At 72.2% G+C, this 54,864-nt stretch carries 41 protein-coding genes, 6 tRNA genes and 1 riboswitch; of the genes, 24 read left to right on the top strand and 23 right to left on the bottom strand.

Going from position 1 to position 54,864, the window contains the following annotated elements:
• Nucleotides 1-335: 335 nt before the first annotated feature.
• Nucleotides 336-884 (bottom strand): MarR family winged helix-turn-helix transcriptional regulator, encoded by a 549-nt coding sequence (locus tag ACZ5CW_RS39250; RefSeq protein ID WP_468610263.1) that lies wholly within the window; start codon nt 882-884, stop codon nt 336-338.
• 134 nt (nt 885-1,018) lie between these two features.
• Between ACZ5CW_RS39250 and ACZ5CW_RS39245 the strand changes: the two genes are divergently transcribed.
• Nucleotides 1,019-2,275 carry an MFS transporter gene (locus tag ACZ5CW_RS39245; protein WP_468610271.1) on the top strand — a complete coding sequence of 419 codons (1,257 nt, stop codon included), beginning with the start codon at nt 1,019-1,021 and terminating at the stop codon, nt 2,273-2,275.
• 26 nt (nt 2,276-2,301) lie between these two features.
• On the opposite strand, the gene ACZ5CW_RS39240 is transcribed toward ACZ5CW_RS39245, so the two are convergent.
• Nucleotides 2,302-3,957 (bottom strand): ATP-binding SpoIIE family protein phosphatase, encoded by a 1,656-nt coding sequence (locus ACZ5CW_RS39240; protein ID WP_468610261.1) that lies wholly within the window; start codon nt 3,955-3,957, stop codon nt 2,302-2,304.
• A gap of 130 nt (nt 3,958-4,087) precedes the next feature.
• Complete coding sequence (locus tag ACZ5CW_RS39235) at nt 4,088-5,467, bottom strand: NAD(P)/FAD-dependent oxidoreductase (RefSeq protein WP_468610259.1); 1,380 nt, start codon at nt 5,465-5,467, stop codon at nt 4,088-4,090.
• A 377-nt stretch (nt 5,468-5,844) separates the two neighbouring features.
• Between ACZ5CW_RS39235 and ACZ5CW_RS39230 the strand changes: the two genes are divergently transcribed.
• Complete coding sequence (locus tag ACZ5CW_RS39230; protein ID WP_468610257.1) at nt 5,845-6,618, top strand: TetR/AcrR family transcriptional regulator; 774 nt, start codon at nt 5,845-5,847, stop codon at nt 6,616-6,618.
• Between the two features lie 307 nt (nt 6,619-6,925).
• Nucleotides 6,926-8,824: a sigma-70 family RNA polymerase sigma factor gene (locus tag ACZ5CW_RS39225; RefSeq protein WP_468610255.1), complete on the top strand. Its 1,899-nt coding sequence runs from the start codon at nt 6,926-6,928 to the stop codon at nt 8,822-8,824.
• Here ACZ5CW_RS39225 and ACZ5CW_RS39220 read toward each other — a convergent pair.
• Both ACZ5CW_RS39220 and ACZ5CW_RS39215 read right to left on the bottom strand, forming a co-directional pair.
• Nucleotides 8,811-12,128, bottom strand: coding sequence for an AfsR/SARP family transcriptional regulator (locus ACZ5CW_RS39220; protein WP_468610253.1), 3,318 nt, complete (start codon nt 12,126-12,128; stop codon nt 8,811-8,813). The two genes, ACZ5CW_RS39225 and ACZ5CW_RS39220, sit on opposite strands and share 14 nt — an antisense overlap.
• Before the next feature lie 220 nt (nt 12,129-12,348).
• The gene (locus ACZ5CW_RS39215; protein ID WP_468610251.1) at nt 12,349-14,427 is read right to left on the bottom strand and encodes an asparagine synthase-related protein; all 2,079 of its coding nucleotides are present in this window, start codon (nt 14,425-14,427) and stop codon (nt 12,349-12,351) included.
• A gap of 759 nt (nt 14,428-15,186) precedes the next feature.
• Between ACZ5CW_RS39215 and ACZ5CW_RS39210 the strand changes: the two genes are divergently transcribed.
• From ACZ5CW_RS39210 to ACZ5CW_RS39195, 4 genes are all read left to right on the top strand, one after another.
• Nucleotides 15,187-16,611 (top strand): MFS transporter, encoded by a 1,425-nt coding sequence (locus ACZ5CW_RS39210; RefSeq protein WP_468610249.1) that lies wholly within the window; start codon nt 15,187-15,189, stop codon nt 16,609-16,611.
• A gap of 80 nt (nt 16,612-16,691) precedes the next feature.
• Nucleotides 16,692-17,909: an L-2-hydroxyglutarate oxidase gene (lhgO, locus tag ACZ5CW_RS39205; protein WP_468610247.1), complete on the top strand. Its 1,218-nt coding sequence runs from the start codon at nt 16,692-16,694 to the stop codon at nt 17,907-17,909.
• Nucleotides 17,910-17,950: 41 nt separating this feature from the next.
• A complete protein-coding gene (trmB, locus tag ACZ5CW_RS39200) occupies nt 17,951-18,775 on the top strand; it encodes a tRNA (guanosine(46)-N7)-methyltransferase TrmB (protein ID WP_468610245.1) in 825 nt (274 codons plus the stop codon).
• 114 nt (nt 18,776-18,889) lie between these two features.
• Entirely contained in the window at nt 18,890-20,185 is a 1,296-nt protein-coding gene (locus tag ACZ5CW_RS39195; protein ID WP_468610243.1) for a PrsW family intramembrane metalloprotease, read from the top strand.
• Between the two features lie 68 nt (nt 20,186-20,253).
• Here ACZ5CW_RS39195 and ACZ5CW_RS39190 read toward each other — a convergent pair whose 3' ends face one another.
• The 5 genes from ACZ5CW_RS39190 to ACZ5CW_RS39170 form a co-directional block, all read right to left on the bottom strand.
• A complete protein-coding gene (locus ACZ5CW_RS39190; protein WP_468610241.1) occupies nt 20,254-21,198 on the bottom strand; it encodes an aldo/keto reductase in 945 nt (314 codons plus the stop codon).
• 94 nt (nt 21,199-21,292) lie between these two features.
• Nucleotides 21,293-22,327: a M23 family metallopeptidase gene (locus ACZ5CW_RS39185; RefSeq protein WP_468610239.1), complete on the bottom strand. Its 1,035-nt coding sequence runs from the start codon at nt 22,325-22,327 to the stop codon at nt 21,293-21,295.
• 9 nt (nt 22,328-22,336) lie between these two features.
• A riboswitch (cyclic di-AMP (ydaO/yuaA leader) is annotated at nt 22,337-22,503 on the bottom strand.
• Between the two features lie 234 nt (nt 22,504-22,737).
• Complete coding sequence (locus ACZ5CW_RS39180) at nt 22,738-23,904, bottom strand: PP2C family protein-serine/threonine phosphatase (RefSeq protein ID WP_468610238.1); 1,167 nt, start codon at nt 23,902-23,904, stop codon at nt 22,738-22,740.
• A 215-nt stretch (nt 23,905-24,119) separates the two neighbouring features.
• Nucleotides 24,120-24,193 (bottom strand) — tRNA-Met (locus ACZ5CW_RS39175).
• 89 nt (nt 24,194-24,282) lie between these two features.
• Nucleotides 24,283-25,416, bottom strand: a complete 1,134-nt coding sequence (locus tag ACZ5CW_RS39170; protein ID WP_468610236.1) for a dihydrofolate reductase family protein — start codon at nt 25,414-25,416, stop codon at nt 24,283-24,285.
• A 74-nt stretch (nt 25,417-25,490) separates the two neighbouring features.
• On the opposite strand from ACZ5CW_RS39170, the gene ACZ5CW_RS39165 reads away from it, so the two are divergent.
• Nucleotides 25,491-26,021 (top strand): MarR family winged helix-turn-helix transcriptional regulator, encoded by a 531-nt coding sequence (locus ACZ5CW_RS39165; protein WP_468610234.1) that lies wholly within the window; start codon nt 25,491-25,493, stop codon nt 26,019-26,021.
• Nucleotides 26,022-26,182: 161 nt separating this feature from the next.
• On the top strand, nt 26,183-26,827 hold the full coding sequence (locus ACZ5CW_RS39160) for a GTP cyclohydrolase II (protein ID WP_468610269.1): 645 nt from the start codon (nt 26,183-26,185) through the stop codon (nt 26,825-26,827).
• Between the two features lie 12 nt (nt 26,828-26,839).
• Here the strand turns inward: ACZ5CW_RS39160 and ACZ5CW_RS39155 are convergent, their stop codons facing one another.
• Nucleotides 26,840-28,330: a DHA2 family efflux MFS transporter permease subunit gene (locus ACZ5CW_RS39155; protein WP_468610232.1), complete on the bottom strand. Its 1,491-nt coding sequence runs from the start codon at nt 28,328-28,330 to the stop codon at nt 26,840-26,842.
• Nucleotides 28,331-28,343: 13 nt separating this feature from the next.
• On the bottom strand, nt 28,344-28,976 hold the full coding sequence (locus ACZ5CW_RS39150; RefSeq protein ID WP_468610267.1) for an NADPH-dependent FMN reductase: 633 nt from the start codon (nt 28,974-28,976) through the stop codon (nt 28,344-28,346).
• Between the two features lie 148 nt (nt 28,977-29,124).
• Here ACZ5CW_RS39150 and ACZ5CW_RS39145 point away from each other — a divergent pair, with 148 nt between their 5' ends.
• The 4 genes from ACZ5CW_RS39145 to ACZ5CW_RS39130 all read left to right on the top strand — a co-directional run bounded on the left by ACZ5CW_RS39145 (nt 29,125) and on the right by ACZ5CW_RS39130 (nt 33,155).
• Entirely contained in the window at nt 29,125-29,811 is a 687-nt protein-coding gene (locus tag ACZ5CW_RS39145; protein ID WP_468610230.1) for a TetR/AcrR family transcriptional regulator, read from the top strand.
• 123 nt (nt 29,812-29,934) lie between these two features.
• The gene (locus ACZ5CW_RS39140; protein WP_468610228.1) at nt 29,935-30,522 is read left to right on the top strand and encodes a TetR/AcrR family transcriptional regulator; all 588 of its coding nucleotides are present in this window, start codon (nt 29,935-29,937) and stop codon (nt 30,520-30,522) included.
• Nucleotides 30,523-30,675: 153 nt separating this feature from the next.
• Complete coding sequence (locus ACZ5CW_RS39135) at nt 30,676-32,472, top strand: SpoIIE family protein phosphatase (protein ID WP_468610226.1); 1,797 nt, start codon at nt 30,676-30,678, stop codon at nt 32,470-32,472.
• 176 nt (nt 32,473-32,648) lie between these two features.
• Nucleotides 32,649-33,155 carry a hypothetical protein gene (locus ACZ5CW_RS39130; protein ID WP_468610224.1) on the top strand — a complete coding sequence of 169 codons (507 nt, stop codon included), beginning with the start codon at nt 32,649-32,651 and terminating at the stop codon, nt 33,153-33,155.
• A 94-nt stretch (nt 33,156-33,249) separates the two neighbouring features.
• Here ACZ5CW_RS39130 and ACZ5CW_RS39125 read toward each other — a convergent pair.
• The 4 genes from ACZ5CW_RS39125 to ACZ5CW_RS39110 form a co-directional block, all read right to left on the bottom strand.
• Nucleotides 33,250-33,322: transfer RNA gene (locus ACZ5CW_RS39125), tRNA-Lys, on the bottom strand.
• A 98-nt stretch (nt 33,323-33,420) separates the two neighbouring features.
• Nucleotides 33,421-34,935, bottom strand: a complete 1,515-nt coding sequence (locus ACZ5CW_RS39120) for an amino acid permease (RefSeq protein ID WP_468610222.1) — start codon at nt 34,933-34,935, stop codon at nt 33,421-33,423.
• A gap of 132 nt (nt 34,936-35,067) precedes the next feature.
• Nucleotides 35,068-37,212 (bottom strand): DEAD/DEAH box helicase, encoded by a 2,145-nt coding sequence (locus ACZ5CW_RS39115; RefSeq protein WP_468610220.1) that lies wholly within the window; start codon nt 37,210-37,212, stop codon nt 35,068-35,070.
• A 258-nt stretch (nt 37,213-37,470) separates the two neighbouring features.
• A complete protein-coding gene (locus ACZ5CW_RS39110; RefSeq protein WP_468610218.1) occupies nt 37,471-37,992 on the bottom strand; it encodes a hypothetical protein in 522 nt (173 codons plus the stop codon).
• Between the two features lie 157 nt (nt 37,993-38,149).
• Between ACZ5CW_RS39110 and ACZ5CW_RS39105 the strand changes: the two genes are divergently transcribed.
• From ACZ5CW_RS39105 to ACZ5CW_RS39080, 6 genes are all read left to right on the top strand, one after another.
• Nucleotides 38,150-38,491 (top strand): metallopeptidase family protein, encoded by a 342-nt coding sequence (locus ACZ5CW_RS39105; RefSeq protein WP_468610265.1) that lies wholly within the window; start codon nt 38,150-38,152, stop codon nt 38,489-38,491.
• Nucleotides 38,492-38,584: 93 nt separating this feature from the next.
• Entirely contained in the window at nt 38,585-40,156 is a 1,572-nt protein-coding gene (locus ACZ5CW_RS39100) for a metallophosphoesterase family protein (RefSeq protein ID WP_468610216.1), read from the top strand.
• An 80-nt stretch (nt 40,157-40,236) separates the two neighbouring features.
• A tRNA-Glu gene (locus ACZ5CW_RS39095) sits at nt 40,237-40,309 on the top strand.
• Nucleotides 40,310-40,345: 36 nt separating this feature from the next.
• Nucleotides 40,346-40,420 (top strand) — tRNA-Asp (locus ACZ5CW_RS39090).
• A 24-nt stretch (nt 40,421-40,444) separates the two neighbouring features.
• Nucleotides 40,445-40,518: transfer RNA gene (locus ACZ5CW_RS39085), tRNA-Phe, on the top strand.
• A gap of 64 nt (nt 40,519-40,582) precedes the next feature.
• A complete protein-coding gene (locus ACZ5CW_RS39080) occupies nt 40,583-40,882 on the top strand; it encodes a hypothetical protein (protein ID WP_468610214.1) in 300 nt (99 codons plus the stop codon).
• Here the strand turns inward: ACZ5CW_RS39080 and ACZ5CW_RS39075 are convergent.
• Nucleotides 40,879-41,943, bottom strand: a complete 1,065-nt coding sequence (locus tag ACZ5CW_RS39075) for an ABC-2 transporter permease (RefSeq protein ID WP_468610212.1) — start codon at nt 41,941-41,943, stop codon at nt 40,879-40,881. The two genes, ACZ5CW_RS39080 and ACZ5CW_RS39075, sit on opposite strands and share 4 nt — an antisense overlap.
• Nucleotides 41,944-42,103: 160 nt before the next feature.
• On the opposite strand from ACZ5CW_RS39075, the gene hrpA reads away from it, so the two are divergent.
• The 3 genes from hrpA (at nt 42,104) to ACZ5CW_RS39060 (ending at nt 46,555) form a co-directional block, all read left to right on the top strand.
• Nucleotides 42,104-46,048 (top strand): ATP-dependent RNA helicase HrpA, encoded by a 3,945-nt coding sequence (hrpA, locus tag ACZ5CW_RS39070; RefSeq protein ID WP_468610209.1) that lies wholly within the window; start codon nt 42,104-42,106, stop codon nt 46,046-46,048.
• Between the two features lie 95 nt (nt 46,049-46,143).
• A tRNA-Asp gene (locus ACZ5CW_RS39065) sits at nt 46,144-46,218 on the top strand.
• A gap of 145 nt (nt 46,219-46,363) precedes the next feature.
• Complete coding sequence (locus ACZ5CW_RS39060) at nt 46,364-46,555, top strand: DUF6274 family protein (RefSeq protein ID WP_468610207.1); 192 nt, start codon at nt 46,364-46,366, stop codon at nt 46,553-46,555.
• A 462-nt stretch (nt 46,556-47,017) separates the two neighbouring features.
• Here the strand turns inward: ACZ5CW_RS39060 and bldC are convergent, their stop codons facing one another.
• A complete protein-coding gene (gene bldC, locus ACZ5CW_RS39055; RefSeq protein ID WP_003949541.1) occupies nt 47,018-47,224 on the bottom strand; it encodes a developmental transcriptional regulator BldC in 207 nt (68 codons plus the stop codon).
• Nucleotides 47,225-47,785: 561 nt separating this feature from the next.
• Nucleotides 47,786-48,628 carry a DUF8083 family protein gene (locus ACZ5CW_RS39050; protein WP_468610205.1) on the bottom strand — a complete coding sequence of 281 codons (843 nt, stop codon included), beginning with the start codon at nt 48,626-48,628 and terminating at the stop codon, nt 47,786-47,788.
• A gap of 200 nt (nt 48,629-48,828) precedes the next feature.
• Between ACZ5CW_RS39050 and ACZ5CW_RS39045 the strand changes: the two genes are divergently transcribed.
• A complete protein-coding gene (locus ACZ5CW_RS39045; RefSeq protein WP_468610203.1) occupies nt 48,829-49,926 on the top strand; it encodes a Leu/Phe/Val dehydrogenase in 1,098 nt (365 codons plus the stop codon).
• 317 nt (nt 49,927-50,243) lie between these two features.
• Nucleotides 50,244-50,495 carry a DUF3073 domain-containing protein gene (locus ACZ5CW_RS39040; RefSeq protein WP_468610201.1) on the top strand — a complete coding sequence of 84 codons (252 nt, stop codon included), beginning with the start codon at nt 50,244-50,246 and terminating at the stop codon, nt 50,493-50,495.
• A gap of 66 nt (nt 50,496-50,561) precedes the next feature.
• On the opposite strand, the gene purM is transcribed toward ACZ5CW_RS39040, so the two are convergent.
• From purM to ACZ5CW_RS39020, 4 genes are all read right to left on the bottom strand, one after another.
• Nucleotides 50,562-51,659, bottom strand: a complete 1,098-nt coding sequence (purM, locus tag ACZ5CW_RS39035) for a phosphoribosylformylglycinamidine cyclo-ligase (protein WP_468610199.1) — start codon at nt 51,657-51,659, stop codon at nt 50,562-50,564.
• 42 nt (nt 51,660-51,701) lie between these two features.
• Nucleotides 51,702-53,231 carry an amidophosphoribosyltransferase gene (purF, locus tag ACZ5CW_RS39030; protein WP_468610197.1) on the bottom strand — a complete coding sequence of 510 codons (1,530 nt, stop codon included), beginning with the start codon at nt 53,229-53,231 and terminating at the stop codon, nt 51,702-51,704.
• A gap of 201 nt (nt 53,232-53,432) precedes the next feature.
• Nucleotides 53,433-53,867, bottom strand: a complete 435-nt coding sequence (locus ACZ5CW_RS39025; RefSeq protein ID WP_468610195.1) for an META domain-containing protein — start codon at nt 53,865-53,867, stop codon at nt 53,433-53,435.
• Between the two features lie 56 nt (nt 53,868-53,923).
• Nucleotides 53,924-54,721 carry a maleylpyruvate isomerase family mycothiol-dependent enzyme gene (locus ACZ5CW_RS39020; RefSeq protein WP_468610193.1) on the bottom strand — a complete coding sequence of 266 codons (798 nt, stop codon included), beginning with the start codon at nt 54,719-54,721 and terminating at the stop codon, nt 53,924-53,926.
• Between the last annotated feature and the right edge of the window lie 143 nt (nt 54,722-54,864).

The following is a 54,864-nucleotide window of genomic DNA, read 5'->3' as shown; positions in this document are numbered from 1 at the left end:
TTTCCTTTCCGGCGGTTCCGACTCTATCAGATCCTTTCGGCGTCTGACTCCCAGTCAGGGGGGTTTGTCTTCCCGGCTGTTGGGCCGTTCCGACGTCTCAAACCTTAGCGGATCCGCCCGGCGATTCCCAATCGGGCCGCCGAGTCCCTATTCGAATTGAATTCGGGCAAGCCGAAATCAACCCGCTCGGGCGATCGTGCTGGTGGTGTGAGGTTGCCGCTCGAGGCGGCTGAGGTGTCACCGCAGAACCGTTACGGCCCCGTGGCAACCCGGAGAACTTTACGGAGGCAGCAGGGGCGTGTCAAGCACCCCCTGTCAAGATCTTTTCGTCGGTCTCAGTCGAGGTCGGTGAGCCGGCCGCCGGCGTCCGGCTGGGCGTGTTCCACCCTGCGCAGGAGCCGGGTCAGGACCTCGCCGAGCACCGCGCGCTCCGTCGGCGTCAGGTCCTGGAGCAGGTCCTCCTCGAAGACGGTCGCCATGTGCATCGCCTCCAGCCACTTCTCGCGGCCCTCGGGCGTCAGCTCGACGATGACCCGGACCCGGTTGGACTCGTCGCGCTCCCGGGTGACCAGCCCCTCGGTGACCATGCGGTCGATCCGGTGGGTCATCGCGGCCGGGGTGAGGCCGAGTCGCTTGGCGAGGTCGCTGGGGCCCAGCCGGTAGGGCGCGCCCGAGAGGACGAGCGCCTTGAGGACCTCCCACTCGGCGTTGCTGATGCCGAGGGCGGCGGTCTGGCGACCGTAGGCGACGTTCATCCGGCGGTTGAGCCGGGACAACGCCGACACGATCTTCTCGACCTGGGGATCGAGGTCCTGGAACTCGCGCTGGTACGCGGCGATCTGTTCTTCGAGTGTCGGCTCTGTGACGCCGGGGGTGTCGGCCATGGCCGCAGTATCGCACGCAAGCCCTTTGCCTTGAAGTCCTTCACTGTGTACTCTTTAGCTTCGAACTTTAGCTTTGAAGTCTTCAGGTCTAACTAGTGAGAGAGGTGAACGTGACCAGGGCGATGGGCGCAGCGATGCGCCGGATCCACGTGGGCAACGCACTCAGTGCGTTCGGGCTCGGCTTCACGGTCCCCTACCTGTACGTCTACGTGGCGCAGGTGCGGGGCCTGGGGGCCATGACGGCGGGACTCGTGCTCGCCGTCTTCGCCGTGGCCGCGCTGATCGTGCTGCCGTTCGCCGGCCGGGCGATCGTGCGGCGCGGCCCGCTGCCGGTCCTGCTCGCCGCCCTGGTGACCGCCGCTCTGGGCGCGCTGAGCCTCGGACTCGCGGGCAGCGCCGCCACGGTGCTGCTGTCCTCGGCGGCGCTGGGTGCCGGACAGGCCGTGATGCAGCCGGCGCTGGCGACGATGATCGTGGACTGCTCGTCGGCGGACACGCGGTCGCGGGCGTTCGCGATGCAGTTCTTCCTGCAGAACCTGGGGCTCGGTGTCGGTGGTCTCATCGGGGGTCACCTCGTCGACACCACGCGCGTGTCCTCGTTCACGCTGCTGTTCGCGATCGAGGCGGCGATGTTCCTGCTGCTGGCCGTGATGATGACGACGGTGCGGATGCCGCACTCGCCGCGGATGGAGGACGCTCCCGCGCGGTCGGCGAGGGGCAGCTGGAAGGAGCTGCTCGGGAACCGGGCGATGGTGCAGCTGTCCGTGCTGGGCTTCGTGCTGTTCTTCGCCTGCTACGGCCAGTTCGAGTCGGGCCTGAGCGCGTACGGCGTGGAGGCGGCCGGGATATCCACCTCCGCGCTGGGCACGGCGCTGGCCGCGAACACGCTGATGATCGTGGTCGCCCAGTTCGCCGTCCTGAAGTTCGTGGAGCGGCGTCGGCGCTCCCGGGTGATCGCCGGGGTCGGGCTGATCTGGGCCGTGGCCTGGCTGGCCGCCGGGTACGCGGGGCTGGGCCACGGCAGCCAGGAGATGGCGACGGCCGCGTTCGTGTCGACGTACGCCCTGTTCGGGCTGGGAGAGGCGATGCTGTCGCCGACGGTCGCGCCGCTGGTCGCCGATCTGGCGCCGGAGGGCATGGCCGGGCAGTACAACTCGGCGTTCGCGCTGGTCAAGCAATTGGCTCTGGCGGTCGGTCCGGCCGTGGGCGGGCCCATGGGAGCCTCGCTGCACGCGCCGTACATCGTGACGTTCCTGCTGTTCTCCCTGGGGATCACGGTGCTCGCCCTGCGCCTGGGCCGACGGCTCACGGATGTGCAGGATCAGCCGTGGCTGCGCACCAGCCGCGTGATCGCCCGGGGCGAGGCACCTGCGGAGACACTGGCCGCCTAGGGGCCCCATGCCGAAGGGCCGGCCCCCTACGGCGTCTGGCCCTTCGGCAGGACGAACTCGCACCAGACCGCTTTGCCCCCGCCCGGTGTTCTTCGCGAACCCCAGCTGGAGGCGATCGTCGCCACGATCGCGATGCCACGGCCGGACTCGTCGCCGGGCTCCGCGCGGCGGCGGCGTGGGAGGTGATCGTCGCCGTCCGTCACCTCGATGATCAGCCGGCGGTCGGTGCGGCGGAGCCGGAGCCGCATGGGCGGGGTGCCGTGCTGGAGGCTGTTGGCGACCAGTTCGCTGGTGGCGAGGACGCCCAGGTCGTGCAGCTCGGCGGGGAAGCGCCAGCTGGTGAGGACACCGGAGGCGAAGGCACGCGCGCGGGGGGCCGCCTCTACGCCGCCGAGGAGTTCCAGGGCCGCGTTGCGGAAGAGGTCGCTCTCGGGGCCCGTACGTGCCGGGTGCTGGAGGACGAGGACGGCCACGTCGTCGTCGTGGTCGGCGGTGACGCCGGCCGAGCGGACCAGGCGGTCGCAGACGACCTGCGGGGTGCCCGTCGCGCCGGCGAGGGCCCTTGCGAGCGCGGCGATGCCCTCGTCCAGGTCCTCGTCCCGGCGCTCGACCAGGCCGTCGGTGTAGAGGACCGCCGTGGCGCCGGGGCCGAGCGCGACGGCGCCCGAGGCGTGCATCCAGCCGCCGGTGCCGAGCGGCGGGCCCGTCGGCTCGTCGGCCCGGGAGACCGTGCCGTTCTCGTCGCGGACCAGGATCGGCAGGTGGCCGGCGGAGGCGTACACCAGCCGGCCCTCGTTCGGGTCGTGGACGGCGTACGCGCAGGTGGCGATCTGGTTGGCGTCGATCTCGGCGGCGAGTCCGTCGAGGAGTTGCAGGACCTCGTGCGGGGGCAGGTCGAGGCGGGCGTAGGCGCGGACGGCGGTGCGCAGCTGGCCCATGACCGCCGCCGCCCGCACGCCCCGGCCCATGACGTCGCCGATGACCAGGGCCGTGCGGCCGCCGCCGAGGGTGATGACGTCGTACCAGTCGCCGCCCACCGCGGCCTCGGTGCCGCCGGGCTGATAGGTGGCGGCGATCCGCAGGTCGTCGGGCTGTTCCAGCTCCTGCGGGAGGAGAGAGCGCTGCAGGGTCACCGCCGTCTCGCGCTGGCGGCGCTCGCTGGCGCGCAGGCGTTCGGCGGCCTCGGCGTGGTCGGTGACGTCGGTGGCGAAGACGAGGACGCCGCCGTCGCGGTCGCCGTCCTCGGCGACGGGGGTGCAGGTGAAGGTGTACGAGCGGCCGTCGACGGCCTTGCGGGACTTCAGTGTGCGGGGCTTGCCGCTGCGCAGCACCTGGTCGAGGAGCGGGAGCAGGCCCAGTTCGGCGAGTTCGGGCAGCGCCTCACGCGCGGGTGCGCCGCCCGGCCGGGCTCCGAAGGCCGCCGTGTAGGCGTCGTTGACGTAGTCGATGCGGTGGTCGGGGCCATGGACCAGGGCGACGAGGGCCGGAACGCGGTCGAGGACGTCGCGCGCGGGCAGTTCGTCGACGGCGAGCACCGGGGGTGTCTCGTGGGTCCGCTGTTCGGCGCGGGCCGCGGGCACGGAGCCTTCCCCCCGCCGGTCCGGGGAGACCGGGGTCTCGGTCCGCGCTGCGGCGCGGCGCTGCGTTCCGGGGAGCCGGGCGCTCCAGCGCGTGAAGTTCACTGTGGGAAGAGCCTCGTGGGTGCTGAGGGCGGGCGGGTGGGCCGTCAGAGGACGTGGGCAGTCTGGCAGGCGGCGGGCCGCGGCGACATCCGTCAGACGCCTCGGCGGTCCGTGGAGTTCCTCGGTCCCGTCAGGACGACCCCTTCGGGTCGTCCGACGGGCTGTGAGGAGGCTTTCCACCGGCCGCGAGTTCGAACTCCGCTCGAGGATGTTCGAGCGAACCGAGCGAGACGATCTCCCGTTTGAAGAGCCCGGCCAGGGTCCATTCCGCCAGCACGCGGGCCTTTCGGTTGAAGGTGGGCACCCTGCTGAGGTGGTAGACGCGGTGCATGAACCAGGCAGGGTAGCCCTTCAGCTTGCGCCCGTAGACCTGGGCGACGCCCTTGTGCAGGCCGAGCGAGGCGACCGAGCCGACGTACTTGTGCGCGTACGTCTCCAGGGGCTCGCCGCGCAGCGCGTGGACGATGTTGTCGCCGAGGACCTTGGCCTGGCGGACGGCGTGCTGGGCGTTGGGGGCGGTCTCGGTGCCGGGCTCGGCCGCGGTGACGTCCGGGACGGCCGCCGCGTCGCCGGCCGCCCAGGCGTGCTCCACGCCGTCGACGGTCAGCTGGGCGGTGCACTTGAGGCGGCCGCGGGCGGTGAGCGGCAGATCGGTGGCGGCGAGCAGCGGGTGCGGCTTGACCCCGGCGGTCCACACGAGGGTGCGGGTCGGGAAACGCTGGCCGTCGCTGAGGACGGCGACGCGGTCGGCGAGGGAGTCCAGGCGGGTGTCGAGCAGGACCTGGATGTTGCGGCGGCGCAGCTGGGTGACGGTGTAGCGGCCCATCTCCGGGCCGACCTCGGGGAGGATGCGGTCGGAGGCCTCCACGAGGATCCACTTCATGTCCTCGGGGCGGACGTTGTGGTAGTAGCGCGCGGTGTAGCGGGCCATGTCCTGCAGCTCACCGAGCGCCTCCACGCCCGCGTAGCCGCCGCCCACGAACACGAAGGTGAGGGCGGCGTCCCGGATCGCGGGGTCGCGGGTGGAGGAGGCGATGTCCATCTGCTCGATGACGTGGTTGCGCAGGCCGATGGCCTCTTCGACGGTCTTGAATCCGATGCCGTACTCGGCGAGGCCGGGGATGGGCAGCGTGCGGGAGACCGAGCCGGGGGCGAGCACCAGTTCGTCGTAGCGGAGGAGTTCGGCCGCCCTGCCCTCCTCGCCCGTGGCGAGCGTGGTGACGGCGGCGGTGCGCACCGTGTGGTCGACGGAGGTCACCTCGCCGATGACGACGTGGCACTGGTCCAGGACGCGGCGCAGCGGTACGACGACATGGCGAGGGGAGATCGAACCGGCGGCCGCCTCGGGGAGGAACGGCTGATACGTCATGTACGGGTCGGGACTGACTACGGTGATCTCGACGGCACCCCGCCTCAGCTCCCCCTTCAGCTTCTGCTGCAGGCGCAGGGCCGTGTACATCCCGACGTAGCCGCCGCCGACAACCAGAATGCGCGCACGTTCCTTCACCATCCCATGACGCACCCGGCGCTGTTGTTTGTCCACAGCCCCGACAATTTGTGTGACCGGCGGCCGGGTCGGCGCGGGGCCGGCGGCGGCGGCCGGGCGGGACGAAAGGGACCAGGTCAGCGGGGGCGGACGAGGGGGCGTGAAGGTGCGGAATCGGGACGTACGCGACCCGTACTCCGATCGAGGGGCGCACAGTGCGGAACCTGCCCCTTCTGAATTGACTCCCTCTCAACTATGTTCGTGTGTCGACGGAGTGTAGGGAATGTGGTCGATCGGGCCCGCGACGGGCGGTTCCGGTCGAGACCGACGCCAGTTCCGCGCACTTCGCGTTCAGTGGCGGGGAGAGTCTCCGGGGGGAGACGTCATTACCGGGGGAACACATGCATGTTCAGGACACGCATTGGTCATCTGCAGCCGCCATCGCGCCCGGTGGCGGGATGGTGAGCGCGGCGGCGGGCAACGGACGCGCGGACGGGCCGCGCACGACGCCGCTGCGCGTGGACGCACAGCGCAATCTGGAGCACGTGCTGCGTGCGGCGCGTGAGGTGTTCGGCGAGCTGGGGTACGGCGCGCCGATGGAGGACGTGGCGCGGCGCGCACGGGTCGGGGTCGGCACGGTGTACCGGCGCTTTCCCAGCAAGGACGTGCTGGTCCGGCGGATCGCCGAGGAGGAGACCGCGCGGCTGACCGAGCAGGCGCGGACCGCGCTCGGGCAGGAGGACGAGCCGTGGTCGGCGCTGTCCCGGTTCCTGCGGACGTCCGTGGCGTCGGGGGCCGGACGGTTGCTGCCCCCGCAGGTGCTGCGGGTGGGCTCCGCCGGTTCGGCCGACGCGGAGGGTTCGGCCGGCGCCGTCGAAGAGGCCCGGGTGCCTCAGCAGCGGACGCAACCGGCAGCCGGTGAGCTGCGGCTGGTGGCGGACGAGGCCGCGGTCGTGGCCGACGGCACCGCGGCCGGGGCGCTGCTCGAGGTGGTCGGGCAGTTGGTGGACCGGGCGCGGGCGGCGGGTGAGCTGCGCGCGGACGTGTCCGTGTCCGACGTGCTGCTCGTGATCGCCACGGCGGCGCCGTCGCTGCCGGACGCGGCGCAGCAGGCCGCGGCGTCCGCGCGGTTGCTGGACATCCTGCTGGAGGGGCTGCGCTCGCGGCCGGCGTAGCCGCGTACGGCTCGCCCCGGCTTCGCCTCCGGCGGCCTCAGGGGTCCCACCCGCACCCGACCGCGCGACCGTCGCGGACGGGCGCGGGTGGCCCCGCCCGGCGGGGCACCTCGCCGGCGGTTGCTGTCGCCGGTGTGAACAGTGCCGGTCGCTCTCGGCAGCTCTTTCGGGTGGGTTCCCGGACGCCGTGGGGACAAGTCCGCTCGGATGAGTGGATGGGGTGTGCGAGGGGTCCTTGGGCAAAAGACGGTGTGGCACTCTGAGCCGGTGACGGATTGGGCTGGGCCGGCGTCGGGGGCTTTCCGCGATGAGCGTTGACGGGTGGGACGAGTCCGGCGGTGACGGTGACGCGAAGGCCGTCGGGCCGACCGCGCCCCAGGTGCCGAGTCAGGGCGGTCGCGCCGCGTCCTTCGGCGGGCCGGGCGACCGGAGCGTGCCCGCCCAGCGCGGGGGGAGCGTGCTGCCCCCGCCCCGGGAGACGCCGCCCGCCGACGGCGAGCTGATCGAGCGGATGCGCGGCGGCGACGACTCCGCGTACGAGGAGCTGTACCGGCGGCACGCGGACGCCGTACGACGGTATGCCCGCACCTGCTGCCGCGACGGACACACCGCCGACGACCTCACGGCCGAGGTCTTCGCCCGGACGCTGCAGGCCGTACGCGGCGGTTCGGGGCCCGAGCACGCCGTGCGTGCCTATCTGCTGACCTCCGTACGACGCGTGGCCGCGCACTGGACCAGGTCCGCCCGGCGCGAGCAACTCGTCGACGACTTCGCCGCCTTCGCGCAGACGGCCGCGCGGGCCTCGGAGGTGTCCGACGACGCCGCTCTGGTCCTCGGTGCCGAGGTGCGCGCGATGCACGAGGCCGAGCGGTCCATGGCGATGCGGGCCTTCCGCTCGCTGCCCGAGCGCTGGCAGGCCGTGCTGTGGCACACCGAGGTCGAGGACGAGTCGCCGAGCGAGGTGGCCGTCCTGTTCGGGCTGGACGCCAACGGCACCCGGGTGCTGGCCAGCCGCGCCCGCGAGGGCCTGAAGCAGGCCTACCTCCAGGCACACGTCAGCACCACCCTCACCGACGACGAGGAGTGTGCCCGCTACGCCGACCAGCTCGGCACCTACGCTCGCCGCAAGCTGCGCATCCGAGCCGAACGGGGCCTGCGCAAGCACCTGGAGGAGTGCGCCCGGTGCCGGCTGGCGGCGGCGCAGATCGAAGAGGTCGCGAGCGGTATCCCCGGTGTCGTCCCGGTCGCGGTCATCGGCTGGTTCGGGGCCGCCGGGTACGCCAAGGCCCTCGGCATCGCGGCCGGCGGCGCCGGGGCCGGAGCCGTGGGTGCCGCCGCGGCGGCCACCGGGTCGTCCGGCGCCTCGTCCGGCGGCGCGGGCGGTGCGGCGGGCGGTGCTGCGGCCGCGGAGGGGCTCGGGGCGCCGGTGAAGGCGGGCATCGCGGCCGGTGTCGTCGCGGTGGCCGCCGCCGCGGTCGCGCTGGCCCTGGCGAACGACAGCCACCCGGCGACGGAGGCCGCCGAGCCGTCGTCTTCGGCACCGCTCGCGCAGCCCGGGACGTCGGCACCCGCATCGCCGAAGCACGAGCCCTCGCCGAAGCCGGTGGTGCTCACCCCCGAGCCGCCCCCGACGCCGACCCCCACTCCCACGCCCACGCCGACGCCCACCCCCGAGCCGACACCCACTGCCACCCCCACCGCGACGCCGACGCCGCCGGCACCGAAGACGACGCCCAGGCCGACCCCGACGCCCCCTCCCCCGCCGGCTCCCGCCGTCTACGAGTTGAGCGAACTGCGGTACGACGTGAACGGTGACGGCACCCGGCCGGAGATCGCGCTGCGCGAGAGCAGCTGGGTGTGGCAGCGCTACGGCATGTCGATCGGCGGCAAGCGGTACGCGGGCGGGGTGACCGTCCACGGCGACTCCTCCGTCACGATCGTCCTCAACCGCCGGTGCACCGCCTACGACGCGCTGGCCGGGGTGGACGACCTGACGCTCGGCCTCGGCAAGGTCTCCTTCTCCGTCCTCGCCGACGGAGCCCGGCTCTGGCAGTCCGGGACGGTCAAGGGCCGTGACCAGGCCGTCCCCGTGCATGTGGACCTGACCGGGCGCGAGACCGTCCAGCTCGTCGTGGAGCCGCACAGCAACGCCTTCGACCGGGCGGCGTCGGCGGACTGGGCGCAGTCCCGGATCACCTGCCGGTAACCGCCCTCGCACGCAGCTCGCGCAGGACGTCCGCCACGCCGAGGGTCGCGCCCTTCGCGCACTCGGCCGCGAACCGCTCGGCCGACAGCGCCGCGCGGGCACCGGCGTGCACCCGGGCTGCCTCGCTGCGCTCCGGCTCGGGGCGCATCCGGCCGTCGCGCCAGTGGTCCGCGGCGGCGAACAGCCGCAGCGCGGCCGGCAGATCGCCGAGCCGGGCCAGCAGACCGGCGCCGGTGTCCACCAGCCCCGCCGTGATCGACTCGGCACACCGCTGGGCCACGGCGTCGCTCAGCGCCTCGGCGACGACCGGCAGTCCGTGCTCCGGGCCCGACTCCTCGGCCGCGAGGAGCGCCTCGAGCGTCCGCACGGCCGCCACGAACTGCGGCGGCGGGGTGCCTCCGCGCGTCATCGCGCAGGTCGCCTCGTACAGCTCGCGGGCCGGCGCCGGCCGACCCTCGTGCAGCGCGACGTGGGCGCGCATCAGCAGCACGAAGGCGCGGGACTCCGGCACCGCGTACCGGTCGGCGGCCGCCCCCGCCTCGTCCAGGACGGTCAGCGCGGTGTCCAGGTCACCGGAGCGGTAGGCGATCTCGGCGAGCCTCGCCATCAGGAACGGCGACTCGGCGTAGGCGCCCACCTCGTAGGCGAGCCGCAGCGCCTCCTCGTACTCGCCGCGTGCCTCGTCGAACCGGCCGCGCGCCATGGCGGCCTCGCCGGCCGCGCTGCACACCTGTGCCCGCATCCAGCGGTCCCCGACGCGCCGGCTGAGCGTCCGCAGCTCGGCCAGGTCCTCGTCCACGCCCCGCAGATTGCCCGGCGAGTCGACGGTGACGTGGGCGCGGTACATCAGGACCACCCCGATCTCCCAGTCACCGCCGTGCCTGCGGCAGTTGGCGACGGCGGCGGCCATGTCGGGGCCCACGTCCGCCGGGCTGCCCAGGTAGTAGGTGGTCAGTGGCCAGACGATGCCGGGGAGCCGGGCGGCCGGCGGACCGCCCGGCTCGTAGGCGGCCCGTACGCGCGCGACGTACTCCGGGGCCCGCTCGTCCTCGCCCAGGTGGTCCGGGCTCGACTCCGAGGTCAGGAACAGGTCGAGCATCCGCAGGTCCATGCGCAGCTCGCGCAGCGGATGCCCGGCCTCGCCGTCAGGGGCGGCGAGGAAGGTGCCCATCGGGTCGGCGGACTCCACCCGTGCCATCAGATCGCCCGCCGGCGCTCCGGCGGGCAGGCCGTCCAGGGCCGCGCCCAGGCTGAGCACCAGTCGGACCCAGGACACCGCCTCCTGGCGGTAGTTGCGCAGCCACCAGAACCAGCCGATGGCCAGGGCGATCGCGCCGGCCTCCGCCTCGTCGCCGGCGCGCACGGCACGGTCCAGGGCCGCCCTGATGTTGTCCAGTTCGCTCTCCAGGCGGGAGATCCAGGGCAGCTGGGCCGCGGACCGCAGCTGCGGCTCGGCCTCCTCGACCAGCGTCCGTGCCCACGCGCGGTGCCGGCGCTCGGCCGCGGCGCGCAGGCCGGGGACCTCGGCCGCGCGCTCGGTGGCGTACTCGTGGATGGTCTCCAGCATGCGGTAGCGCATGCCGCTCGCCGGAGCGTCGCCGTCCGGTGCGTGCGGGGCGGCCACCACCAGGGACTTGTCGACGAGTGCCCCGATCAGGTCCGCCGCCGGGCCGGTGCACACGGCCTCGGCCGCCGCGAGGTCCCAGCCGCCGGCGAACACCGACGCCTCGCGCAGCACCGTGCGCTCCCGCTCGTCCAGCAGTTCCCAGGACCAGTCGACGACGGCGCGCAGGGTCTGCTGGCGGGGCAGGGCCGTGCGGCTCCCGGTGGTGAGCAGGCGGAAGCGGTCGTCGAGCCGGTCGGCGATCTGTCGTGGGGTCAGCAGCCTGAGCCGGGCGGCGGCCAGCTCGATGGCGAGCGGCAGCCCGTCCAGGCGGCGGCAGATCTCCGCCACGGCCTCGGTGTCGGCGAGCACCGCGTCGGCGTCGGGACGGACGGCCTTCGCGCGCTCGGCGAAGAGGCGGTGCGCCTGCTCCGGGACGAGGGGCTCGACCGGACGCACCGACTCACCGGGGACGCCCAGGGGTTCACGGCTGGTCGCGAGGATCGTGAGCCCGGGGCAGTGGGTGAGGAGGGTCTCGGCGAGGGCGGCGGCCGCGCCGATGACGTGTTCGCAGTTGTCGAGGATCAGGAGTGTGCTGCGCTGGGCGCAGTACTCGGTCAACAGGGCCATGGGGTCGGCCTGGCCGGTCCCCAGGTCGTTGGCCAGCAGCACGGTCTCGCGCAGACCGAGTGCGCTGACCACCGCGCCCGGCACCGCCTCGGGACGGTCGAGCGGGGCCAGCTCGGCCAGCCATGCCTGGGGGAGGCCTGCGGCGGCCTCCTCGGCGAGGCGGGTCTTTCCGGAGCCGCCCGGTCCGATGAGCGTGACCAGTCGGGCCCTGTGCACGTCGGAACGAAGGGCTTCGAGTTCTGGTTCCCGCCCGACGAAGGACGTCAGGCGGGGCTTGAGGTTGCCGGTGCGCTCGGGGCGCTGGGCGGGGGCCGGCGGTGCCGCCGGTACCGGCGACTGCGGCGGCCGCGGCTCCTGCCGCTTGAGCAACGAGGCGTGCAGGGACTTCAGTTCCGGGCCGGGGTCGGTGCCGAGGGTGTCGGCGAGTGTGCGGCGGACGGACTCGTAGGCCGCGAGGGCGTCGGCCGGGCGGGCCGTGTCGCGCAGGGCGCGGATGAGGAGGGCGTGCAGGGGTTCGTCGTACGGGTGGGCCGTGGTCAGTTCCCTCAGCTCCGGTACGACGTCCCGGGCGCGGCCGAGGTCGAGGGCGGCGGCGGCGCGGGCGCGGGTCGCCTCCAGGCGCAGGGCCTCCGCGCGGGTGGCCGCGGTGCGGTCGGGCAGGTCGGCGAGGGCCGGGCCGTACCAGAGGGCGAGGGCCTGGGTGAGGGTGCGGTGCGCGGTGGCCGGGTCGGCGTCGGCGAGGGCCTTGGTGCCGGCGTGGGTGAGCCGCTGGAAGACGTGCAGGTCCACGTCGTCGCCGGTGGCTTCGAGGCGGTAGCCGCCGGGGGCGGAGGTGATGGTGTGCCGGCCGACGGCGCGGCGGAGGCGGCCGATCAGGGCCTGGAGGGCGGCGGGGGCGTCCTGGGGCGGGTCGTCCGCCCAGACCTCGTCGATGAGGGTTTCGGGGGTGGTGGTGCGGCCGGGGCGGAGGGCCAGGGCGGCGAGAAGTGTGCGGAGGCGTTGGCCGCCGAGGGGCAGGGGGGTGCCCTGGTCGTCCGCTGCTTGGGCCGGGCCGAGGATTCTGTACCGCACCCGGTCATTGTCGCGGGGGGTGGGCAGTGGGGCACGGGGGTTTCGGCAGCGGGGACGGTGCCCTGGGCCTCGGCCGAGCACGACCGGGAACCCCGCCCGCCGGTCACCGCCTGCCGGTGCCGGACGAGGGTCGGATCGCCGGCCCGCGCCGGCGGCCACGACCGAGCCGCGGGCAGACGGGGCGGGGCGGCGGACCGCCGGGCGTGGTGGCCCGGCGCCTTCACGCCCCCGGGGCCAGGGCGCCTCTCCTCGGCTGGATGCCGGAGGGCACCGCGCGTGCCCGGGCGGGGGTGCCCGTCCAACAGGTGCCGCGGCGGGAGAGCAGGCGGCGCAGCCAGAGTTCGAGCGAGACCAGGTCGGCGAGACCGTCCAGGGGGAGCGGCTCGCCCGCCGCCGCCGCGCGCAGGGCCTTGCGGACGACGCGGGCCTCCACCAGGCCGGCGTCGGCCAGCAGCGGGGTGGCGAAGAGGTCCGTCAGGGCGTCGGCCGACACCCGCAGGCCCGCGCGCGCGGCGGCCGCGGAGGAGGCGTGGGAGGGGGCACCCCAGCCGGGCGGGAGGCCGGTGACGCCGGCGCCCTCCAGGACGGTACGGAGGATGGCCGCGCGGGCGCCCGGCTGGACGCGCAGCGCCTCCGGGAGGTCGCGGCAGGCGCGGACGACCTGGTTGTCGAGGAAGGGCGCGTGCAGGCGCTGGGAGCGGATCTCGGCGGACTGTTCCAGGACGCGCAGATCGGCGGCGTACCGGGCGAGGGCCGCCCGCGCGCGGTGGTCGCCGGGGCGCCGGTCGGGACCGGCGGCGGAGCGGTCCGCCGCACCCCCCAGCAGAACCGATACTTCAGCCAGTGCCTCACCCGTCAGCCACCGCGCCGCCGGCCCGGGTCTGGCCCAGGTCAGCGCGGCCAGGGACGCGCCGACCGCCCCCTTGGGCTCCTCGAAGCGGCGCCGCATCAGCCGCTCGGCCAGCACCTCCAGGCCCGTGCGGTAGGGGGTGCGGGCGAGCCGCCGGGCCGCGCCGTACACGCGCGCGGGGACCATCACCGAACCGTCGGCCCGGGCGAGGGCGGCGACGGGCCGGACCAGGTGCCGGCGCCGGCGGTCCATCAGGAGGTCGGCGAGACGGGCGGGATGGGCGTCCAGGACCTGGCGGGCGCCGTGGCCGGTGAAGTGGTCGGCGCTGCCGGCGGCGAGCCGGGCGCGGTGCCGGACCGCCGAGACCAGCGAGGGCCCCGGCTCGTCGGTGAGGGGGCCGTCGAGGTCGGCGTACGGCAGGGTCTCCTCGCCGCCGGTGACCACGACGTGGTGCAGACGGGGGTTGGCGGCGAGGGTGCCGGCACGTTCGAGTTCGGCCTCGCGGCCGCCCACGGCGAGGTCGTTGAAGGTGACGGCGAGGAGCCGTTCGCCCGCGCCCGTGCCGTGGCCGAGGAGCGTGCCCGGTCGGCCGGGGAGCCCGGCCGCCAGCAGCGCGAGGGTGCCGGAGGCCGGGCCTCCGGACAGGTCGGCGCCGATGCCGGGCAGCGGCATCCCGCGCGCCGCCCGCCGCTCGGCGGGGCCCATACCGGGCACCGGACCGGGGTCGAGGTCGGGTACGTGCCGGGGCGCCGACAGCCGCGTGCGGACCGCCTCCACGAGGGCGTCCCGTACGGCGTCCACGGCACGGTCCGGGTCGGCCGGCGGTGCGGCCACGGCGAGGGAGGCGACCGGCTCGTACCCGACGATCTCGCGCGCTCCGGCGCGCAGCACCAGCGCGTGCCCCGGCGCGATCCGACGCACGCCGTCGTACGGGGTGGTGTCGCGCAGCGCGGCCGGTACGTCGGGGGCGGCCAGCAGGGCGGCCAGGTGGCCGAAGTCGAGGTTGGCCTCGATGAGGTCGGCGAGGGGCAGTGCGGCGGTGGCGTAGGCCGTACCGCCGGCCCACGGGGTGTGGAACACCGGTCGGGCGCCCGCGAGGTCACCGCAGACGGTGATGCGGCGGCCCACCTGGACGACGGCCGTGTAGCTCCCGGGCCAGGTCGTCAGATGACGCAGGGCGCCCCCGCGCGCGGTGAACAGCCCGCGCCGCAGCTCCTCGTCGGAGGCGCCGCAGATGCCGAGGACGGCGATCCGGTTCTGCCCGTCGGCGCGCACCACGCGGACCTCGTCCGGGCGCCAGTCGCCGACGGCCCACAGTGGGTCGGGGTCGCCCCACAGGAGTTGGGAGCCGACCGGCTGCAGGGTCTCGCCGTCGTGTCCCAGGGCACCCGCGGAGCCGAACCCGGCGGCGCCCGCGGCGGTGCTGCTCCAACCCACCAACCACCGCATCGACGCCTCCACAGGCTGTGGACCACCAGAGCACCGCATGAACCGGGTCCCCATGCTGCCATGAAGAACGCGCCCTGGAGGGGCGGTGGCGCCGCCTTCGATCGAGGGAAATCGCGGCGGAGCCGGGCGGGGTGTCCGTGCGCCGGGGGCAGGACGGCCGAGGGCCGCCGGGGGGTGAACGCCCGTACGGGCCAGGTCGGGAGGGCCGGCGGACCGAGGCCGGTGCGATGCGAATGCGCCCCCGATATGCGCCCTGAAAACGCCCTTCGCGCCCTCAAGTACCGTGGTGGCAGCGGAAATCGCTCACGGGACCCAGGGATGATTTTCGGCCAAATCGTCGGCAGCGACTCGACGTTGAGCACGCTCCGTACACACCTGCGGAGCGCTCCCGGGTCCGCGCACGCGCACAGTCCGGGAGGCGGGCATCGCCTCCCGGACCGGTCCGCCACCCGCGGGGATGAAGGTGGCGGTGTCCCCCAGCCCACTGGATCCAGTACAGCGGGCCGACCCACGCAAGAGCCATGGAACCGCTCCCCCGGTGGCCGGAGAAGAGCGCACGGACGGGCGCACGGCCACACGAGCGGGGGCACGCGGCGACGGGCCGTGCACGGTGCGTACAGGACCGCACTTCCGTACGGACCACAATCCCGCCAACCGGAACAATGCCCCTTAACGCTTGGGATCCGGCGAACTACGCTGGGTTTACGAATGCCGCGTGGTTATGCCAGCGCGGCAGCCGTCTGTGTCGAGGGGTGGCTCATGTCCAGGGAGCAACGCGGGCCGAACGAGAAACTCGGCGCCGTTCTCGCCCTCGCGGGAATCAGCAACGCCGGCCTCGCGCGGCGCGTCAACGACCTCGGCGCACAACGCGGGTTGACGCTTCGCTACGACAAGACGTCCGTGGCGCGCTGGGTCTCGAAGGGGATGGTTCCGCAGGGAGCGGCGCCGCACCTCATCGCGGCCGCCATCGGACAGAAGCTCGGCCGCCCGGTGCCGCTCCACGAGATCGGCCTGGCGGACGCGGACCCCGCGCCCGAAGTGGGCCTCGCCTTCCCCAGAGACGTGGGACAGGCGGTCCGGTCGGCGACCGAGCTGTACCGTCTCGACCTCGCGGGACGCCGGGCCGGCGCCGGCGGCATCTGGCAGTCCCTCGCCGGGTCGTTCGCAGTGAGCGCATACGCAACGCCCGCCTCACGATGGCTGATAACCCCCGCCGACAGCTCGGTCGCGCGGGAGGCCGGCTCCGTCGAGGGCTCGGGCGCACCGATCAAAGTCGGCCACAGCGATGTGCGGAAGCTGCGGGAGGCCGCCGAGGACGCCAGGCGGTGGGACTCCAAGTACGGGGGCGGTGACTGGCGCTCGTCGATGGTGCCGGAGTGCCTGCGGGTGGAGGCGGCACCGCTGCTGCTCGGCTCCTACTCCGACGAGGTGGGCCGCGCCCTGTTCGGGGCCTCCTCGGAACTGACCCGCCTCGCCGGGTGGATGGCCTTCGACACCGGACAGCAGGAGGCCGCGCAGCGGTACTACATCCAGGCGCTGCGGCTCGCGCGCGCGGCCGCCGACGTGCCGCTCGGGGGTTACGTCCTCGCGTCCATGTCGCTGCAGGCGACGTACCGGGGCTTCGGCGACGAGGGGGTCGACCTGGCGCAGGCCGCCCTGGAACGCAACCGCGGACTGGCGACCGCACGCACCATGAGCTTCTTCCGGCTGGTCGAGGCGCGGGCCCACGCGCGCGCGGGAGACGCGCAGGCCGCCGGCGCGGCGCTGAAGGCGTCCGAGAGCTGGCTCGAGCGGTCCAGGGAGGGCGACAGCGACCCGTCCTGGCTCGGTTTCTACGGCTACGACCGGTTCGCCGCCGATGCCGCCGAGTGCTACCGCGACCTGAAGGCGCCGCGGCAGGTCCGGCGGTTCACCGAGCAGGCACTGTCGAAGCCGACGGAGGAGTTCGTGCGCTCGCACGGGCTGCGGCTGGTCGTCTCCGCGGTGGCCGAGCTGGAGTCCGGCAACCTGGACGCGGCCTGCGAGCAGGGGGTGCGGGCCGTGGAGGTGGCCGGGCGGATCTCGTCGGCGCGGACGACGGAGTACGTGAAGGACCTCCTGCACCGGCTGGAGCCGTACGGGGACGAGCCGCGGGTGGTGGAGCTGCGGGAACGGGCCCGTCCGCTTCTGATGACGACGGCGTAGCGCCGCCCCGCTCGCCTGCACTGCCGTTCCCCGCGTTTGAAGCGACTGTCAGTGGCGCAGTGCACTATCGGTAGCGGGAGGTGGTGCAGGTGCCGGTCGGGGCGTACGACTGCGACGTGCTGGTGGTCGGCGGGGGGATCGTCGGGCTGTCGACGGCGTATGCGATCACGCGGGCCGCGCCGGGTACGCGGGTGACCGTGCTGGAGAAGGAGCCGGGGCCGGCCCGGCACCAGACGGGGCGCAACAGCGGGGTGATCCACAGCGGGATCTACTACCGGCCGGGCTCGCTCAAGGCGCGGTACGCGGTGCGGGGCGCCGCCGAGATGGTGAAGTTCTGCGCCGAGTACGGCATCGCGCACGCCGTCACCGGCAAGCTGATCGTCGCCACCGAGCGGGAGGAGCTGCCGCGGCTCCACGCACTCGTGCAGCGCGGGCGGGAGAACGGGATTCCGGTGCGGGAGCTGGGGCCCGCGCAGATCACCGAGTACGAACCCGAGGTGCGCGGCCTCGCCGCCATACACGTCGGCACGACCGGCGTGTGCGACTTCGTGGGGGTCGCGCGGCAGCTGGCCGCGGCGTCCGGGGCGGAGATCCGCTACGGCGCGCGGGTCGTGCGGGTGGACCGGCGGCCGGATCGGGGCGTGGCCGTGCTCACCGCCGGCGGGGACGTCGTCCGGGCGCGTGTGCTGGTGAACTGCGCCGGGCTGTACTGCGACGAGGTGGCGCGGCTGACCGGGGACGAGCCAGAGGTGCGGATCGTGCCGTTCCGCGGGGAGTACTACGAGCTGGCGCGGCCCGAGCTGGTGCGAGGGCTGGTCTATCCGGTGCCGGACCCGGCGTTCCCGTTCCTCGGGGTGCATCTGACCCGGGGCATCGACGGGGGCGTGCACGTCGGGCCGAACGCGGTGCCGGCGCTGGCCCGGGAGGGATACGGCTGGGGGGTCGTACGCCCAGGGGAGCTGGCCGGGACCGTGGCGTGGCCGGGGTCGTGGGCGATCGCCCGGCGGCACTGGCGGTACGGCGCCGGGGAGCTGCGGCGGTCGGTGTCCAAGGGGGCGTTCGTGGAGGCGGTGCGCAGGCTGTTGCCCGGGGTGGAGTCCGGGGACCTGGTGCGGGCCCCCGCCGGGGTGCGGGCGCAGGCGGTGCTGCGGGACGGGACGCTCGTGGACGACTTCCTGATCCGGGAGGGGGCGCGGGCGGTGCACGTCCTCAACGCGCCGTCACCCGCGGCCACCGCTTCGCTCCCGATCGGACGGGAGGTGGGGCGGCGGGTGCTCGATCTGCTGGGCGCGCTGTAGTGCGAGGGGGCCGTTCCGCGGCGCCGTAAAATCGTCTTACTGTGTCTGACTCCGTGAACACCCCCGAAGCTCCGCCGTCGGCCCCGCAGGCCCCCGGTGCCTCCATCCGGCACACCCGGACCAAGGGGGAACCCAGGTTTCCCGACGGGCCGAAGGCCGATCCGGCCGGGTCGCACTTCGAGCGGCGGATCCGCAGTTTCCAGCCGCGGCGCAGCCGGGTGACGGCCGGGCAGGCCGACGCCCTGCAGCGGCTGTGGCCGAAGTGGGGGCTGGACATCGACGGGCAGCGGGTCATCGATCCGGCCGAGCTGTTCGGGAACGGCAACCCCGTCGTGCTGGAGATCGGCTTCGGGATGGGTGAGGCCACCGCCCGGATGGCCGCCGCCGACCCGGACACCAACGTCCTCGCGGTCGACGTGCACACCCCGGGGCAGGGCAATCTGCTCAATCTCGCCGACCAGAACGGCCTGTCCAACGTCCGGGTGGGCAACGGGGACGCGATCATCCTGCTCCGGGAGATGCTCCGCCCCGACTCGCTGGACGGGCTGCGCGTGTACTTCCCCGACCCCTGGCCCAAGAAGCGGCATCACAAGCGGAGACTCATCCAGCCCGAGTTCCTGTCGCTCGCCGCGACCCGGCTGAAGCCCGGCGCGACCGTGCACTGCGCGACCGACTGGGAGGAGTACGCCGAACAGATGCTCGAGGTGCTCAGCGCGCATCCGGACTTCGAGAACACGCAGGCGGGGGGCGGTTTCGCGCCACGCCCCGAGTTCCGGCCGCTGACCCGTTTCGAGGGGCAGGGACTGGACAAGGGACATGTGGTGAACGATCTCCTCTTCCGGCGCGTACCGCACCGGGACCGATAGCCGGGCCGGTACGGAACCGGCGGGCGGGGCCGGCGGGCAGGTTCGGCGCCAGGCCCTGCGGCCCGGTCCGACAAACCGATAGCCCCTCGTTCCGTCACCGTTAGGGTCGATGCCGTGGCCAGCAGTGCTCCGTACCCGACACCCCCCACCAGCCCCGGCGCCGGGGTGCTCCGTCACCCGCACTGGTGGCAGCGCGGATGGGTGCGGTACGGGGCGCTGATCACGCTGCTGGCGCTGTCCGGGCTGGTGATCCTCGCGCTCGTGCGGCGGCAGACCGGCACGGAGGGGTTCCTGGTCGGGCTCGGACTCGCGGTGCTGCCCGTGCCCTGGCTGACGGCCGCCTTCCGGTGGCTGGACCGGGTGGAGCCGGGCCCCTGGCGGAACCTGGTCTTCGCCTTCGCCTGGGGCGCCTGCGCGGCGGCGCTGATAGCCATCGTCGCGAACACCTTCGCGACCAAGTGGATAGCCACCGCCACCGCCGATCCGGCCAATGCCGACACCCTCGGCGCCACCGTGATAGCGCCGATCGTGGAGGAGTCCGCCAAGGCCGCGGCCGTGCTGCTGGTCTTCCTCTTCCGCAGACGCCACTTCACCGGACTCGTGGACGGGATGGTGATCGCCGGGATCACCGCCACCGGTTTCGCGTTCACCGAGAACATCCTCTACCTCGGTACGGCCTTCGGGACCGACCAGATGACCGGCGGACGGGGCATCGCCTCCGTCACCGCCGCGACCTTCTTCGTGCGCATCGTGATGTCCCCGTTCGCGCACCCCCTGTTCACCGTCCTCACCGGCATCGGCTTCGGCGTCGCCGCGCTCTCCGGGGAGCGGCAGCATCTGCGGCGGGTGCTGCTGCCGGTCTGCGGGCTGCTGCTCGCGATGAGCATGCACGCCCTCTGGAACGGCTCCTCCACCTTCGGCCAGTACGGGTTCTTCGCCGTCTACGGCGGGTTCATGGTGCCCGCGTTCGGGTTGCTGACCTGGCTCGCGGTCTGGACGCGGCAGCGGGAGCTGCGGACCGTGCGGGAAGAGCTGCCGGCGTACGTGCTGGCCGGGTGGCTGGGGCCGGCCGAGCCGTTCGCGCTCGGGTCGATGCGGGCGCGGCGGATGGCCCGGGAGTACGCCCGGCACCACTTCGGGGGGCGGCCCGCGGCGCGGACGGTGGCTCAGTACGAGGCGTACGCCACCTCGCTCGCGTTCCTGCGGCACCGGGGGCGGCAGGGGCGGGCCGGGGCCGACTTCGTCGTACGGGAGCGGGAGTTGCTGACCGAGCTGTGGCAGCGCAGGGGCATGGCGCGGCCGGCCCTGGAGTACGCGGCCAGGGCTTCCGCTCCGACACCGGTGTACTGGGCACCGCCGTACGGGTACCCGGCGGTGCCCCATCCCGCGTACAACCCGTATCGCACCTAGGGGGTTCGGGCAGCCGGGCACCGCCGGTACGGGCGCTTGCCGTCGCGGTGGAACCGGGGTGACCGGTCCTACGCCGAGGCTTCCGTCAGCCTGGTCACTTCCTGGTCCGTCAGCTTCAGGTCCGCCAAGCCCAGCAGGGCCGGGAGTTGTTCCGGCGTGCGGGCGGAGGCGATGGGGGCCGTGATCGTCGGCTGGGCCGCGAGCCAGGCCAGGGCGATGGTGGCGGCCGGGGCCTCGTGGGCGGCGGCGATCTCGTCCAGGGCCGCCAGGACCTTCTGGCCGCGCTCGGAGTCCGCGTACCCCTGGGCCCGGCCGGCGCGGGCGCTGTCCACGGTCGTACCGGGGCGGTACTTGCCGGTCAGGAAGCCCGCGGCGAGGGCGAAGTAGGGCACGGCGGCGAGGCCCTCGCGGACGGCCAGGTCCCGCAGCGGGCCCTCGTAGGTGTCGCGGGAGACCAGGTTGTAGTGGGGCTGGAGGGCGACGTAGCGGGCGAGGCCCTCGCGGTCGGAGAAGTCCAGGGAGGCCTGGAGGCGTTCGGGGGTGATGTTGGAGGCGGCGATGTGCCGGACCTTGCCGGCCTTCACCAGCTCGTCCAGCGCGCCGATGATCTCCTCCACCGGCACCTCGGGCTTGTCGAAGTGCGTGTAGTAGAGGTCGATGTGGTCGGTGCCCAGGCGGCGCAGGGAGGCGTCGGCGGCGGCCTTGATGGTGGTGGCGGACAGACCCTGGTACTCGGGGTGCTGACTGACCTTGGTCGCGATGACCACGTCGTCGCGGTTGCCACGGGCCTTGACCCACCTGCCGATGATCGTCTCCGACTCGCCGCCCTGGTGGCCCTCGATCCAGGCGGAGTAGGAGTCGGCGGTGTCGACGAAGTTGCCGCCGGCGGCCGCGTAGGCGTCGAGGACGGCGAAGGAGGTCTCCTCGTCGGCGGTCCAGCCGAAGACGTTGCCGCCGAGGGAGAGCGGGAAGACCTCGAGGTCGGAGGAGCCGAGTGTGCGCAGAGAAGTCATGCTCCACGTCAACGCCGACGGCAGATGATCGCATTCCGCCGTCGGCGCCAAGATCCCGCAAAGGGGTGCCCCCGCGGGCTCCCGGAGGGACGTGTCAGGGGTTGAGGCCCTTGTCCCGCAGCCATGCCATCGGGTCGATGCCGGTGGACTGGCCGCCCGGGTGGACCTCCAGGTGGAGGTGCGGGCCGGTGACGTTGCCGGTGGCGCCGACGCGGCCGATGACGTCGCCGGTGGAGACCTTCTGGCCGACGGAGACACTGATCGAGGACTGGTGGCAGAACCACAGCTCGGTGCCGTCGTCGAGGGTGAGGACCGTGCGGTAGCCGTAGGAGCCGGCCCAGCCCGCCTGGGTGATCGTGCCGGTGTGGACGGCCTTGATGAGGGTGCCCGTGGGAGCCGCGAAGTCGAGGCCGGTGTGGTAGCCGGAGGACCACATCGAGCCGGCCTGGCCGAACGTCGAGGTGAGCGTGTACGAGGAGGTCGGCAGCGCGTACTGCTTGGCCAGCTCGGCCAGCCGCTTGGCCTCGGCGGCCTTCTCGGCGTCGGCCTCCGCCTTCTCCTTGGCGGCGGCGGCCTTGGTGGCGGCTTCCTTCTCCGCCTTCGCGGCGGCGTCCGCGGTCTGCTTCTCGGCGGCGGCGAGTGCCACGGCGGTGGCCTTGCTGTCGGCCTTGCTCTGCTGCTGCTCGGCCTGGGCCATGATCCGGTTGCGCAGGGCCTCGCCCGCGTCGGCGTCCTGCTCGGTGTCGGCGGAGGTCACGCCGACGTCGCTGAGCGCGGTCGTGGCGGTGGCCTCGGGTGCCGGGGCGGAGTCGTCCTCGAAGAGCGAGCCGACGGAGGGCAGGTCCGGCAGGGAGATGGAGACCGGCGGCTTGCCGGTGTTGGCGCTGGCCATGCCGCCCGCGCCGACCGCGGCGATCACGCCGACGCCGAGAACGGTGGAGCTGCGGGCGAACCCGCCGCGCTGCTTGGCGACACGGTGCCGGCCGCGGACCGGGGCGACGGAGTCCTCGGTGGGATTCCACTCCTCCCAGGGGCCCTCCTCGGCGCGGTAGGAGCCGTAACCGAAGGTCTCGGTCTCACGCTGAGCCGGTATGAACGGGGCTTCTGGGGCAGGGCGGTTGGACGCCACGCGGGCGTGCTCCTTTCCTTCCTCCGCCTACCGGGTTAGCTGACGGGTTCGGAGCAGGAAGGTCTCCTACGCGCGTATACCAGGCGTGGACTCAGCGAGTTCACGTCGGTGTCCGCGTGATTCACCCCAAGGTGGTGGTTCCCCGGTTCCCTTGCGGGATTCGGCGCATGCGCACGGAGCCGCCTCTTGTGACGGCTGGGACGACCGCGCTGCGTTATCGAACGTTAATAGACGTGCCAGGCACTTTCCAAGCCGTTCGGCTTGATCATTAACCTTTTCGGCCGCGGACTTACCTGCCAGGACCGCTGCAAATCGGGCGAGTTGGCCGCGGTTCAGGAGTCACAGAAGTTTTGATGGTGACTCAGATGTTATGCGCACGGCGGTCGACCGGTCACCCTCGGTGAGGCTGCTCATGGCTGCCGTACGGCGAGCAGCGCCATGTCGTCCGTCATCCCGCCGCCGGAGTGGCGCCGCACCTCCGCGGCGAGCCGGCCGAGCAGTGCGCCGGGGTCGGGGAAGGCACGTCCGGCGAGCCGTCGTTCGGGTTCGTAGAACCGGCCGTGGGCGTCCCGGGCCTCGGACAGACCGTCGGTGTAGAGCAGCAGGGTGGCCCCGCTCGGAAAGGCGGCCTCCAGCGTCCGGTCGGGCCACATGCCGAGGTCGCCCATGCCGAGCGGCAGCGCGGGCTCGTGCGCGGTCAGGATGCGCAGGGTGCCGTCGGCGTGCAGCAGCAGCGGGGAGGGATGGCCGCGGTTGAGGACGCGTACGACGCCGTCGCCGTGCGGGAGTTCGGCGAGGACGGCGGTGGTGAAGCCCTCGAACGCGTCGATGCCGTCCCGCCGGGTGCCTTCGCGGGCCAGCGCCCGCTCCAGCCGCTCGGCGACCGCCTCCAGCGTGGTCTCCTGCTCGGCCGCCTCCCGGAACGCCCCGATCAGCACGGCGACGGCGGCGACCGCGCCCAGGCCCTTGCCGCGCACGTCCCCGACGACCAGCCGGACGCCGTGCGGGCTGTCCTGCACCGCGTAGAGGTCGCCGCCGATGAACGCGTCCTGGCGTGCCGCCTCGTAGCGGGCGGCGATCTCGAAGCCGCCGATCCGTGCGGCGGGCTCGGGCAGGACGGCCCGCTGTGCGGCCTCGGCGATCTCCCGGGCGGAGGCGAGCCGCCGGTCGCCGAGGCGGACCACGCGGTTGATGGCGACGGCCGGCAGGGCGACCGTGGCCACGGTGACCACGTCCGTGACGGTGGCCACGGCCGGGTGGGCGCCGGCCTGGGCGTGCACGGCGCAGGCGGCGGCGAGGGCCGTGAGGCCGGTCAGCACGGTGGTGCGCAGCGAGGACAGGGGCGCGGCGATCAGCAGGGCGGCGGTGAAGAACGGGACGGCGGTGAAGTCCTCGGGGGTGAGCAGGCCGTAGAGGACGCCGCAGGCGACGAGGAGGGCGGGCAGGGCGCGGGCCAGGGCACGCGGGCTCGGGCGGCGGGTCCTGCCCGCGGGTACCGGGTCGGCGCCGACACCCGGGTCGGGCACGGGGTCGCCGGGGAGCCGGCCACCCGCCCTGGCGTACGTGTTCTGCTCCACCTCACCAGGACGCACCGCTTGTCTCCCACGTGTCCGACGTACGTCCAGGTTTGCGGGCACGGGGAGGCGGGGCGACCGCTGTGGACCGACCGGATGACCTGCTGTGATGTATGCCACTCGACAGAAAGGCCGGGCGTCGCCGGGGGAACCCCGGACACCCCGGGAAACACTCAGGGCCGGAGTCCATGTACTGGATTCCGGCCCTGAGTCTTCAGTAGCGGGGACAGGATTTGAACCTGCGACCTCTGGGTTATGAGCCCAGCGAGCTACCGAGCTGCTCCACCCCGCGTCGTTGTGTCTCTACTGTACGCCATACGCAGGACGGAATGCACATCGGTTTCCCCCGGGCCCCGCCCGGACCGGTGCCGGGGGCGGCGCTCAGCCCCGCAGGTGGGCGTTGGGCGCCTTGGCGAGCGCCTCGAGTTCCGGGAGTACGACGACCTCGGCTCCCCCGTCGCGCAGCACCCCCGTGCCGTCGGCCGCCGCGACGAAGGTGTCCGGCTCCCGCCAGGCGGTGACCACCCGGCGCACCCCGGCGCGCAGGATCAGCTCGGCACAGGGCGCGGGGCGGGAGGCGCGGCGGGCGCAGGGCTCCAGGCTGCTGTAGACCGTGGCACCGGTCAGCCTGGGGTCGGCCCGGTCGATCTTCGCCAGCGCGGCCTCCTCTGCGTGGACCACCGGGTCGCCGTTCTCCCGGGAGTGGCCGCGGGCCAGTTCGGTGCCGTCGGCGGCGACCACGACCGCGCCGACACTGAACGCGGTCTCCGAGGGCGGGCACAGGGCGGCGAGGTCGCAGGCGGTGCGCAGCCAGCGGCGGTCGGCGGCGGTGGGGGCGGGGCCGGTGCCGGGGGCCGTGGGCTCGTAGCGCATGAGGACGACGTCCTCGATGCGGCGGGTCTCGAGCAGGCGCAGCCGGCCGCCCTGGTAGGCGCCCGGCCCGAACAGGCGCGGGGCCGCCGGGTCGCCGACGAACAGCGGGGCGAGGACCAGCTGGAGTTCGTCGGCGAGGCCCTGCTGGAGGAGCTGGGTGTGCACCTGGCCGCCGCCCTCGACCATCAGGCGCCCGACACCGCGGACGTCGTGCAGGTGCTCCAGCAGGGCGCGCCAGTCGAGGTCGGCGCCGAGCGGGACGACGTCGGCGGTGCCGCCGAGGAGGCGGGTGGCCCGTTCGGCGCCCTCGTCGGTCGTGTAGACGAGCTTCTCGCCGCCGGTGTGCCAGAAGTGTGCCCCGGGGTCGAGTTCGCCGGAGGCGGTGACGGTGACCTTCAGCGGGTAGGCGGGCCTGCCCGTTGCCTGCCGGGCCGCGCGGCGCTCGGGGGAGTTCACCAGCAGGCGCGGGTTGTCGGCGCGGATCGTGCCGGCGCCGACGAGGATGGCGTCGACGGAGGCCCGCACGTCGTCGACCCGGTCGAAGTCGGCGGGGCTGGACAGCAGGAGCCGCTCGGGGCCGGTGTCGTCCAGGAAGCCGTCGAGGGAGACGGCGGCGGACAGCAGCACGTACGGCAGGGGCATCGGCGCACTCCCTCGCGGCGGCCCGGCGGGCTCACCATCTTGGTTCAAGTTTGAAACAAACTTACACTGGCAGCATGACGACCCGCTGGCTCAACCCCGAGGAGCAGCGCGCCTGGCGCGCCTACATCGCCGCCTCCCGGCTCCTGGAGGACGCGATCGACCGGCAGCTCCAGCAGGAGGGCGGCATGCCCCACCTGTTCTACTCGGTGCTGGCCAACCTCTCCGAGGCGCCCGACCGGCGGCTGCGCATGACCGACCTCGCCGAGACGCTGAAGATCACCCGCAGCAGGCTGACCTACGCGGTGACCCGGCTGGAGCGGGACGGGCTGGTGCGCCGGGAGGACTGCCGCTGGGACAAGCGCAGCAGCCTGGCGGTGCTGACGGACGAGGGGATGGCCGTGCTGGAGCGTACGGCACCGGGGCACGTCGAGACGGTCCGCGGCACCCTCTTCGACCGGCTCACGCCGGAGCAGGTGGGACAACTGGAGCAGATCTGCACGGGGATCGTGCGCGGGCTGCAGGGGGAGGACGAGGCGGGGGCGGCCACGGAGGACGTGCCGTGGCGGCGACGGTCGGGATCGTGCGAGGGCGGCGCGACGGAGTGAGACGGCTCTCGTGAGTCCCGAGAGCCCCGTGAGTCCCGAGAGCCCCGTGGGCTTCACCGCGCATCATTGATTCAACTTTGAAGCATGAGGTAGGGTCTCGGCTCTGAACATCTGCTTCAAATCTGAAACAGATGGCCACGGCACAGATCCCGGAGACCCGCATGCCCGACATCCCCGCCGCCACCCCGCGTGCCCGCGTCCGGGTACCGCTGCGCTTCCACGACGGCTACAGCGCCGACGCGGAACTCGTCACGTTCCACGGGCTCGCCGACGGCCAGGAGCACGTCGCCGTCGTCCTCGGCGACCCCGGCCCGGTCCCGCTGGTGCGGCTGCACTCCGAGTGCCTGACCGGAGACGTCTTCGGCTCCGCCCGCTGCGACTGCGGGCCCCAGCTGCGCGAGGCGGTCGAACGCATCGCCGAGCGCGGCGGCGTCCTGCTGTACCTCCGCCAGGAGGGCCGTGGCATCGGCCTCTACAACAAGCTCGACGCGTACGCCCTCCAGGACCAGGGCCTCGACACCTACGAGGCGAACGCCGCCCTCGGCCTGCCGGAGGACGCCCGCGACTACACCGCCGCCGCGCAGATGCTCGCCGCCCTCGGCATCGGCGAGCTGGATCTGCTGTCCAACAACCCCGACAAGGCCGAGCAGTTGCGCGCGCTGGGCACCGTCGTCCGGGACCGGGTGCCGACCGGTGTCTTCACCACGGCCCACAACGTCCGCTACCTCCGCGCGAAGGTCCTCCAGACCCAGCACACCCTCCCCCTGCCCGAGCTGAACGCACTGACGGGACTGAGCGCGGGCTGATCCCTGACGGGGTCAGGTCTCGTGGCGGTCGGGGAGGCGGAGTGCCGAGATGATCCCCAGGGCGAGCAGCGCCGCCGCCACGGTGTAGGCGACGCGGAAGCCGGTCGGGCCCGGGCCCGCCGAGACCAGGACCACCGACAGCGCGGCCGTGCCGACGGACGCGGCCAGCTGGGAGTTGATGCTCAGCATGGTGCTCGCCCCGGCCAGCCGTTCCACGGGCAGGTCACGGCCGGCGGTGGTCATCGTCGGCATCAGCGTCATGCCGACGCCGACGCCCATGACCAGTCCGGCGGCGACGATCCGCCAGGGCGCCACGCCCGCGGTACCGGTCTGCCAGGCCAGCAGGCCCATGCCGAGCGCGGCCACCGCACACCCGGTCGCGATCAGCCGGCGCGGTGACACCCGGTCGATCCGCCGCGCCGCGATCTGCATCGTCGTACCGACCACGAGCCCGAGCGGCGCCCCGAGCAACCCGGCCGTCGTCGCGCTCTGCCCCCGTTCCTGCTGCCAGTACAGCGGCCCGAGCAACGCCGCCCCGAAGTAGCCGCAGGTGAACGGGGCGAGGGTGCGGACGGCGGCCGCGAAGGTACGGTCCCGCAGCAGTCGCAGGTCCAGCAGCGGCGCACGGACGGTGAGCGCCCGCCGGACGAAGGCCACCGTGAGGACGGCACCGGCGAGCGTGGGCGCGAGGGCGCCGGGCGCGGTGAACTCGCCGCGTTCGCCGCCGCGGGCAAGGCCGTAGAGCAGCAGGGCGAGACCGGGCGAGAGCATCAGCAGCCCCGGGACGTCCAGCCGGGGCAGGTCGGTGCCGCGGGCGTCCGGGGCGTCCTTGGGCAACAGCCGGACGGCGAGGACCAGGGCGAGGGCGCCGACGGGCAGATTGATCAGGAAGATCCAGCGCCAGGAGGCGACGTCGACCAGCCAGCCGCCGAGTACCGGGCCGGCGACCGGGCCCACCAGGACGGGCAGTCCCAGCAGGCCCATCGCCCGGCCGAGCCGCGCCCGGTCGGCGACCCGCATGCCCATGGCCATGCCGACCGGCTGCAGCAGCCCGCCGCCCAGTCCCTGCACCGCACGGAAGGCGATGAGACTGCCCGCGTCCCAGGCGCAGGCGGCGAGCACGGACCCCAGCGTGAAGAGGACGAGTGCGGTGACGTAGGTGCGCTTGGCGCCGATGCGGCCCATCGCCCAGGCGGCTACGGGAATGACCGCGGCGAGTGCCAGCGTGTAGGCGGTGGCCGTCCACTGCATGGTCTCCAGCGGGGCACCGAAGGACTCGGAGAGGCGGCCCAGCGCGACGTTGACGATCGTCATGTCGAGCACCGCCATGACGCTGCCGAGGACGACGACGGTGACGACGCGGTAGAGGGAGCCGGATGCGGGCGAGGTGACCCCGGACCCGGTGGACTCAGTGGACTCAGTGGTCTCGGCGGGCTCGGCGGGCCGGGTGGCTTCCGCCGGCTCGGCGGTCCCGCCGGGGCGGGTCGGGCGAAGGGTGCTCATCTCCTCGTCCCCCTCAGCCCGCGTAGGGACGCTCGGCGCGAGCGGTTCGCAGGGTCCGCCCCCACCAGCCGAGCTGGCCCAGCATGCCCTTGGCGGCACCGGCGCACACGTCCGCGTCGCGCGGGGTGCCGTCCGGGCCCAGGCCGGACCAGGGCCCGTGCAGGCTGACCGAGTCGCGCACGGTCACCGCGTGCAGCTCGGCGAAGACCAGCCGGAGCTGCTCGACCGCGCGCAGCCCGCCGCCTAGACCGCCGTACGACACGAAACCGACCGGCTTGGCCTGCCACTCGGCGTGGTGCCAGTCGATCAGGTTCTTCAGGGACGCCGGGAAGCTGTGGTTGTACTCGGGCGTCACGACGACGAACGCGTCGGCGGCCGCGAGCCGCGGCGAGACCCCTCGCAACACGGCGCCGGTCTCGGGGCTCGGCGCGCCGCCCCAGCCGGGCAGCGCCAGCGGCAGCTCCACCTCGGCCAGGTCGATGACGTCGAGGTCGAGACCCGCCTCGCCGCCGGCGGTGGTGAGGAACCAGTCGGCGACGGCCCGGCCCTGCCGCCCCTCACGCACGCTGCCGATCACGACGGCGACGCGGAGCGGAAGGTTCTCGGTGCCGGCGGACCCGGAACGGGACTCGGTGGCGGAAGCAATGGACGCGACAGCAGACACAGGTATCCCCCATCTCAGGACGGGCGGGCCGCTTCGGCGGCCGCCTCCCCAGCAAAGTACAACGCTCGTTGTAGAAATTACAACGGGCGTTGTACATCGACTAGAGTGGCTGGTCCCGAAGGAGGCGGACGTGGGCGAAACGAACGAGTCCCGGCTGGAGAAGGCGCGGCGCGAGGTCTCACCGCGCAAGCTGGAGAAGCAGATGGCCATCGCGAGCGCGTCCTGCACGCTCTTCGGCCGCGAGGGCTACGCGCGCGCGTCGGTCGACGCGCTCGCCGCCGAAGCCGGCGTCTCCACCCGCACGCTCTACAACCACTTCCCCGGCGGCAAGGCGCAGCTCTTCCAGACCGTGGTGACCTGGACGTCGAGCCAGGTCCGCGACGCCCAACTGACCCAGCTGCGCTCCGTGCTGGATCCCGGGCGCCCGCCGCGCCCCGACGACCTGGAACGCGACCTGGTCGCCCTGGCCCGCGCCTTCGTCGGCCTCATGAGCGACTATCCGAACCACTTCGCGCTGGTCCGCCACATCCACGCCGAGGCCGACCACGTACCCCCGGAGGTCCTCAGGGCCTGGCACGAAGCGGGCCCGGAACCCCTCGCCCGGGCCCTCGCCGAGGCGATGACCCGCCTCGCGGACGCCGGCCTGCTCGACCTCCACGGCGACGCGGCCATGGCGGCCACCCACTTCACGGCCCTGACCTCGCACACGATCGTCCAGCTCACGCACTACGGCGTCCTCCCGCTCCCGCCCGCCCGGACGGACCACCTGGTCAGAAGCGGAGTGGAGGCCTTCCTGCGGGCCTACGGGGTGAAGTGACGGACGCCGTGCAGGAACGCCGGTGAACCGCCGGGCGGGCGCGCCGCCGGACAACTTCGCATGCAGTACTCTGCCTGAAGTGGTTGTGTCAGGTGCCGAGCAGCGCGTCGGGAGTCGTGACCCATGGTGAGACGGAACGACCAACGGCGTGCCGCGCTCGTCGACGCCGCGATCGAGGTGCTGGCCGGGGAGGGGGCCCGCGGGCTGACCTTCCGGGCGGTGGACGCCGAGGCCGCCGTGCCCCTCGGTACGGCGTCCAACTACTTCTCCAGCCGCGACGAACTGCTCACCCAGGCCGGCGCCCGGGTCTACGAGCGGCTCCAGCCCGACGAGACCACCCTCACCCGCCACCGGACGGCCGGCCGCGACCGGGAGACGTACGCGCAGCTGATGCGGGAACTCATCGACCGCATCGCCACCTTCCGCACCGGCTACCTCGCGCTGCTGGAACTCCGCCTGGAGGCCACCCGTCGCCCGGACCTGCGCGCGGTCCTCACCGCACGCGTCCGCGCCGACCTGGACGCCAACCTCGCCTACCACGAGGCCTCCGGGCTGCCCGGCGACGCCATGGCCGTCAAACTGCTCTACCTCGCCCTGAACTGGCTGATCGTCGAACAGCTCACCCTGCCGGACGTCCTCACCGAGGCGGAGCGCGACGAACTGGTCTCGGCCGCCGTCGAACGGATCGTGGCCGCGGCCCCGCCCCGCTGACACCTCGCCCGCGCCCCGCCGGCGCTCCGCCCCCGCGCCCCGCCCGCGCTCCGCCCGCGTGAGGATGCCCACACCCTGCTGAGATGCGCCGCGTCGGGCCTCCCCACACGATGGGGAAAGGGACCGACTCAGCCCGGACCGCAGGAGAAGACGGTGAACGCTGAACAACTCCCGCCGTCGTGGCTCCTTCCCCAGGCGCAGGCCCCGGCGCCGCGCACCCTGGGAGCCGACCCCTTCGTACCGACGGCCGAATCCTTCGGACCCATGGTCGACGGCACCCTGACGGCGTGCGAGTGCGGGTTCCTGCGCGGGATCATCGAAGGCACCTCCGCCCCCGTGGTGATCCTCGACCGCCATCTGCGTCACCTCTACGTCAACCCCGCCTGGTCCCGGGTCACCGGCGTCCCCGCCGACGCCTTCCTCGGCAGGACGCTCGCGGAGGTGCTGCCGCAGGTGCAGACCTCCGAGGACGTGCTGATCGAGGTGCTCGCCGACGGGCAGCCGCGGGACGTACCCCTGAACGGCACCACGCGCGTCCCCTCGCCCGTGGGCCGCAGGCTCTGGCGCGCGGTCTTCCACCGGCTCGAGGTGGAGGGGCGGGTCATCGGCGTGTGCGGGATCGCGGTGGAGGTCAGCAACCTGCGGCAGTACCTGGACGACCTGGAGAACGCCCATCAGCGGCTGGCCCTCCTGGACGCCGCGGCCACCCGGGTCGGCACCAGCCTGGACGTGGAGGCCACCTGCGCCGAACTGGCCGACTTCCTCGCGCCCTCCCTGGCGGACATCGCCGCGGTGGGCATCGTCGAGGAGGACTTCTTCGGGATGCCCCCGCCGCCGCCCGGCATGCTCCGGCTGCGCAAGATGAAGCTGACGGCACCGCCCGAACTCGAACGCCACCTGCGCGAGCTGGGCGGCCCGGAACCGTATCTGGACCTGCCCCGCGGGGCGGCGTCCCGGCGCTGCCTCGAGAGCGGCCGGCCCTGGCTGGGCAACCAGGCCTCCGACGACCTGTTCCAGAAGGTCACCATCGACCCCGAACGCGCACGGGTCTTCCGCGCGGCCGGCGTCCACTCGGTCCTCATCGTCCCCCTGCCCACGGCCCGCCGCTGCGTCGGCGTCGTCATGCTGATGCGCGTCGGGACGTCTCCACCCTTCAGCGAGGACGACATCCTGACCGCACAGGGCGTGGCCGCACGCGCCGGCGTCTCCATCGACAGCGCCCACCGGTACAGCCACGAGCACACCATGACGCTGGAACTCCAGCGCGCCCTGCTGTCGGAACCCGACCGCCCGCACCCCACGGTCCAGGTGGCCACCCGATATCTGCCCTCCGGCCGCAGCGCCCTGGTCGGCGGGGACTGGTACGACTCCATCGCGCTTCCGGACCGCCGCACCCTGCTCGTCATGGGCGATGTGATGGGCCACGGATTCCAGGCCGCGGTCGCCATGAGCCAGTACCGCTCCGTGCTGCGCACCGTCGCCGCCTCCGGCCTGTCCGTGGACGCCATGCTCGCCGAGGCCGACCGCAGGGCCGCCCGCATCGGCCTCGACCGCGTCGCCACCTGCCTGCTCGTACTCGTCGACCCCGAGGCGGCCACCTGCACCGCGGCCACGGCCGGGCACCTGCCGCCCCTCGTCATCCGGCCCAACGGCAGTACCGGCCTGATGCACCTGCCGGCCGGGCCGCCCATCGGCACCGAGCTGGGCGACTACGAGATGACAACGTTCGCATTCGAGCCGGGCTCGGTCCTCCTGCTCTACACCGACGGCCTCGTGGAACAACGGGGCGTGGACATCGACGACTCCGTGCGCGCCCTCACCTGCATGGGGCTGTCCGCCGACGACCCGCTGGAGCATCTGCTCGACACCCTGCTGACCCAGCTGACCAGCGGCATGTGCGACGACGACATCGCCCTGCTCGCCGCCCGCCTGCGCACCGGGGGCACCTGACCGCCGCTCCGTCTCCCCGCGCACCGGCGTCCTGGGGGGTTCCTGGGGGTTCCTGGGGGCCCTCCCGTTCGGCGCATTTCCATGGCCCGAGCGAGTGACAACCCGATTCGAACGCGAAGCCGAATGCGGCTCCGGTGGAATCGCTGTTCCCGCAGAGCACACACAAGGGAGCAAGCATGAAGTTCGGAATCAGCGCCGCCAGAGGCCTGTCGGTGGCAGCCGGATCCGTGATCGCCGGGTTTCTCATCGCCTCGCCCGCGGCCGCCGTCACCGCCGGCACGGTGCCACCGGTCCCGCCGAACACGACGAACTCGACGGCCGCGCAGACCACCGCCAAGGGCCTCAGCGGCAACGACCAGAACCAGGTGCAGAGGGCCGTGCGGGCCGTGGTCCGGGCGGACGGGACCCTCGTCCCCGGGCAGAGCTTCGGTGCCACGTCGGCGGGCAGGGTCGAACTCCCCTCCGGCACCTACCAGGTCTGCTTCGCCGTGCCGATCACCAACGGCACCTATGTCGCGACCATCGGCCTTCCCGGCAACTCCGGAACGTCGTCACCCGGTGAGATCACCGTCGTGGGCCGGGCCGGCACCAACAACTGCCTGTTCATCCAGACGTTCGACTCGGCCGGAACGCGGACGGACCGCAGCTTCCACGTGCTGGTCGTGTACTCCGCGAACCGCTGACGGTGACACGGGCTCATGGGAGCGCCCCGACCGGACAGAGCCGGTCGGGGCGCTTCTTCGCAGGTCAGAGGCGATGCCCCCGTTCCTGCGGCCGTAGGCCCTGTGGGACTCGAACCCACAACCAATGGATTAAAAGTCCACTGCTCTGCCAATTGAGCTAAGGGCCCAGGCGATGTTGCCTGTCCGAGCATAGCCGGACGAGGCCGAGTCTCCGATCGGGTATCGGGACACGGCCGCGTCGGGCGGGCACGGAGCGGGGCGTTGGTCACGTTTTGGTCGGCTCGGGGGCGGGCGCGGGGGTCTGGTCGAGGAACCAGTGGCGCGCCGAGGCCAGCCACCAGGTCGCGGCGAAGCCCAGGACGACCAGGACGGCAACGGGGGCGTAGTTGAAGGTCTTCCAGGTGACCGGGGACATCTGAGGCAGCATGAACAGGACCGTGATCACGGCGACCCAGAGGACCGAGACGACGCCGATCGGCCCCGACCAACGGCCCAGGTGCCAGGGGCCGCGTTCGAAGGCGGCACCCTTGCGGACCCGCAGGAAGGTCGGGATGACGTAGGCGATGTAGAGACCGATGACCGCGATCGAGGTCACCGCCGCGTAGGCCGTCGTGTTGATGAGGTACGGCAGGCCCAGGGCGAGAGCGGCCAGCGCGGCCAGCCAGACCGCCGCCACGGGGGTGCGGGTGCGCGGGCTGACGGTGTGCCAGACGCGGGAGAAGGGCAGCGCGCCGTCGCGCGAGAAGGCGTAGATCATGCGGCTGTTGGCGGTGACGGAGGCCATGCCGCAGAAGAGCTGGGCACCGATCACCACCAGGAGCAGGAACTTGCCGGCCGTGGCGCCGAGGGCGTCCAGGAGGATCTGGGCGGGCGGGGCGCCCGTGGGGGACGTGAGTTCCTTGTCGTAGGACTGGATCGCGAAGGTGAAGCCCAGCAGGAGGACGAAGCCGGCGATCCAGGACGTCCAGATGGAGCGGACGATGCCCTGGGGCCCCGCCGTGGACGCGTCGTGGGTCTCCTCCGTCATGTGGGCGGAGGCGTCGTAGCCGGTGAAGGTGTACTGGGCCATCAGCAGACCGAGCAGGACCACGTACACGCCGCTGCCCCAGCCCGTCTCGTTGACGAAGTGCGTGAGGACGAAGGACGCCGACCGGTGGTGGTCGGGCACGAAGGCGAGGGCGCCGACGATGACGGCGACGCCGAGGACGTGCCACCACACGCTCACGCTGTTCAGGAAGGCGACGATGCGGACGCCGAAGGTGTTCAGCAGGCCGTGCAGCACCAGGATCGCCGCGAACAGCAGCACCGTGCGGCCGGGGGTCACCTCGAAGTCGAACTGGAGGTTCAGGTAGGCGCCCAGGAAGGAGGCCGCGCCGAAGTCGATGCCCGCGGTCACCGCCACCTGGCCCAGCACGTTGAACCAGCCCGTGAACCAGGCCCAGGCCGCCGCCGAGCGCGGCGGGGCGAGGCGGTGAGCCCAGAAGTACAGGCCGGCCGACGTCGGGTAGGCGGAGCAGATCTCGGCCATCGACAGGCCGACGAACAGGGTCATCAGGCCCACCGCGACCCAGCCCCAGACGATCACCGCGGGTCCGCCGGTGGTCATTCCGAAGAGGTACAGGGTGAGGCAGCCGGACAGCACCGAGATGATCGTGAAGGACACGGCGTAGTTGGAGAACGCCGACATCCGGCGGGCCAGCACCTGGGTGTAACCGAGCTGGGCCAGCCGTTCCTCGTCCGACAGGCCGTCAGGCCCGCCCGCTCTCGCGTCATCTGTCATGCCCCCAGCAATTCCCGCGCCGGGGGCGTGACATGCGTCACTCACGGACCGGGTGTGGCCGGAAAGCGGCGGGCCATGCGAAAGGGCCCGTACGACCGGAGTCGTACGAGCCCTTCCTCATGTCACTCGGCGTCAGCCGTTGCGCTTCCAGCGCGGCTTGTCCTCGCGGCGGCCGAAGGAGCCGGTGCCACGGTGGTCGTCACGACGGCCGTAGGGGCGGTCGTGACCGCCGGAGCGGAAGCCCGGACGGTCGTCGCGGCGCTCGCGGTTGAACGGACGGTCGCTGCCCCGGTGCCCACCACGCTCGTCCCGGCGGAAGCCGCCACGGTCGTCGCGGCGCTCGAAGGAACGGCCACCACGGTCACGGTCGAACGGACGGCGCTCGTCACGGCGCTCGAAGCCACGGCCACCCCGGTCGCCCCGGTCGCCCCGGTCGTCGCGGCGCTCGAAGGAACGGCCACCACGGTCGTCCCGGCGGTCGTCACGACGCTCGAAGCCACGGTCGCGGTCACGGTCGAACGGACGGCGCTCGTCACGGCGCTCGAAGCCACGGCCACCCCGGTCGCCCCGGTCGTCGCGGCGCTCGAAGGAACGGCCACCACGGTCGTCCCGGCGCTCGAAGGAGCGGCCACCACGGTCACCGCGGTCCTCGCGCCGCTCGAAACCCCGCTCGCCACGGTCGTCCCGGCGGTCGAAGCCGCGCCGCTCCTTGCGCTCGTACGGCGCCGAGGCCACGGCACGCTCCTCGCGCTCGGTCTCGCGCTCGGCCGGCCGCTCGGCGGCGACGGACGCCTCGGCCACGGCCTCGGCGGCGGACGCCTGGGCCTCGGCCACCGCGGCCTCGGGGTCCTCCCCGCGCTCGCGGGCGACCCGGGCGACCAGCCGGTCGGCCTCTTCGCGCAGCTCGGCCGCCCGGCGCTGGGCGCGCTCCAGCTGCTTGGTGAGCTGGGCGACGTCGCGCTCGGCCTGCTGGGCGGCGTTGCCCGCGGACTCGGCCTGGACCTCGGTCATGGAGCGGGCGCCGGTGATCTCGGCGACCTCCGGGTCGAAGGCGCCGGCGCCCTGGATGATGTGGCGCGCGGCGTCGACGCCGGCGTCCTCCATCAGGCGGAAGATCTGGCGGCGCTGGTGCGGCAGGGAGAGGGAGACCACCGTGCCGGTGCGGCCGGCACGAGCGGTACGGCCCGCGCGGTGCAGGTAGTCCTTGTGGTCGCCGGCCGGGTCCACGTTCAGCACCAGGTCGATGCCGTCGACGTGGATACCGCGCGCCGCGACGTCGGTCGCGACCAGGACGTTGACGTAACCGTCCTTGAAGTCGGCCAGCGTGCGGGTACGGGCGCCCTGGGTCATGCCGCCGTGCAGCGCGTCCGCCTTCGCGCCCGCCTCGCGCAGCTGCTCGGCGACGCGGTCGGCGCCCAGCTGGGTGCGGACGAAGATGATCGTGCGGCCCTTGCGGGAGGCGATCGCGGCCGTGACCGGCGCCTTGTCCTTGGGCTTCACGATGAGGATGTGGTGCGACATGGTCGTCACCGCGCCCTGGGCCGCGTCCACCTCGTGGGAGACGGGGTTGTTCAGGTAGCGGTCGACGAGGGTCTGGATCTCGTTCTCCATGGTCGCGGAGAACAGCATCCGCTGGCCGCCCGCCGGGACCTGGTCGAGCAGCTCGGTGACCTCGGGCAGGAAGCCCAGGTCGGACATCTGGTCGGCCTCGTCGAGAACGGCGATCTGCACGTCCTCCAGCGAGCAGGCGCCGCGGTTGATGATGTCGCGCAGCCGGCCCGGGGTGGCGACGAGGATGTCGACGCCGCGCTCCAGGGCGTAGATCTGGTTGCCCATCGAGGTGCCGCCGCAGACGACCTTCATCTTCAGGCCGAGGACGTCGCCGTAGGGCTGGAGGGCGTCGGCGACCTGCATCGCCAGCTCGCGGGTCGGGGTCAGGATGACGGCGCGGGGCCGCTTCTTCTCGGTACGGCCGCCGGCCAGCGTGGCCAGGGTCGGCAGACCGAAGGAGAGGGTCTTGCCGGAGCCGGTGCGGCCACGGCCGAGGATGTCCTTGCGGGCCAGGGCGTCCGGGATGGTCGCGGCCTGGATCGGGAAGGGGGTGGTCACGCCGTTCTGTGCGAGCTTGCGCACGATGCCCTCGGGGAGGCCGAGGTCGGCAAAGGTGATCTGGGGGGTGTCAGTGGCCTCGGGGGCCTCGGTGACCTCGGTCGTCACGTCGGTGAGTTCGTTCTCGTTCTCGGACACGACGATCTGGTCAGTACTGGACACGGACATGCGAATGCGAAACCTTCCGGAGTCTCGTCGGCACGCGCCCGTCAACTCCGTGATTCGCTCACACGACCGCCTCAATGCGGTCCGCCACGGCAAGGGAGAGTACGCGCCACACGGCGCGCTCTGTGGTGGCGCCGGGCAAATGGGATCAAACGATCTACCACCATACGCACCTACCACCCCTGAAGGCAAACCGAGCCTCCAAGCCGCAGCTCAGCGGCACTGTGCCCGCCGCGACGGCGCTCGGCCGCGCCGCAGGCATCACGCCGCCACGCCCGCCGCGGGCGCCGGCACCGGTTCCCGCCGGACCAGCTGCGGCCCCGTCTCCTCGTGCGCCGACGACGACGGCTCGGCCGACGGCGGCTCCGAGGGGGGCGGGGGCGGCGGGGTGGAGGACGGCGGCTCCGGCGGTGCGGAGGTGGGCGGGAGTGTCGGCTGCGCCTGGGTCGGCACCGGGTCCCCGGGCTCGACGCTCTTCCCCGGCTTCGCCGGCGCCGCGGACGCGCTGCCCGCCCCGGACGGCGTGGCCGCCGACGCCGAGGCCGACTTCCCCGGCTTCGCCTTGCCGCCGTGCCCGCGCTTGCCGTCGACCGCCGCACCGTCGTGCCCGAGCCCGCCCACGCCGTCCACCGGACCGCCGTCCGGTGCCTCACCGCCGCGCTGCCCCGCCGAGTGCGAGGGCCCGGCCCGGCCGGCGTCGTCCCCCACGTTCACGCAACCGGCGGCAGCGGCGACGACCAGCACCGTGACGGCCAGACGGACGGGTACGTACAAGGGGCGCACGGCGGCCACCTCCGGGGTGGGCAAGTAGCGGGAGTCAACCTCCCCAACTCCCGCCGCCCGCAAGAGGACACGCGGCGCGTTCGAAGCGGCGCTCACCCGTGGCGCGCCCGCACACCCGGTCCGCGGTGTCCTCCCCGACAATGGCCCTGTGCTGGAGATGACACGCGACAGGTTCGAAGAACTCGTGAGTGAGGCCCTGGACCGGATCCCGCCGGAGCTGACGCGGGTCATGGACAACGTGGCCGTCTTCGTGGAGGACGAGCCGCCCGCCGACGATCCGGAGCTGCTGGGCCTGTACGAGGGGACCCCGCTCACGGAGCGCGGGGAGTGGTACGCCGGGGTCCTCCCCGACCGCATCACGATCTACATGGGTCCGACCCTGCGGTACTGCGAGAGCACGGAGGAGGTGGTCCAGGAAGTGGCCGTGACGGTGGTCCACGAGGTGGCGCACCACTTCGGCATCGAGGACGCCCGGCTCCACGAACTGGGCTGGGGCTGAGAAGCGGGCTCCGGCGGACCTTCCGAGCGCCTTCGAACGGCGCGCCTGCCGGGCCGTCGCATATCCGCGCCGGGGCATGGGCATACGGGACCAATGGCCCGCGTCCCCGTCGCAGCCCTGAACCGCATGCTGAACCGGATCCAGAACCGCACACACCGCCGCCGCAGGACCGCACCGCCCGCCCTGGAACTCGCAGCGCGGCCCCGTCCGTGGCTCCGCGCCCTCGGCCTCACCACCGTCGTCCTCGTCGGCGCCTGGCTGGGGCTGCTGATCGTCGGCAGCGTCCGCACCCCGGTCGGCCCGATGAACACGACGATGGCGCTGCGCCCCTCCCTCACCGGCGGCACGAAGATCAACATCTCCCCGCTGGGAGCGCTGAGCCTGGACAGCCATGTCGCCCCCGTCCGCCTGGACGTCAACGTCGACCAGCTGGACCCGCTGCGCTCACAGGCCCTGGTGGACCACCCCGAGCGGCTCTCCGGCCTCCAGGACGAGGTCACCCAGGACGTCGAGCACGGCACGCTCGACCTGGCCGTGCGCTCCTGCGTCGCCGTCGTGTCCGGCGCCACGGCCCTCGGCCTGGCCGTCTACCGCCGCCCGCGCCGGGCCCTCGCGGCCGGTGGCCTGGCCCTGACGCTGCTGGCCGCCTCGGCCGCCACGGCGTACGCCACCTGGAACCCGAAGTCGGTCCTGGAGCCGAAATTCTCCGGGCTGCTCAGCTCGGCCCCGTCCGTGGTCGGCAACGCGCGCAGCATCGTCACCGAATTCGACGTCTACCAGAAGGAGTTGGCCCGCCTGGTGACGAACGTGACCAAGCTCTACGACGTCACGTCCACGCTCCCGGCCTACCACCCCGACCCCTCCACCATCCGGGTCCTGCACGTGTCGGACATCCATCTGAACCCGGCGAGCTGGAAGATCATCGCCTCGCTGGTGAAGCAGTACAAGGTGAACGTGATCGTCGACTCGGGCGACACGATGGATCACGGCACGGCAGCGGAGAACGGATTCCTGGACCCGATCGCAGACCTGGGCGCGCCGTACGTCTGGGTGCGCGGCAACCACGACTCCGGGACCACCCAGCGCTACCTGGAGCACGTGAGGAACGCGCACGTTCTGGACGACGGCCGGGCGGAGACGGTCGGCGGCCTGCGCTTCGCGGGCATCGGCGACCCGCAGTTCACCCCCGACCGCTCGGTGGTGCCCGGCGGCGAGGCCTCCGAGCAACTGGCCGGCGACCGGCTGGCCAGCGCCCTGCGCGACCAGCGGGCGGCCGGCAGGCCGGTGGACGTGGCGATCGCCCACGAGCCGACGGCGGCCCGCGAGACGGACGGCGAGGTCCCGCTGGTGCTGTGCGGCCACCTGCACCACGAAGGCACCGAGATGCTGAAGTACGGCACCCGGCTGCGCAGGGAGGGCTCGACCGGCGGCAGCGGCCTGCGTGCGGTGGAGCGCCGGTACCCCGCTCCCATCGAGGCCTCGATCCTCTACTTCGACCGCGACAGCCGCCGCCTCCAGGCCTGGGACGCGATCGAGCTGGGCGGCCTGGGACTGGCAACAGCCGAGGTCAGCCGCCATCTGGCGGACGAGAACCGCCCCGAGGCGTCCCCGAGCCGGACATCCTCCGGCACTCCGTCCGCGCCGCCGTCCGAGCGCTCGCCGTAAACCGTTTTGGCGATACTCCCCGCCATCCCATATGCTTCTCACGTCCCCGACGCGCTGAGAAGCGCCCAGGCGGGCCGATAGCCCTCATCGTCTAGCGGCCTAGGACGCCGCCCTTTCAAGGCGGTAGCACGGGTTCGAATCCCGTTGGGGGCACGCAAGATCGTGTGCGACACTGTTGCACACAAGCTTGGTCCTGTGGAGCAGTTTGGAGTGCTCGCCACCCTGTCAAGGTGGAGGCCGCGGGTTCAAATCCCGTCAGGACCGCTGGTGTTTCACGTGAAACACCGTGGCTGGGTAGCTCAGTTGGTACGAGCGTCCGCCTGAAAAGCGGAAGGTCGCCGGTTCGACCCCGGCCCCAGCCACAGCCAGAAGACCCCGTTCGACGAACGGGGTCTTCGTCGTTTGGAGCGGCTTCAGGGGGCAGCGGTGGAAGGTCGCGACACCGGACTGGAGAAGGACCGGGCGCGGTACGGGCTACTCGCGGTGGTGATCAGCAATCTCGCCATCGCGGGAGTAGCGATCTTCGGCGTATGGCGGCTCGACGGCGACAAAGCCGTGATCGTCGGCGTGCTCACCGCCGCCTTCACCGCGGTCAGCAGCATGACCACCGCCTATCTGGGCATCAAGGCCGTCTCCAACACCGCCAGGTCGATCGCCCTGGGCGACGGCCCCTCCCGGCAGCACACCGCGCATCCCGCAGCACCGCCGTCCCAGCGAAGCTCCTAGCCCGCATGAGCCGGGCGTGCCGGGCGTGCCGGGCGGCCGCCCGGGTGCCGGTGCCGCCAGATCAGGAAGACCGCGCAGGAGACGACCGCCCAGCCCGCCAGCACCAGGAACGGGAAGGCATGCTGGTGACCGCGGAAGTACACCGCGGTGTGCTGGGCGTTGACCGAGGCGCCGGGCGGCAGCCAGCGGCCGATCGTGCCGAGCGGGGACGGCAGCAGCGGCCAGGAGACGGCACCGCCGGACGAGGGATTGCCCAGCAGCACCATCAGGCCCCACGTCGGCAGCATGGCCCAGCGCCCGACGAGGGTGTTGAACATCGTGAACACCATGCCCGAGGCGAACATCGTCAGGGCGAGGATCAGCCAGGACTCCACGAACGGCAGCGAGAGCGCCCCCAGCAGCCAGTCCACCACCGCGGCGATCACGAACCCGCCGAGCAGGGCGTAGGCGGCGGTGAAGGCGATGCGTTCCAGGGGGTTCAGCTCCCGCGCGTGCACGCTGAGCTGGATGGCTCCGACGAAGCCGATGATCACGGCCGCGAGTGAGATGTAGAAGATCGCCAGACCGCGGGGATCGCCCTTCTGCAGCGGCTTGAGGTCGTGGACCACCACCGGTGTGCCGGTGGCCTTGCCCACCTCCACCGCCGCCTCGGCGAGCAGCTGGGCGACCGACGCCCCGGACGCCCCGGACACGTCCAGGGTGACCGGCCGGCCCGCGGGCGCCTCGAACACCGCGAACTCCTTCTGCTCGTCCACCGCGCGCACCGCCGCCTGTCTGCTGCCGTACGGGTGCAGCTTGAGCGAGGCGTCCAATGCCCGCTCCATGCCCTCGATGAAGCGCCGGGCGGCGGGCTGGTCGTGGGCGCCGGTCACGGCGGTGGGGATGCTGTGCGGGGTCGGATCGGCCATGGCGTACGTGTAGGACCCGGCGAAGAGACCGGCAGCGGCGGCGAGGATCAGCAGCAGGACCGTGGCGGGGAGGAAAGGGGACGCCCGGAACGCCGACCAGCGCTCCGCGCGGGTGGGGGGACGGCCGTGCTCTCCGTGCGGCGAATCGGGCATAGGGCTCACGCTAGGTCATTTGTCGTGCACTGCTCCTGTTCGAGGATCTCGGTGACCCGCCGTGGGAGTGACGGGTGCCGCGCCCCTTCGGGGCGCCCCGCACCGGCGCCGGTGAAATCGTTCGCCTCTCTTTTGGGCGAGGTGAGATCCTGGACCGCGTATGTCTACGCATCCCGCCCCCGCCCTCGGCACCCTCGCCCCCCGACTGACCGAGCTGTCGCTGCGCGACGCCCACCGGCTCGGTCGCCGGCTCGAGGGCGCACGCAAGATCCGTAAGCCGGAGGCCCGCGCCGCCGTCCTCGCCGAGATCGACGCCGAGGTCGGCAAGGCCGAGGCCCGGATGGCCGAGCGGCGCTCCCGCGTGCCCGCCGCCACGTACCCCGAGCAGCTGCCCGTCAGCCAGAAGAAGGACGAGATCGCGGCCGCCATCCGCGATCACCAGGTCGTCATCGTCGCCGGTGAGACCGGTTCCGGAAAGACGACCCAGATCCCGAAGATCTGTCTGGAGCTGGGACGCGGCGTCCGGGGCATGATCGGCCACACCCAGCCCCGCCGCATCGCCGCGCGTACCGTCGCCGAGCGGGTCGCGGAGGAGATGAAGACCCCGCTCGGCGAGGCCGTCGGCTGGAAGGTCCGCTTCACCGACCAGGTGAACCAGGACGCGACCTTCATCAAGCTGATGACGGACGGCATCCTGCTCGCCGAGATCCAGACCGACCGCGAGCTGCGCGCCTACGACACGATCATCATCGACGAGGCCCACGAGCGGTCCCTCAACATCGACTTCCTGCTCGGCTATCTGGCCCAGCTGCTGCCGAAGCGGCCGGACCTGAAGGTCGTCATCACCTCGGCGACCATCGACCCCGAGCGCTTCTCCCGGCACTTCGGCGACGCCCCGATCATCGAGGTCAGCGGCCGGACGTACCCGGTGGAGGTGCGCTACCGGCCCCTGCTGGAGGAGGACTCCGAGGACTCCGACCGGGACCAGATCACCGCCATCACGGACGCCGTCGAGGAGCTGATGGCGGAGGGCAAGGGCGACATCCTCGTCTTCCTCTCCGGTGAGCGGGAGATCCGCGACACGGCCGACGCGCTGGAGAAGAAGAAGTACAGATTCACCGAGGTGCTCCCCCTCTACGCCCGGCTCTCCCACGCCGAGCAGCACCGCGTCTTCCAGCCGCACACGGGGCGCAGGATCGTTCTGGCGACCAACGTCGCCGAGACCTCCCTCACCGTGCCCGGCATCAAGTACGTGATCGACCCCGGCTTCGCCCGGATCAGCCGCTACAGCCACCGCACCAAGGTCCAGCGGCTGCCCATCGAGCCGGTCTCCCAGGCCAGCGCCAACCAGCGCAAGGGTCGCTGCGGCCGTACGTCCGACGGCATCTGCGTCCGGCTGTACAGCGAGGACGACTTCCTCGCCCGGCCGGAGTTCACGGACGCGGAGATCCTCCGTACGAACCTCGCCTCCGTCATCCTGCAGATGACCGCGGCCGGACTCGGCGACATCGAGAAGTTCCCCTTCATCGACCCGCCGGACCACCGCAACATCCGCGACGGCGTGCAGCTGCTGCAGGAGCTGGGCGCGCTGGACCCGGCCCAGAAGGACCCGCGCAAGCGGCTCACGGACACCGGGCGCAAGCTCGCCCAGCTGCCCGTCGACCCCCGCCTGGCCCGCATGGTCCTGGAGGCCGACAGGAACGGCTGTGTCCGCGAGGTCATGGTCATCGCCGCCGCGCTGTCCATCCAGGACCCGCGTGAGCGCCCGGCGGAGAAGCAGGCCCAGGCCGACCAGCAGCACGCCCGCTTCAAGGACGAGACCAGCGACTTCCTGGCGTACCTGAACCTGTGGCGGTACGTCCGCGAGCAGCAGAAGGAGCGCGGATCCAGCTCCTTCCGCCGGATGTGCAAGCAGGAGTACCTGAACTTCCTGCGCATCCGCGAATGGCAGGACATCTACACCCAGCTGCGCACGGTCGCCAAGCAGATGGGCATCCACCTCGCCGAGGAGGACGCGCCCGCCGACCGCATCCACGTCTCCCTCCTCGCCGGCCTCCTGTCCCACATCGGGATGAAGGACGTGAAGGACGGCAGCAAGAACGAGTACCTGGGCGCGCGCAACGCCAAGTTCGCGGTCTTCCCGGGCTCCGCGCTGTTCAGGAAGCAGCCGAAGTTCGTGATGTCGGCCGAGCTGGTGGAGACCTCGCGGCTCTGGGCGCGGGTCAACGCCAAGATCGAGCCCGAGTGGGTCGAACCGCTCGCCGGACACCTGCTCAAGCGGACGTACAGCGAACCGCACTGGGAGAAGGACCAGGCGGCCGTGATGGCGTACGAGAAGGTCACGCTGTACGGCGTCCCGATCGTCGCCCAGCGGAAGGTGAACTACGGCCGCATCGAACCCGAGGTCAGCCGCGAGCTGTTCATCCGCAACGCGCTGGTCGAGGGGGACTGGCGCACGCACCACAAGTTCTTCGCCGACAACCGCAGACTCCTCAGCGAGGTCGAGGAGCTGGAGCACCGCGCCCGGCGCCGGGACATCGTCGTCGACGACGAGACGCTGTTCGACTTCTACGACCAGCGGGTGCCCCCGCACGTCGTCTCCGGTGCCCACTTCGACTCCTGGTGGAAGAGCAAGCGGCACGAGCAGCCGGACTTCCTGGACTTCGAGCGGGAGATGCTCATCCGGGAGTCGGCGGAGGCGGTCACCAAGGCCGACTATCCCGACTCCTGGCGGCAGGGGCAGCTCAAGTTCCGGGTGACCTACCAGTTCGAGCCGGGCGCGGACGCCGACGGCGTGACCGTGCACATCCCTCTCCAGGTGCTCAACCAGGTCACGGACGAGGGCTTCGACTGGCAGATCCCGGGCCTGCGCGAGGAGGTGGTGACGGAGCTGATCCGCACCCTCCCCAAGCCCGTCCGCCGCAACTACGTGCCCGCGCCTAACTACGCGAAGGCGTTCCTGGAGAGGGCGGTACCCCTCCAGGAGCCGCTCGTCGTGACGATGACGCGCGAGCTGAGGCGCATGGTCGGCGTCCCCTTCGAGGCGGACGACTTCGACTGGGCGAAGGTGCCGGACCACCTGAAGATCACTTTCCGTATCGTCGACGAGCGGCGCCGGAAGCTGGCCGAGGACAAGGACCTGGAGGCGCTGAAGCTGCGCCTGAAGCCGAAGGCGCGCCAGGCGCTCTCCCAGGCGGCGGCCGCGACCGCGTCCCGGGAGGGCGGCGAGTCGCTGGAACGCAAGGGCCTGACCGACTGGACGATCGGCACGCTCACCCGCGTCTTCGAGACCCGCCGGGCCGGCCAGCCGGTCAAGGCGTACCCGGCGCTGGTGGACGACGGTGACACGGTCTCGGTCCGTCTCTTCGACACCGAGGCGGAGCAGTCCGAGGCCATGTGGAAGGGCACCCGTCGGCTGATCCTGCGCAACATCCCGGTGAACCCGGCGAAGTTCGCCTCCGAGAAGCTGACGAACGCCCAGAAGCTCGCCCTGTCGGCCAACCCGCACGGCTCCGTCCAGGCCCTGTTCGACGACTGCGCCATGGCCGCCGCGGACAAGCTGATCGCGGACTTCGGCGGGCCGGCGTGGGACGAGGAGTCCTACCGGAAGCTGTACGACAAGGTGCGCGCGGAGATCGTGGACACGACGGTCCGTACGGTCGGCCAGGTACAGCAGGTCCTGGCCGCCTGGCAGGCCTGTGAGCGCCGTCTGAAGGCCACGGGCAGCCCGGTGCTGCTCGCGAACCTGACGGACGTCCGCAAACAGCTGGACGCCCTGGTGAAGCCCGGCTTCGTGACCTGGGCGGGCATACGCCGGCTTCCCGACCTCATGCGCTACCTGGTGGCCGCCGACCGGCGTCTGCAGCAGATGCCGACCGGCGTCCAGCGGGACACCACGCGCATGGAGAAGGTCCACGAGATGCAGGACGAGTACGCCTGGCTCCTGGAGCAGCTCCCCCAGGGCCGGCCGGTGCCCGCCTCGGTGCTGGACATCCGCTGGATGATCGAGGAGCTGCGGGTCAGCTACTTCGCCCACGCGCTGGGCACGGCGTACCCCGTCTCCGACAAGCGGATCGTGAAGGCGATCGACGCGGCCGTCCCGTAATCGCTTGCGTACAGGGGGTGAGTTCGACCAGGCGGCGCACCTCCTGTACAGTCTCTCTCGCAGCGCAAGACAGCAAGTCAAACGCAGCGAAGCCTGGTCCTGTGGAGCAGTTTGGAGTGCTCGCCACCCTGTCAAGGTGGAGGCCGCGGGTTCAAATCCCGTCAGGACCGCATAGAGAAGGGCCCCCGTCACGGGGGCCCTTCTGCTGTTCCGGCGAGAGCCTCTCACAGCCACCTGCGCCCTTGACGGCGTCACATTCCCTCGGTACCCAGAGAGCAGGGCCCGTTCCTCCTGTGCGGCCCCTGGAGGTGGCGTATGGCGGCATCGGCCAGGCACGAGACGCGGGCGCTTCTGAGGGCGCACCTGTCGGCCGCCTCGTCCTACCGGCATCTCACCCGCCACTGCCCCATCTGTCATCGCCTGCTGCGGCTGGCGATGGACACCGGCCCTCGACCCCAGGACGCGAGCGAAGAGACCGCCGAGGACGAAAGTCCCCGGAACGCGTGACCGACACCGACGCCAACACCGGTCGGCGCGTGGGACGCTGGAACACGCGCTTCCATTAGCGCACCGGCGCCATCGGCAACAAGCGGCCCGGCGTGTGACGGGAGTCACGGCATGACTTTTTGAAAGAGTGGCACTTACCCCCGTCATACAACTAGTCAATTTAATATGTGCAATTGCACCTCGCCCGGAGGTCACGCACAGAGCTTCCGACACCCCTCCCCAGACTCCGACAAGCCCGCTCACAGCAGGGCCCGCACAGCCGCGACCAGCGCACAAAAAAGATCGCGCTGGACTCGGCGGAGTCCAGCGCGATCTACGACGCACCCTGTGTCGCTGCCAACAACGTTCTCTTCGGCCTTGGGCGAGGGCCCTGTTGGGGCAGGTCCCGCGTCGCTTGGAGCTAAGGGGTTCGGGCGCCTCGGCGGGTTGGGGGACCAGCCGGTTTGCCCGTTATTCAGTTGTTCAGGCCTCGCTGCGCTGCTGCGGGATGCCCGCGAGCAGAGCGCGGACCTCGGCCTCGCGGTAGCGGCGGTGCCCGCCGAGCGTGCGGATGGAAGTGAGCTTGCCGGCCTTCGCCCACCGCGTGACCGTCTTGGGGTCGACGCGGAACATCGTGGCGACCTCAGCCGGGGTCAGCAGCGGCTCGGCATCAGGGGTGCGAGCGGTCATGAGCGGCCTCCTCGGGAGAACCGAACCTTCTCGGTTCTTTCCTCTAAATTCTGCACCTTGACCCGCGTTGCCCGAAATGGCGGACGCGAGTCGAGTCGGTTATAGGACGAACGGCTTGTCCTCGGCACTACAACTACACCATCTGTCCAGCCCGGTCGGCCAAACCGATGGAATTGCCCTCCCAGGTGTTCATCAGCGACGGAAGCCGATGGACCACCCCATAGCGGACAGTCACGCCACTGTGACGATCAGTCACAGGGCGATCAGGAGTCACCAGACCCCCCAAAGCGTGCAATGCTGAGATTCCGCCCACAACGGAGCACAGTTGGACGGACAGAGCCCTCCCCGGACTCCTTGTCCTATTTTGGCATGAGGAGGGGCAAGAGGCGCAAGGGCCCAGTACGTGCGGTCCGTCACGCTTCAGCCATCCCTGGAACAAAAGCCCGGATCGGGACCAACGTCCCGTCAGCTGGTGAAGTGGCGTCGACCGTACGCTGTTCGACGATGTCTCAGCTGTGACCCACGTCACGTTTTCGGCGTTTCTGTTGAAACGTCAGTTCGTCAGTTGGCCGAGCGCCGGTCCCGCACCGCCCGCCATCGCTCCACGAGCCGCCCGTAGGCCGCTCCGGCCGCCGTTCCGTCGCCCCGGCGCAGCGCCTCGACGCCTTCGGCCACATCCGCCGCCGAGTGATCGCCCTCCAGCTCACCGGCCGGCAGCACATGCACCAGGCCGCCGTAGTCCAGCTCCACCAGCGAGCGCGGGTGGAACTCCTCCAGCCAGCGGCCGACGTCCACGATCCCGTCGATCAGCGGGCCCTCCTCGACGGTGTCCTTCAGCGTGCGCAGCGTCCGCGCCACCCGGCGGCGCGCCTGCACCATGGGCGTGCGGTAGCGCAGCACGGGGGGCACCTCGGCGGTCCCCTTGGCGTACCGCCGCTCCTCGTCGGAGACCAGCACGAACCAGTTCAGCGGCACCTGCCACGTCGCCGTACGGATCCAGGGGCGGGCGTCGGGGTTGCGGGCCAGCCAGCGCTCGTAGTCCTGGGCCGCCTGGCGGCGCACCACCGGCGGCAGCACCGCGTCCAGCACCGGCGGGGGCAGCTCCTCCGCGAGTTCGCCGAGGGCCTGCCAGCCGCGCAGCCGGGTCCGCCAGGGACACACGCAGGTCACCCCGTCGACCTCCAGCACGAAGGCGTCCCCGCTCTCGTGCACCGGTACCGCGATCGGCGGGGTGGGCAGCAAGTCGGCCAGGGAGCGGCGCAGTTCGTCCTGGTAGGAGGGGCGGTCGGGGCGGCGGGCGTAGCGCGTCCAGTGGCTGCGCTCCGGCTCCGGGAAGGCGCCCAGCGGCTCGTACACGCGCAGGTAAGCGGTGTAAGGGACGACCATGGAGGACACCTTGGGCACGCCTGCTCACTCCCCATCGGACCCGGCTCGAAACCACTGCAAATCGTGCCACGGTCATGCGTGCACTGAGGGCACGGCAGAGTGATCCTGAACACTGCGCGGATGGTGGTCGTGCTCAGGCTCTACGCTCGTGCCACGGCACCCCGCCACCCGTACGGGGCCCGTCCCCACTCGCCGCTATTTACACAGGAGTCACCACAGTGACCGACGTAACCGGCGCACCTGCTGATGTCCTGCACACCCTGTTCCACTCGGACCAGGGCGGCCATGAGCAGGTCGTGCTCTGCCAGGACCGCGCCACCGGCCTGAAGGCCGTGATCGCCATCCACTCCACCGCCCTGGGCCCGGCCCTCGGCGGCACCCGCTTCTACCCCTACGCGACCGAGGCCGAGGCCGTCGCCGACGCCCTCAACCTCGCGCGCGGGATGTCGTACAAGAACGCCATGGCCGGACTGGACCACGGCGGCGGCAAGGCCGTGATCATCGGCGACCCGGAGCGTGACAAGAGCGAGGAGCTGCTTCTCGCCTACGGGCGCATGGTCGCCTCCCTCGGCGGGCGCTACGTCACCGCGTGCGACGTCGGCACCTACGTCGCCGACATGGACGTCGTGGCCCGCGAGTGCCGCTGGACCACCGGCCGCTCCCCCGAGAACGGCGGCGCCGGCGACTCCTCCGTGCTCACCGCCTTCGGCGTCTACCAGGGCATGCGCGCCTCCGCCCAGCACCTGTGGGGCGACCCCTCGCTGCGCGGCCGCAAGGTCGGTGTCGCGGGCGTCGGCAAGGTGGGCCACCACCTGGTCCGGCATCTGCGCGAGGAGGGCGCCGAGGTCGTCGTGACGGACGTCCGCGCGGACGCCGTCCAGCGGATCGTCGACCAGTACCCCACGGGGGTGACGGCGGTCGTCGACACCGAGGCGCTGATCCGCGTGGAGGGGCTGGACATCTACGCCCCCTGCGCCCTCGGCGGTGCCCTGAACGACCTCTCCGTGCCGGTGCTCACCGCCAAGGTGGTGTGCGGCGCGGCCAACAACCAGCTCGCCCACCCGGGCGTGGAGAAGGACCTCGCCGACCGCGGGATCCTCTACGCGCCGGACTACGTGGTGAACGCCGGCGGGGTCATCCAGGTGGCCGACGAGTTGCACGGGTTCGACTTCGACCGGTGCAAGGTCAAGGCGTCGAAGATCTTCGACACCACGCTGGCCATATTCGCACGTGCGAAGGAAGACGGGATTCCGCCGGCCGCCGCGGCCGACCGGATCGCCGAGCAGCGGATGGCCGAGGCCCGCACGGCGCGCTGAGCGGCCGCGCGGGACCCCGACCGGGCGTCCGATCGCACAGCTGAGCGGTACCCGTCGGCGGGAACTTGGAGAGAACTCTCACTTCCACCGGCGGGTCGTTCCCCGATAAGTGGTTAAAATCGCCACTGACCAGCGAGGACAGGGCGCCTCGAAGGTCCCGGGTACACGCGCGTGCTGCGGGCGACGTACCGTATGGGCGCGGGCTCAGGTACCGTGGAAGCCCTACGGACCGGCCTCTCTGCGGAGGGTCCGTTCCGGATCATGAACGCGTGTCAGACTCTGGGGCCGTCGAGCCCCGTCACCGAGGGGGTCGAGCCATGGGGCGCGGCCGGGCCAAGGCCAAGCAGACAAAGGTCGCCCGCCAGCTGAAGTACAACAGCGGTGGGACTGACCTGTCACGTCTGGCCAGTGAACTGGGCGCATCTACTTCGAGCCAGCCGCCGAACGGCGAGACGTTCGAGGACGATGAGCATGACGAGGACGACCTTTACTCCCGTTACGCCGACCTCTATGAGGACGACGACGAGGACGAGGACGAAGGTCCCTCACAACACCGTCGCGGCGCTTGACCTTGCACTGAGCACTCACCCGGTCGGTGGCACTGCCACCGACCGGGTTCTGTGCTACCCGCAGGTTCAGGCGGAGTAGTCACCGACCAGCTCGGCGCCGGTCTCCTTGTCGCCGCGGTCGGTGATCTCGCCCGCGACCCATGCCTCGACACCCCGGTCGGCCAGCGTCGCGAGGGCCACCTCGGTGGACTCCTCCGGGACGATCGCCATCATGCCGACGCCCATGTTGAGGGTCTTCTCCAGCTCCAGGCGCTCCACGTTCCCGGTCTTCCCGACCAGGTCGAAGATCGCGCCCGGGGTCCAGGTGCCACGGTCGACCACGGCGTGCAGGCCGTCCGGGATCACCCGGGCCAGGTTGGCCGCGAGTCCGCCGCCGGTGATGTGGCTGAAGGCGTGCACCTCGGCGGTGCGGGTCAGCGCCAGGCAGTCCAGCGAGTAGATCTTCGTGGGCTCCAGCAGCTCCTCGCCGAGGGTGCGGCCCAGCTCCGCGATCTCCGTCTCCAGGGCCAGGCCCGCACGGTCCAGCAGGACGTGGCGGACCAGGGAGTACCCGTTGGAGTGAAGACCGGAGGCCGCCATGGCGATCACCGCGTCACCCTTGCGGATACGATCCGCGCCCAGCAGCCGGTCGGCCTCCACAACGCCCGTACCGGCGCCGGCGACGTCGAAGTCGTCCTCGCCCAGCAGGCCCGGGTGTTCGGCCGTCTCACCGCCCACCAGGGCGCAGCCGGCCAGCACGCAGCCCTCCGCGATGCCCTTCACGATGGCGGCGACCCGCTCGGGGTGGACCTTGCCGACGCAGATGTAGTCCGTCATGAACAGCGGCTCGGCACCGCACACCACGATGTCGTCCATGACCATGGCGACCAGGTCGTGGCCGATGGTGTCGTAGACGCCCAGGCGGCGCGCGATGTCGACCTTCGTGCCGACACCGTCCGTGGCGGAGGCGAGCAGCGGGCGCTCGTAGCGCTTGAGGGCGGAGGCGTCGAAGAGTCCGGCGAAGCCGCCGAGGCCGCCGAGGACCTCGGGCCGCTGGGTCTTCTTCACCCACTCCTTCATGAGTTCCACGGCGCGGTCGCCCGCCTCGATGTCGACGCCCGCGCTCGCATAGCTGGCACCAGCGCCCACGTGCGGTGCACGCTGATCAGAATCAGCAGAAGACATGATTTTGAGAACTTTCGTGTCGTACCGCGTGAACAGCGGGGATTACGGACGCCGGATCGCGTCGGCGGCGGCCGTGGCGGCGGGCCCGGCTGCCAGCTCGGTCTCCAGGAGCTGCTTGCCCAGCAGCTCGGGGTCCGGCAGCTCCATCGGGTATTCGCCGTCGAAGCAGGCGCGGCACAGGTTCGGCTTGGCGATCGTGGTCGCCTCGATCATGCCGTCGAGCGAGATGTAGGCCAGGGAGTCGGCGCCGAGGCTGGTCCCGATCTCCTCGATGCTCATGCCGTTGGCGATCAGCTCCGCGCGGGTGGCGAAGTCGATGCCGAAGAAGCAGGGCCACTTCACGGGCGGCGAGGAGATCCGGATGTGGACCTCGGCGGCGCCCGCCTCGCGGAGCATGCGGACCAGGGCCCGCTGGGTGTTGCCGCGCACGATCGAGTCGTCCACGACGACCAGGCGCTTGCCCTTGATGACTTCCTTCAGCGGGTTCAGCTTCAGGCGGATACCCAGCTGGCGGATGGTCTGCGAGGGCTGGATGAAGGTCCGGCCGACGTAGGCGTTCTTCACCAGGCCGTTGCCGAAGGGGATGCCGGAGGCCTCCGCGTAGCCGATGGCGGCCGGGGTGCCGGACTCCGGGGTCGCTATGACCAGGTCGGCCTCGACCGGCGCCTCCTTGGCCAGGCGGCGGCCCATCTCCACGCGGGAGAGGTACACGTTGCGGCCGGCGATGTCGGTGTCCGGGCGGGCCAGGTACACGTACTCGAAGACACAGCCCTTGGGCTTCGCTTCCGCGAATCGGGAGCTGCGCAGGCCGTTCTCGTCGATGGCGACGAACTCGCCCGGCTCGATCTCCCGCACGAAGCTGGCGCCGCAGATGTCGAGGGCGGCGGACTCGGAGGCGACCACCCAGCCGCGCTCCAGGCGGCCGAGGACCAGCGGGCGGATGCCCTGCGGGTCGCGGCCGGCGTAGAGGGTGTGCTCGTCCATGAAGACGAGGGAGAACGCGCCCCGCACCTTCGGGAGCACCGCGTGGGCGGCCTCCTCGATGGTGAGCGGCTTGCCGTCCTCGTCGACCTGGGCGGCGAGCAGGGCCGTCAGCAGGTCGGTGTCGTTGGTCGCCGCGACCCGGGCGGAGCGGCTGTTGTTGTCGTTCGGCAGTTCGGCGACCATCTCGGCGAGCTGCGCCGTGTTGACCAGGTTGCCGTTGTGGCCGAGCGCGATCGAACCGTGCGCGGTGGCGCGGAACGTCGGCTGGGCGTTCTCCCACACGGAGGCTCCGGTGGTCGAGTAGCGGGCGTGTCCGACCGCGATATGACCCTGGAGCGAACCGAGAGAGGTTTCGTCGAAGACCTGGGAGACCAGGCCCATGTCCTTGAAGACGAGGATCTGGGAGCCGTTGCTGACCGCGATTCCCGCGGATTCCTGACCCCGGTGCTGGAGGGCGTAGAGCCCGAAGTACGTGAGCTTTGCGACCTCTTCACCCGGAGCCCAGACGCCGAAGACGCCGCAAGCGTCCTGGGGGCCCTTTTCGCCGGGAAGCAGATCGTGATTGAGTCGACCGTCACCACGTGGCACGCCATCGAGTGTAGGCGAGGTCGACCACTGGTCCGAATTGGGGATGCGCGCCCAGGACGGGCCAGGCGTCGTCGATCACCTTGGGTGATTCTACGTTTTAGCAGGTCAGGGGCGATTCTCGGCCACGACTCCGGGTCCCGGCCGGGCTGTGCGGGCCGATCCGGAACCTCGAGGCCGACTCCATGAGTGAGGTGTCGCACATCATTCTGGGGCGCTGCGGCTGAGGTGGACGCGGTCACCGTCACCGCCGGTGAGCGTCAGCTTCTCCTCGTCGGCCTTGGCGACCAGCGTGCCGGTGGTGAGGGTGCGGGCGAGGGCCCGCTCGAAGTCCATCCGCTCCTTGTCGCAGGCCATCCTGGTGGTCCGCAGGTCACCGAAGGTGATCCGGTCCCCGTGCACGGTGGCCCGGGCGCTGAACTGGTTGCAGCCGAGATTGCCGGCCGCCTTGCCGTCCTCGTCGATGCGCAGGCGGGCGGTGGCGGGCGCGTGCCGGGTCGTACCGCCGACGGTGACGTCGTCGACCCGCCAGTCGATCCCGGTCACCGGCTGCTGGACGCTCACCGCACCACTGTCCGCCTCTCCGCTGCCGCAGGCCACCGCGACCGGGACGAGTGCGGTGGCCGCCATCAGGGTCATGCGCTGCTTGTACCGGTTCATACGGATTCGACGGACCGCCGGTACGACCGGTTCCGCTACGACATCAGCGGCAGCAGATCCCCGATGTCCGCCCGCTCCCCGCTCGCGCTGACCTTCGCCTCCGCCACCGCGTCCTTCCAGGCCACGCGTCCGGTGGCGAGCCGGACCCAGGTCAGCGGGTCGGTCTCCACGACGTTGGGCGGGGTGCCCCGGGTGTGCCGGGGCCCCTCGACGCACTGCACGACGGCGTACGGCGGCACGCGCACCTCGGTGGAGCCGCCGGGCGCCTTCACGGCGAGGGCGTCGGCGAGCAGCCGGGTGGCCGCGGCCAGGGCCTGCCGGTCGTACGGCACCTCGAGCCCCTCGACGGCGGCGGTGAGGTCGTCGGTGTGGACGACCAGCTCGACGGTGCGGGTGACGAGGTAGTCGTCCAGGGGCAGCGCACCCGCGTTGGTCGCCAGGAGCCGGCTGCCGGGATGCTCGGCGAGCAGGGCGCGCAGGCTCTCGTCGATGCCGGTGAGGTAGGCGTCGAGGTCGGTGTGCTCGGCGGCGAGGGCGCGGGTGAACTCGAAGATGGCGGTGGAGCTGGCGGAGGTGGCGAAGGGCCACTCGACCACCGTGGCGTCCTGCCGGGGCGGTGCGGGCTTGTCCAGGGCCCGGTGCACGGCCGTGACCGCCATCCCGATGTGCGCGATCAGCTCGCGCACGGTCCACTCGCCGAGCCGCGTCGGCAGCGCGAGCTGCTCGGGGGTCAGGCCGCGGACGGCCTCGCGTACGTGTCCGAACTGGGCGAGGACCGCCGCGCGGGTCCTGGCGGGATCGTAGCTGCGGGCACGCTTCTTGGCCGGAGACATGACGGTGACCCTATGTCCTGACCGCGCGGCCCTTCAGGGAATTTCGCCGTCGCGGGGGGGGGGGGGGGGGGGGGGGGGGGGGGGGGGGGGGGGGGGGGGGGGGGGGGGGGGGGGGGGGGGGGGGGGGGGGGGGGGGGGGGGGG

The organism is Streptomyces sp. NPDC031379, from assembly GCF_055569615.1.
The sequence above is the reverse complement of the archived record's forward strand: the minus strand, read 5'-3'. Positions and strand labels throughout refer to the sequence as shown.

Coding starts and splice junctions, on each gene's coding strand:
- ACZ5CW_RS39130 (WP_468610224.1), top strand. CDS start 32,649: ATGAAGTTCGGAATCAGCGCCGCCAGAGGCCTGTCGGTGGCAGCCGGA.
- ACZ5CW_RS39060 (WP_468610207.1), top strand. CDS start 46,364: ATGGCGGCATCGGCCAGGCACGAGACGCGGGCGCTTCTGAGGGCGCAC.
- ACZ5CW_RS39190 (WP_468610241.1), bottom strand. CDS start 21,198: ATGACTTCTCTGCGCACACTCGGCTCCTCCGACCTCGAGGTCTTCCCG.
- ACZ5CW_RS39140 (WP_468610228.1), top strand. CDS start 29,935: ATGGTGAGACGGAACGACCAACGGCGTGCCGCGCTCGTCGACGCCGCG.
- ACZ5CW_RS39075 (WP_468610212.1), bottom strand. CDS start 41,943: ATGCCCGATTCGCCGCACGGAGAGCACGGCCGTCCCCCCACCCGCGCG.
- ACZ5CW_RS39210 (WP_468610249.1), top strand. CDS start 15,187: ATGTCCAGGGAGCAACGCGGGCCGAACGAGAAACTCGGCGCCGTTCTC.
- ACZ5CW_RS39120 (WP_468610222.1), bottom strand. CDS start 34,935: ATGACAGATGACGCGAGAGCGGGCGGGCCTGACGGCCTGTCGGACGAG.
- ACZ5CW_RS39235 (WP_468610259.1), bottom strand. CDS start 5,467: ATGGTGAAGGAACGTGCGCGCATTCTGGTTGTCGGCGGCGGCTACGTC.
- ACZ5CW_RS39225 (WP_468610255.1), top strand. CDS start 6,926: ATGAGCGTTGACGGGTGGGACGAGTCCGGCGGTGACGGTGACGCGAAG.
- bldC (WP_003949541.1), bottom strand. CDS start 47,224: ATGACCGCTCGCACCCCTGATGCCGAGCCGCTGCTGACCCCGGCTGAG.
- ACZ5CW_RS39160 (WP_468610269.1), top strand. CDS start 26,183: ATGCCCGACATCCCCGCCGCCACCCCGCGTGCCCGCGTCCGGGTACCG.
- ACZ5CW_RS39155 (WP_468610232.1), bottom strand. CDS start 28,330: ATGAGCACCCTTCGCCCGACCCGCCCCGGCGGGACCGCCGAGCCGGCG.
- purM (WP_468610199.1), bottom strand. CDS start 51,659: ATGTCTTCTGCTGATTCTGATCAGCGTGCACCGCACGTGGGCGCTGGT.
- ACZ5CW_RS39025 (WP_468610195.1), bottom strand. CDS start 53,867: ATGACCCTGATGGCGGCCACCGCACTCGTCCCGGTCGCGGTGGCCTGC.
- ACZ5CW_RS39250 (WP_468610263.1), bottom strand. CDS start 884: ATGGCCGACACCCCCGGCGTCACAGAGCCGACACTCGAAGAACAGATC.
- ACZ5CW_RS39020 (WP_468610193.1), bottom strand. CDS start 54,721: ATGTCTCCGGCCAAGAAGCGTGCCCGCAGCTACGATCCCGCCAGGACC.
- ACZ5CW_RS39245 (WP_468610271.1), top strand. CDS start 1,019: ATGCGCCGGATCCACGTGGGCAACGCACTCAGTGCGTTCGGGCTCGGC.
- ACZ5CW_RS39165 (WP_468610234.1), top strand. CDS start 25,491: ATGACGACCCGCTGGCTCAACCCCGAGGAGCAGCGCGCCTGGCGCGCC.
- hrpA (WP_468610209.1), top strand. CDS start 42,104: ATGTCTACGCATCCCGCCCCCGCCCTCGGCACCCTCGCCCCCCGACTG.
- ACZ5CW_RS39105 (WP_468610265.1), top strand. CDS start 38,150: ATGACACGCGACAGGTTCGAAGAACTCGTGAGTGAGGCCCTGGACCGG.
- ACZ5CW_RS39100 (WP_468610216.1), top strand. CDS start 38,585: ATGGCCCGCGTCCCCGTCGCAGCCCTGAACCGCATGCTGAACCGGATC.
- ACZ5CW_RS39170 (WP_468610236.1), bottom strand. CDS start 25,416: ATGCCCCTGCCGTACGTGCTGCTGTCCGCCGCCGTCTCCCTCGACGGC.
- ACZ5CW_RS39040 (WP_468610201.1), top strand. CDS start 50,244: ATGGGGCGCGGCCGGGCCAAGGCCAAGCAGACAAAGGTCGCCCGCCAG.
- ACZ5CW_RS39115 (WP_468610220.1), bottom strand. CDS start 37,212: ATGTCCGTGTCCAGTACTGACCAGATCGTCGTGTCCGAGAACGAGAAC.
- ACZ5CW_RS39230 (WP_468610257.1), top strand. CDS start 5,845: ATGCATGTTCAGGACACGCATTGGTCATCTGCAGCCGCCATCGCGCCC.
- ACZ5CW_RS39215 (WP_468610251.1), bottom strand. CDS start 14,427: ATGCGGTGGTTGGTGGGTTGGAGCAGCACCGCCGCGGGCGCCGCCGGG.